At 54.3% G+C, this 57,671-nt stretch carries 36 protein-coding genes, 15 tRNA genes, 6 rRNA genes and 3 riboswitches (2 of these 60 running past the window's edge); of the genes, 15 read left to right on the top strand and 42 right to left on the bottom strand.

Annotated elements, in window-relative coordinates:
* Positions 1 to 1,319, top strand: the end of a protein-coding gene (locus PSTEL_RS27355) for a carbohydrate binding domain-containing protein (protein ID WP_052098174.1). The gene continues 1,390 nt to the left of window position 1, outside the view; only the last 1,319 of its 2,709 coding nucleotides appear in the window; the start codon falls outside the window, past its left edge; it ends in the stop codon at positions 1,317 to 1,319.
* Between the two features lie 250 nt (positions 1,320 to 1,569).
* Here PSTEL_RS27355 and PSTEL_RS03715 read toward each other — a convergent pair whose 3' ends face one another.
* The 6 genes from PSTEL_RS03715 to PSTEL_RS03690 all read right to left on the bottom strand — a co-directional run bounded on the left by PSTEL_RS03715 (position 1,570) and on the right by PSTEL_RS03690 (position 12,348).
* Positions 1,570 to 3,711, bottom strand: a complete 2,142-nt coding sequence (locus tag PSTEL_RS03715) for a DNA topoisomerase III (protein WP_038693551.1) — start codon at positions 3,709 to 3,711, stop codon at positions 1,570 to 1,572.
* Positions 3,712 to 3,738: 27 nt separating this feature from the next.
* Complete coding sequence (locus PSTEL_RS03710) at positions 3,739 to 4,488, bottom strand: acyl-[acyl-carrier-protein] thioesterase (protein ID WP_038693549.1); 750 nt, start codon at positions 4,486 to 4,488, stop codon at positions 3,739 to 3,741.
* Between the two features lie 160 nt (positions 4,489 to 4,648).
* A 5S ribosomal RNA gene (gene rrf, locus PSTEL_RS03705) occupies positions 4,649 to 4,765 on the bottom strand.
* 74 nt (positions 4,766 to 4,839) lie between these two features.
* Positions 4,840 to 7,890 (bottom strand): 23S ribosomal RNA (locus PSTEL_RS03700).
* A gap of 392 nt (positions 7,891 to 8,282) precedes the next feature.
* Positions 8,283 to 9,837 (bottom strand): 16S ribosomal RNA (locus PSTEL_RS03695).
* The 16S, 23S and 5S rRNA genes sit together here, the layout of an rRNA operon.
* Before the next feature lie 483 nt (positions 9,838 to 10,320).
* Positions 10,321 to 12,348, bottom strand: a complete 2,028-nt coding sequence (locus PSTEL_RS03690; protein ID WP_038693547.1) for a beta-galactosidase — start codon at positions 12,346 to 12,348, stop codon at positions 10,321 to 10,323.
* A 108-nt stretch (positions 12,349 to 12,456) separates the two neighbouring features.
* Between PSTEL_RS03690 and PSTEL_RS03685 the strand changes: the two genes are divergently transcribed.
* Positions 12,457 to 13,299: an AraC family transcriptional regulator gene (locus tag PSTEL_RS03685; protein ID WP_084064658.1), complete on the top strand. Its 843-nt coding sequence runs from the start codon at positions 12,457 to 12,459 to the stop codon at positions 13,297 to 13,299.
* A gap of 126 nt (positions 13,300 to 13,425) precedes the next feature.
* Here the strand turns inward: PSTEL_RS03685 and PSTEL_RS03680 are convergent, their stop codons facing one another.
* Positions 13,426 to 13,953 (bottom strand): beta-galactosidase trimerization domain-containing protein, encoded by a 528-nt coding sequence (locus PSTEL_RS03680; RefSeq protein ID WP_084064656.1) that lies wholly within the window; start codon positions 13,951 to 13,953, stop codon positions 13,426 to 13,428.
* Between PSTEL_RS03680 and PSTEL_RS28295 the strand changes: the two genes are divergently transcribed.
* Complete coding sequence (locus tag PSTEL_RS28295) at positions 13,910 to 14,005, top strand: AraC family transcriptional regulator (RefSeq protein ID WP_245625066.1); 96 nt, start codon at positions 13,910 to 13,912, stop codon at positions 14,003 to 14,005. The genes PSTEL_RS03680 and PSTEL_RS28295 overlap by 44 nt on opposite strands.
* Before the next feature lie 6 nt (positions 14,006 to 14,011).
* On the opposite strand, the gene PSTEL_RS03675 is transcribed toward PSTEL_RS28295, so the two are convergent.
* Together PSTEL_RS03675 and yicI are read right to left on the bottom strand one after the other, a co-directional pair.
* Positions 14,012 to 15,175, bottom strand: coding sequence for an SGNH/GDSL hydrolase family protein (locus PSTEL_RS03675; RefSeq protein WP_038693544.1), 1,164 nt, complete (start codon positions 15,173 to 15,175; stop codon positions 14,012 to 14,014).
* 145 nt (positions 15,176 to 15,320) lie between these two features.
* Complete coding sequence (gene yicI, locus PSTEL_RS03670) at positions 15,321 to 17,639, bottom strand: alpha-xylosidase (RefSeq protein WP_038693542.1); 2,319 nt, start codon at positions 17,637 to 17,639, stop codon at positions 15,321 to 15,323.
* A 204-nt stretch (positions 17,640 to 17,843) separates the two neighbouring features.
* Here yicI and PSTEL_RS03665 point away from each other — a divergent pair, with 204 nt between their 5' ends.
* Positions 17,844 to 18,770, top strand: coding sequence for a helix-turn-helix transcriptional regulator (locus PSTEL_RS03665; protein ID WP_052098173.1), 927 nt, complete (start codon positions 17,844 to 17,846; stop codon positions 18,768 to 18,770).
* A gap of 141 nt (positions 18,771 to 18,911) precedes the next feature.
* On the opposite strand, the gene PSTEL_RS03660 is transcribed toward PSTEL_RS03665, so the two are convergent.
* The 4 genes from PSTEL_RS03660 to PSTEL_RS03645 form a co-directional block, all read right to left on the bottom strand.
* A complete protein-coding gene (locus tag PSTEL_RS03660; protein WP_038693540.1) occupies positions 18,912 to 19,784 on the bottom strand; it encodes a radical SAM/SPASM domain-containing protein in 873 nt (290 codons plus the stop codon).
* 19 nt (positions 19,785 to 19,803) lie between these two features.
* Positions 19,804 to 20,793: a Gfo/Idh/MocA family protein gene (locus PSTEL_RS03655; RefSeq protein ID WP_038693539.1), complete on the bottom strand. Its 990-nt coding sequence runs from the start codon at positions 20,791 to 20,793 to the stop codon at positions 19,804 to 19,806.
* A gap of 35 nt (positions 20,794 to 20,828) precedes the next feature.
* Positions 20,829 to 22,220, bottom strand: coding sequence for a threonine synthase (gene thrC / locus PSTEL_RS03650; RefSeq protein ID WP_038693537.1), 1,392 nt, complete (start codon positions 22,218 to 22,220; stop codon positions 20,829 to 20,831).
* 118 nt (positions 22,221 to 22,338) lie between these two features.
* A complete protein-coding gene (locus PSTEL_RS03645) occupies positions 22,339 to 22,839 on the bottom strand; it encodes a CYTH domain-containing protein (RefSeq protein WP_038693535.1) in 501 nt (166 codons plus the stop codon).
* A 209-nt stretch (positions 22,840 to 23,048) separates the two neighbouring features.
* Between PSTEL_RS03645 and PSTEL_RS03640 the strand changes: the two genes are divergently transcribed.
* Complete coding sequence (locus PSTEL_RS03640; RefSeq protein ID WP_052098172.1) at positions 23,049 to 23,861, top strand: 3'-5' exonuclease; 813 nt, start codon at positions 23,049 to 23,051, stop codon at positions 23,859 to 23,861.
* A 96-nt stretch (positions 23,862 to 23,957) separates the two neighbouring features.
* Positions 23,958 to 24,758, top strand: a complete 801-nt coding sequence (locus PSTEL_RS03635) for a MerR family transcriptional regulator (RefSeq protein ID WP_245625065.1) — start codon at positions 23,958 to 23,960, stop codon at positions 24,756 to 24,758.
* Between the two features lie 214 nt (positions 24,759 to 24,972).
* Here the strand turns inward: PSTEL_RS03635 and PSTEL_RS03630 are convergent, their stop codons facing one another.
* The gene (locus tag PSTEL_RS03630; protein ID WP_038693531.1) at positions 24,973 to 25,362 is read right to left on the bottom strand and encodes a MerR family transcriptional regulator; all 390 of its coding nucleotides are present in this window, start codon (positions 25,360 to 25,362) and stop codon (positions 24,973 to 24,975) included.
* A 102-nt stretch (positions 25,363 to 25,464) separates the two neighbouring features.
* On the opposite strand from PSTEL_RS03630, the gene PSTEL_RS03625 reads away from it, so the two are divergent.
* Positions 25,465 to 25,869: a carboxymuconolactone decarboxylase family protein gene (locus PSTEL_RS03625; protein ID WP_038693530.1), complete on the top strand. Its 405-nt coding sequence runs from the start codon at positions 25,465 to 25,467 to the stop codon at positions 25,867 to 25,869.
* Positions 25,870 to 26,106: 237 nt separating this feature from the next.
* On the opposite strand, the gene aroD is transcribed toward PSTEL_RS03625, so the two are convergent.
* Entirely contained in the window at positions 26,107 to 26,871 is a 765-nt protein-coding gene (aroD, locus tag PSTEL_RS03620) for a type I 3-dehydroquinate dehydratase (RefSeq protein ID WP_038693529.1), read from the bottom strand.
* A gap of 279 nt (positions 26,872 to 27,150) precedes the next feature.
* Between aroD and PSTEL_RS03615 the strand changes: the two genes are divergently transcribed.
* A complete protein-coding gene (locus PSTEL_RS03615; RefSeq protein WP_038693528.1) occupies positions 27,151 to 28,065 on the top strand; it encodes a LysR family transcriptional regulator in 915 nt (304 codons plus the stop codon).
* Positions 28,066 to 28,071: 6 nt separating this feature from the next.
* Here PSTEL_RS03615 and rbsK read toward each other — a convergent pair whose 3' ends face one another.
* A complete protein-coding gene (rbsK, locus tag PSTEL_RS03610) occupies positions 28,072 to 28,995 on the bottom strand; it encodes a ribokinase (RefSeq protein WP_038693526.1) in 924 nt (307 codons plus the stop codon).
* A gap of 354 nt (positions 28,996 to 29,349) precedes the next feature.
* Here rbsK and glgP point away from each other — a divergent pair, with 354 nt between their 5' ends.
* The gene (gene glgP / locus PSTEL_RS03605; RefSeq protein WP_038693524.1) at positions 29,350 to 30,966 is read left to right on the top strand and encodes an alpha-glucan family phosphorylase; all 1,617 of its coding nucleotides are present in this window, start codon (positions 29,350 to 29,352) and stop codon (positions 30,964 to 30,966) included.
* 177 nt (positions 30,967 to 31,143) lie between these two features.
* Here the strand turns inward: glgP and PSTEL_RS03600 are convergent, their stop codons facing one another.
* A complete protein-coding gene (locus PSTEL_RS03600) occupies positions 31,144 to 32,595 on the bottom strand; it encodes an IS1182 family transposase (protein WP_038692958.1) in 1,452 nt (483 codons plus the stop codon).
* 277 nt (positions 32,596 to 32,872) lie between these two features.
* Between PSTEL_RS03600 and katA the strand changes: the two genes are divergently transcribed.
* Positions 32,873 to 34,330, top strand: coding sequence for a catalase KatA (gene katA, locus PSTEL_RS03595; protein WP_038693522.1), 1,458 nt, complete (start codon positions 32,873 to 32,875; stop codon positions 34,328 to 34,330).
* A gap of 118 nt (positions 34,331 to 34,448) precedes the next feature.
* On the opposite strand, the gene PSTEL_RS03590 is transcribed toward katA, so the two are convergent.
* The 25 genes from PSTEL_RS03590 to PSTEL_RS03465 form a co-directional block, all read right to left on the bottom strand.
* The gene (locus PSTEL_RS03590) at positions 34,449 to 35,348 is read right to left on the bottom strand and encodes a LysR family transcriptional regulator (protein WP_038693521.1); all 900 of its coding nucleotides are present in this window, start codon (positions 35,346 to 35,348) and stop codon (positions 34,449 to 34,451) included.
* Positions 35,349 to 35,786: 438 nt separating this feature from the next.
* A tRNA-Gly gene (locus tag PSTEL_RS03580) sits at positions 35,787 to 35,857 on the bottom strand.
* 14 nt (positions 35,858 to 35,871) lie between these two features.
* Positions 35,872 to 35,945: transfer RNA gene (locus PSTEL_RS03575), tRNA-Pro, on the bottom strand.
* Between the two features lie 171 nt (positions 35,946 to 36,116).
* Positions 36,117 to 36,193, bottom strand: a tRNA-Arg gene (locus PSTEL_RS03570).
* A 7-nt stretch (positions 36,194 to 36,200) separates the two neighbouring features.
* Positions 36,201 to 36,275: transfer RNA gene (locus tag PSTEL_RS03565), tRNA-Gly, on the bottom strand.
* A 9-nt stretch (positions 36,276 to 36,284) separates the two neighbouring features.
* Positions 36,285 to 36,372 (bottom strand) — tRNA-Leu (locus PSTEL_RS03560).
* 9 nt (positions 36,373 to 36,381) lie between these two features.
* Positions 36,382 to 36,457, bottom strand: a tRNA-Lys gene (locus PSTEL_RS03555).
* A gap of 8 nt (positions 36,458 to 36,465) precedes the next feature.
* Positions 36,466 to 36,540, bottom strand: a tRNA-Gln gene (locus tag PSTEL_RS03550).
* Positions 36,541 to 36,566: 26 nt separating this feature from the next.
* Positions 36,567 to 36,642, bottom strand: a tRNA-His gene (locus PSTEL_RS03545).
* Positions 36,643 to 36,691: 49 nt separating this feature from the next.
* Positions 36,692 to 36,768: transfer RNA gene (locus PSTEL_RS03540), tRNA-Asp, on the bottom strand.
* Between the two features lie 75 nt (positions 36,769 to 36,843).
* Positions 36,844 to 36,917: transfer RNA gene (locus PSTEL_RS03535), tRNA-Met, on the bottom strand.
* A gap of 76 nt (positions 36,918 to 36,993) precedes the next feature.
* Positions 36,994 to 37,069 (bottom strand) — tRNA-Val (locus PSTEL_RS03530).
* Between the two features lie 118 nt (positions 37,070 to 37,187).
* Positions 37,188 to 37,259: transfer RNA gene (locus PSTEL_RS03525), tRNA-Glu, on the bottom strand.
* A gap of 48 nt (positions 37,260 to 37,307) precedes the next feature.
* A tRNA-Ser gene (locus tag PSTEL_RS03520) sits at positions 37,308 to 37,396 on the bottom strand.
* Between the two features lie 65 nt (positions 37,397 to 37,461).
* Positions 37,462 to 37,534 (bottom strand) — tRNA-Asn (locus PSTEL_RS03515).
* Positions 37,535 to 37,537: 3 nt separating this feature from the next.
* Positions 37,538 to 37,614 (bottom strand) — tRNA-Ile (locus PSTEL_RS03510).
* Between the two features lie 35 nt (positions 37,615 to 37,649).
* Positions 37,650 to 37,766, bottom strand: a 5S ribosomal RNA gene (rrf, locus tag PSTEL_RS03505).
* A 91-nt stretch (positions 37,767 to 37,857) separates the two neighbouring features.
* Positions 37,858 to 40,908 (bottom strand): 23S ribosomal RNA (locus PSTEL_RS03500).
* 401 nt (positions 40,909 to 41,309) lie between these two features.
* Positions 41,310 to 42,864 (bottom strand): 16S ribosomal RNA (locus PSTEL_RS03495).
* Between the two features lie 419 nt (positions 42,865 to 43,283).
* Positions 43,284 to 44,090: a transglutaminase-like domain-containing protein gene (locus tag PSTEL_RS03490; RefSeq protein WP_038693517.1), complete on the bottom strand. Its 807-nt coding sequence runs from the start codon at positions 44,088 to 44,090 to the stop codon at positions 43,284 to 43,286.
* A 13-nt stretch (positions 44,091 to 44,103) separates the two neighbouring features.
* A riboswitch (cyclic di-GMP riboswitch) is annotated at positions 44,104 to 44,184 on the bottom strand.
* 71 nt (positions 44,185 to 44,255) lie between these two features.
* Positions 44,256 to 44,336: riboswitch (cyclic di-GMP riboswitch) on the bottom strand.
* A gap of 99 nt (positions 44,337 to 44,435) precedes the next feature.
* The gene (locus PSTEL_RS03485) at positions 44,436 to 45,110 is read right to left on the bottom strand and encodes a class D sortase (protein ID WP_038693515.1); all 675 of its coding nucleotides are present in this window, start codon (positions 45,108 to 45,110) and stop codon (positions 44,436 to 44,438) included.
* A 10-nt stretch (positions 45,111 to 45,120) separates the two neighbouring features.
* Positions 45,121 to 45,579 carry a GtrA family protein gene (locus PSTEL_RS03480; RefSeq protein WP_052099120.1) on the bottom strand — a complete coding sequence of 153 codons (459 nt, stop codon included), beginning with the start codon at positions 45,577 to 45,579 and terminating at the stop codon, positions 45,121 to 45,123.
* Positions 45,572 to 46,576: a glycosyltransferase family 2 protein gene (locus tag PSTEL_RS03475; protein WP_038693513.1), complete on the bottom strand. Its 1,005-nt coding sequence runs from the start codon at positions 46,574 to 46,576 to the stop codon at positions 45,572 to 45,574. The genes PSTEL_RS03480 and PSTEL_RS03475 overlap by 8 nt, the downstream gene beginning before the upstream one ends.
* Before the next feature lie 31 nt (positions 46,577 to 46,607).
* Entirely contained in the window at positions 46,608 to 50,423 is a 3,816-nt protein-coding gene (locus tag PSTEL_RS03470; protein WP_038693511.1) for a glycosyltransferase family 39 protein, read from the bottom strand.
* 212 nt (positions 50,424 to 50,635) lie between these two features.
* Entirely contained in the window at positions 50,636 to 52,036 is a 1,401-nt protein-coding gene (locus PSTEL_RS03465) for an NCS2 family permease (RefSeq protein ID WP_038693510.1), read from the bottom strand.
* 125 nt (positions 52,037 to 52,161) lie between these two features.
* A riboswitch (purine riboswitch) is annotated at positions 52,162 to 52,261 on the bottom strand.
* A 320-nt stretch (positions 52,262 to 52,581) separates the two neighbouring features.
* Here PSTEL_RS03465 and PSTEL_RS03460 point away from each other — a divergent pair.
* The 5 genes from PSTEL_RS03460 to ald all read left to right on the top strand — a co-directional run.
* A complete protein-coding gene (locus PSTEL_RS03460; RefSeq protein ID WP_052098171.1) occupies positions 52,582 to 53,928 on the top strand; it encodes an APC family permease in 1,347 nt (448 codons plus the stop codon).
* A gap of 14 nt (positions 53,929 to 53,942) precedes the next feature.
* Positions 53,943 to 54,698, top strand: a complete 756-nt coding sequence (locus PSTEL_RS03455) for a hypothetical protein (RefSeq protein WP_052098170.1) — start codon at positions 53,943 to 53,945, stop codon at positions 54,696 to 54,698.
* A gap of 13 nt (positions 54,699 to 54,711) precedes the next feature.
* Complete coding sequence (locus PSTEL_RS03450) at positions 54,712 to 56,013, top strand: aminotransferase class III-fold pyridoxal phosphate-dependent enzyme (protein ID WP_245625064.1); 1,302 nt, start codon at positions 54,712 to 54,714, stop codon at positions 56,011 to 56,013.
* Positions 56,014 to 56,040: 27 nt separating this feature from the next.
* A complete protein-coding gene (locus PSTEL_RS03445) occupies positions 56,041 to 56,850 on the top strand; it encodes an SDR family oxidoreductase (protein WP_038693507.1) in 810 nt (269 codons plus the stop codon).
* Between the two features lie 109 nt (positions 56,851 to 56,959).
* Positions 56,960 to 57,671, top strand: the 5' portion of a protein-coding gene (ald, locus tag PSTEL_RS03440) for an alanine dehydrogenase (RefSeq protein WP_038693506.1). The gene runs 401 nt beyond the window's last position; 712 of the gene's 1,113 nt are visible here — the first part of the coding sequence; its start codon is at positions 56,960 to 56,962; its stop codon lies off the right edge, out of view.

The following is a 57,671-nucleotide window of genomic DNA, read 5'->3' as shown; positions in this document are numbered from 1 at the left end:
GCGCAACAAATGGTCAGACTTACACCAACGGAACGATAATTACGTTAGGCTCGGGCCTTGCCGTAGGCGAGTCCGTGACGCTGAAGCTCTGGGCGGTTAAAGACGGCAAGAACGCAACGGCTTCTTATACGTTCACCAAAGCGGACCCTCCCGCTGGACTGACGATTCACTTTAAAAAGCCGTCCACCTGGAGTGATCCTCAGTTGTATTATTATGAAACAACACCGACCACGACCGGGCCAACCTGGGCGACATCCCCGGTGATGACGCTTGAAAGCGGAAGCTGGTATGTTTACACCATTCCGGCGGTAGACAGTGCAAGAGTCATCTTCAAGGACGCTTCAGGCCATCAGACTCCGGCGGCCAATCAGGCCGGTGTGCTGCGTACGCAAGAAAGCTGGTTCGACGGTACTAGCTGGTATACCCAGAATCCGGATGATTCAACGGCGCCGACAGCTCCGACCGAGCTTCAGGCGAGCGCCCATACGAGCTCTTCGGTAACTCTGGCCTGGAACGCGGCGACAGACAATGTCGGCGTGACGGGATATAACATTTACCGCGACGGCGTTTTGGTGGGAACGGCCACCGGACTGTCCTACACTGACAGCGGCCTTACGGGAAGCACGTTGTACAAATATACGGTCAAAGCCAAGGACGCTGCGGGCAACCTGTCTCCGGCAAGCAACGAGGTGTCGGTAACAACCGATGTCGAAACGGGCAACTCCGTAACCGTCTATTATAAACCGGGATACAGCACGCCATATATTCATTATCGTCCGGAGGGCGGAACCTGGACCACTGCACCTGGAGTCGCGATGACAGCGGCTGAAGTATCCGGATATTATAAAATAACGGTCAACATCGGTTCGGCCAGCCGTCTGGAAGCAGTATTTAACAATGGAAGCGGCACCTGGGACAACAACGGCGGCAGCAATTACTTCTTCAATCCCGGAACTTCGACGTATTTCGGGTCGGGTGTCATTATTCCCGGAGCGCCAACAACGGCAGACCAGGTCACTATTAAAGTAAAAGTTCCGTCTACAACGACCGACTCGGATTCCGTCTACTTGGCCGGCAGTCTCAACAGTTGGAACGCGGCGGACCCGGCTTATAAATTGACCAAGAACACTGTCGATGGTACCTATAGCATCACGCTTAGCCTGGCGCCGGGAACCTCGATTCAGTACAAAATCACGCGCGGCGCGTGGACAAGTGTCGAAACGACATCCAGTGGAGGGGATGTTACCAATCGAACGTACACCACAGTAAGCGGCAATCAGGCGATCGGCATCACAGTCGCAAAATGGAAGGATAAATAGGCAAACTCCAAATTATAATAATTTGGCACAGAGACCGCCGGGCTTTCGTAGCCGGACGGTCTCTTTTATTTAATAAGAATCATGGCAGCACAGCACTCCATGAGCCAAAAAAAGGCCAAGGACATTGGTCATTCCCATGCCCCCAGCCTTTATGCAGTTCGTATCGTTTGATTCCTATCAACCATCCAGACGGAATTAGGGGTGATCTCCAAGGAGGTTACACCCGCAATCCCGCACTCTATCAGGTCTTTTACTTGTCTCCCTGCTTCTCCATCGCCGCTTTGAGCAGATCGCCCAGACTCGTGCCGAGGCTCTCCGGCTTGCTGTACTGCTGTACGAGCTTCTGCTGCTCGCGCTTGTTCATATGCTTGCTGTCCTTGTCCATCGTCTCCGTTATGCCGCAGCCCAGGCACTGCACGTACATCCCCGCCTTGCCTTCCTTCAGCTCCATCTTCTTGTGGCATTGCGGACAGCGGCGGTTGGACAGCCGTTTCTCGCCTGCTCTCGTATAGCCGCAATCATCTGCCGGGCAGATCAGCAGCTTGCCGCGCTTCGACTTCTTCTCCAGCAGCCGCGTTCCGCACTGCGGACAGTGGCTGTTCGAAACATTATGCGGCTTGTACTCCGCACCACTGTTCTTGACTTCGGCGACCAGTTCCTTCGCCATTCCACGGATTCCCTGGAGAAAAGGCTCCGGCTTCCCCTGGCCGCGGGCAATCCGCTCCAGCTCCGATTCCCATCGGGCTGTCAGGTCCGGCGTGCGCAGCTGTGGGGAGACTAACTCGATCAGCTGTTTGCCCTTTCCGGTCGGGTGCAACTGGTTGCCCTGCCGCTCAATCGTATCCGACGAGACAAGCTTCTCGATAATATCCGCCCGTGTCGCCGGCGTTCCGAGACCGTGCTTCTCCATCTGCGTCAGCAGCGAGGCTTCGTTATAGCGGCCCGGCGGCTGGGTACGGCCGCCTTTGAGCAGACAGCGGCGGATCGTCACCTGCTCGCCCTGCCGAAGCTCGGGAAGTGTAATCCCACGTCCATCAGCGGCTTCTCCGCCTTCGCCTGCTTCATCCTCCTCAGACAGGCTCAGATCGCCGCCGTAGACCTCGCGCCAGCCGGCATCCTTGACAGTTGATCCCTTCGCTGTGAATGTCTCGCCGTCCACAGTAACCGTCACCGCCACCGCATCAAAGCGGGCGGGCGGATAGAACAGGCTAATGAATCGGCGCACGATGAGATCGTACAGCTTCCGCTCCTCTGCGTTCAGTTCATTCAACAGCACCGTCTGCTCCGTCGGAATGATCGCATGATGATCGCTTACCTTGCTGTCGTCCACAATCCGCTTCGTTATATTCAGCGGCCGGCGAAGCAATGGACGGGCCAAAGACGCGTAAGGTCCGATCGCGACACTGTCCAGCCGCTCCTTGAGCGTTCCGGTCATATCCGCCGTCAAATAGCGGCTGTCCGTCCGCGGATAAGTGACGAGCTTATGCTGCTCGTACAGCCGCTGCAGCACACTGGACGTCTGCTTCGCGGAGAATCCGAACCTCCGGTTCGCGTCGCGCTGCAGCTCCGTCAAATCGTAGGCGAGCGGATGCGGCTCGCTCTTCTCGCTCTTCTGCACCTTGGTCAGCGTGCCGTTTCGCCCTTCCAGCTTCTTCGCCAGCGCCGCGCTCTGCGTCTTGTCGAAGATACGCCCGTCGCCGCTCTTGCTGCGCCACTGGGCCTGGAAGTTCCCGAAGTCCGCCGTCACCGTGTCGAACTCCTGGGACCGGAAATTCAGAATCTCCTTTTCCCGGTCCATGACCATGCCCAGCGTCGGCGTCTGTACACGTCCCGCCGACAGGGGCGCGCCGAACTTCGTTGTCAGCGCGCGCGTCACATTGAGGCCGACCATCCAGTCAGCCTCGGCCCGGCAGCGGGCCGATTCGTACAGCCGGTCGAACTCCCGGCCCGGCTTCAGCGATGCGAAGCCTTCCTTGATCGCCTTGTCCGTCTGCGACGAGATCCACAGGCGCCGGAACGGCTTTTTCCACTGGGCCATCTGTATAATCCATCGCGCCAGCAGCTCGCCTTCCCGCGCCGCATCCGTAGCGATAATGAGCTCCCCGACATCCTGACGCTTCATCAGGTGCTGCACGGCTTTGAACTGCCCGCCCGTCTCCCGGAGCACCTTCAGCTTCATCCGGTCCGGCAAGATCGGCAGATCCTCCAGCGCCCAGGTTGCATATTTATGATCATAATCCTCGGGCTCCGCCAATCCTACCAGATGGCCCAGCGCCCAGGTCACGATATACTTTGGTCCTTCCAAATAACTCTTCTGCTTCTCGCGGCAGCCCAGCACCCGCGCAATTTCACGCGCGACCGACGGCTTCTCCGCCAACACCAAATCTTTCATGACTCGCTCCTTTCAAATACCGTTCCCTTACTGCTTCAATTCCATATGCGCTTCGAAAAAAATCTTGTCCCCCTGCATTCCCCGCAGATAGAACTCATGCTCATGTGCTCTGCCCACGCTAACGGCTATCTCATCCCTGTAAGCTGCTTCCTGCAAATACGTTATTTGGAACCGCTGAAGCTGCCCGGTGCGGAATATCTCCAATGGCAAAGCATCACAGCATACATCCCCATACTTCGCATTGTTCAAATGACCATAGTTATCCAGTCCGCTGTATCGCACCTGATACCGATAAGCTTCCTCTAACCGAAGCTCCACTGGGGTCGCCACTTTGTCCGGCATATCTCCCACCGAGTCGCCGGTATAGTGATGAACGTCAGCCCGGAGCGCGCTTGGACGCAAAATCTTCCGCTTGACGATATCAACCAGCGCCCAGGTAGAACGGGCTGAAATCATCTCTCGGCCGTCCTCTTCATCAAAAATCCGGTAATCCCGCTGCCACAGCGGCCCCTTCGTACCTTTGCTCCAGGTTCGGACATTCAGCCGGTTCCCCTGCCGGGGCAACCGTCCGATGTGGAGATCCAGCGTCATCAGCATCCAGCCCATTTCGGCCTGCAGCAGATCGCCCAGACTGACGCCCATGCCTTCCACGGCCGAGTCGGCTGCATGCTGAAGCATATCCAAGATAAAGGACAGCTTGCCCTGTCCATGAACATCCGTATCGTTGGCGTATACCTTATGCGATTCGTTCCAAACCGCTTTCGATGGTTGTTCCATGATCTTGCCCCATTCTCTTGTAATTTAGCGGATACGCCGCTTCCTCCCAAGCTTGAGAGCATACCTTCTAAATCTATTCCCTTTTCCCTAGAAAAAGCAAGTCCAACAACGTTGAATACATGCAAAAAACCACTGCTGAATACTCAGCAGTGGTTCATGTGCTTGGCAGCGTCCTACTCTCCCAGGACCCTTCGGTCCAAGTACCATCGGCGCTGGAGGGCTTAACGGTCGTGTTCGGGATGGGTACGCGTGGAACCCCTCCGCCATCGCCACCAAACGGGCATTTGCGGTACAAATGCATATTCAGGCTTGATCACCTGAAAACTGGATCGAAACGAATCTTGCGTTGTCTTGGATAAGCCCTCGACCGATTAGTACTGGTCAGCTCCATGCATTGCTGCACTTCCACCCCCAGCCTATCAACCTTGTCGTCTTCAAGGGGTCTTACGTATTGGGAAATCTCATCTTGAGGGGGGCTTCACGCTTAGATGCTTTCAGCGCTTATCCCGTCCGTACATAGCTACCCAGCCGTGCTCCTGGCGGAACAACTGGTGCACCAGCGGTACGTCCATCCCGGTCCTCTCGTACTAAGGACAGCTCCTCTCAAATTTCCTGCGCCCACGACAGATAGGGACCGAACTGTCTCACGACGTTCTGAACCCAGCTCGCGTACCGCTTTAATGGGCGAACAGCCCAACCCTTGGGACCTACTTCAGCCCCAGGATGCGATGAGCCGACATCGAGGTGCCAAACCTCCCCGTCGATGTGGACTCTTGGGGGAGATAAGCCTGTTATCCCCAGGGTAGCTTTTATCCGTTGAGCGATGGCCCTTCCATGCGGTACCACCGGATCACTAAGCCCGACTTTCGTCCCTGCTCGACTTGTAGGTCTCGCAGTCAAGCTCCCTTCTGCCTTTGCACTCTTCGAATGATTTCCAACCATTCTGAGGGAACCTTGGGACGCCTCCGTTACGCTTTAGGAGGCGACCGCCCCAGTCAAACTGCCCGCCTGACACGGTCCCCGTACCGGGTTACGGTACCAGGTTAGAACCTAGATACGATCAGGGTGGTATCCCAACGTCGCCTCCACCGAAGCTGGCGCTCCGGCTTCCTAGGCTCCCACCTATCCTGTACAGATCGTACCCAAGTTCAATATCAAGCTGCAGTAAAGCTCCATGGGGTCTTTCCGTCTTGTCGCGGGTAACCTGCATCTTCACAGGTATTAAAATTTCACCGGATCTCTCGTTGAGACAGCGCCCAAGTCGTTACGCCATTCGTGCGGGTCAGAATTTACCTGACAAGGAATTTCGCTACCTTAGGACCGTTATAGTTACGGCCGCCGTTTACTGGGGCTTCGGTTCACAGCTTCGGGTTACCCCTAACCGCTCCCCTTAACCTTCCAGCACCGGGCAGGCGTCAGCCCGTATACTTCGCCTTGCGGCTTCGCACAGACCTGTGTTTTTGCTAAACAGTCGCTTGGGCCTTTTCACTGCGGCCCCCTCGGGCTATTCACCCTACCGAGGCACCCCTTCTCCCGAAGTTACGGGGTCATTTTGCCGAGTTCCTTAACGAGAGTTCTTCCGCGCGCCTTAGAATTCTCTTCTCGCCTACCTGTGTCGGTTTGCGGTACGGGCACCTTCTCCTGGCTAGAGGCTTTTCTTGGCAGTGTGAGATCATGACCTTCGCTACTATAAGTTTCGCTCCCCATCACAGCCCAGCCTTACGGTGTACGGATTTGCCTATACACCAGCCTCGCTGCTTAGACGGACATCCATCAGTCCGCGTCACTACCCTCCTGCGTCCCCCCATTGCTCATAACGGATTATGGTGGTACAGGAATATCAACCTGTTGTCCTTCGACTACGCCTTTCGGCCTCGCCTTAGGTCCCGACTGACCCTGAGCGGACGAGCCTTCCTCAGGAAACCTTGGGCTTTCGGCGGATCAGATTCTCACTGATCTTTTCGTTACTCATACCGGCATTCTCACTTGTATGAAGTCCAGCTGTCCTCTCGGTCAACCTTCAATCCGCATACAACGCTCCCCTACCCCTGGATCGACTTCACTCCTGCCTCGAAGCCCTGTGTTTATCCCCTGGGAACCATTTGGCCTCAAGCCTGGATAACCGGCTCTTCGGCAAATATGTTCTTGTGATAAACACCGCCTCAAAGAAGCAGTGAAGTCGATCCAAGCCATAGCTTCGGTGGTGTGTTTAGCCCCGTTACATTTTCGGCGCAGAGTCACTCGACCAGTGAGCTATTACGCACTCTTTAAATGGTGGCTGCTTCTAAGCCAACATCCTGGTTGTCTGTGCAACTCCACATCCTTTCCCACTTAACACACACTTGGGGACCTTAGCTGATGGTCTGGGCTGTTTCCCTTTTGACAATGGATCTTAGCACTCACTGTCTGACTCCCGGTTAATCAGTCTATGGCATTCGGAGTTTGACTGAGCTTGGTAACCCTTGCGGGCCCCGCACCCAATCAGTGCTCTACCTCCACGACTGTCATTTCCGAGGCTAGCCCTAAAGCTATTTCGGGGAGAACCAGCTATCTCCGAGTTCGATTGGAATTTCTCCGCTACCCCCACCTCATCCCCGAACTTTTCAACGTTCGTGGGTTCGGGCCTCCAGTGCGTGTTACCGCACCTTCACCCTGGACAGGGGTAGATCACACGGTTTCGGGTCTACGTCCACGTACTCATTCGCCCTATTCAGACTCGCTTTCGCTGCGGCTCCGGCTCCTCGCCTTAACCTTGCACGTTAAACGTAACTCGCCGGTTCATTCTACAAAAGGCACGCCATCACCCCTATAATGGGCTCTGACTTCTTGTAAGCACACGGTTTCAGGTACTCTTTCACTCCCCTTCCGGGGTGCTTTTCACCTTTCCCTCACGGTACTGTTTCACTATCGGTCGCCAGGGAGTATTTAGCCTTGGCAGATGGTCCTGCCGGATTCATACGGGGTTTCACGTGCCCCGCACTACTCGGGATCCGTCTCGGAGGGAACAGACTTTCAACTACAGGGCTTTTACCTTATCCGGCGGGCCTTTCCAGACCTCTTCGTCTACCCTGTTCCTTTGTAACTCCATGTGAGACGTCCCACAACCCCAGGGAGCAAGCTCCCTGGTTTAGGCTGTTCCGCGTTCGCTCGCCGCTACTGACGGAATCACTCTTGTTTTCTCTTCCTCAGGGTACTTAGATGTTTCAGTTCCCCTGGTCTGCCTCTTCATTGCCTATGTATTCAGCAATGAGTGACTGTGCATTACCACAGCCGGGTTTCCCCATTCGGACACCCCCGGATCAACGCTTGCTTACAGCTCCCCGAGGCGTTTTCGTTGTTCGCCACGTCCTTCTTCGGCTCCTGGCGCCTAGGCATCCTCCGTGTGCTCTTACTAGCTTAACCAACGCTCTGGCGTTTGGCTGTTTCTGCTCCGCTTGGTGGAACCTCTTCTCCGCCGCTCACGCTGCTTCGAACACCGCTTCCATCCAAATTCGCTCCAACATCCAAACCCCTTCGCTTAAGCACTCTTACAAACTTCGCTTGCTAGACACAAGCTCAGCTCAAAGGAATGTTCTAAAACGCAATTTTCGTTTCGGTATCCAGTTTTCAAGGATCAATCTCTGAATTCTTCGGTCGATCACAGATTGTGCCGATGAAGAATTCGGAGAGTCGTCCAGACCAAAGCCTTTCCGACTTTGAGAGCTTGAACTCTCAAAACTGACCAACGAGTGAGCAACTAACCGACCGGTTAGATTTTTTTGAATGTTTCCGCTACGGGAAACGATTCTCCATAGAAAGGAGGTGATCCAGCCGCACCTTCCGATACGGCTACCTTGTTACGACTTCACCCCAATCATCTACCCCACCTTCGGCGGCTGGCTCCCTTGCGGGTTACCCCACCGACTTCGGGTGTTGTAAACTCTCGTGGTGTGACGGGCGGTGTGTACAAGACCCGGGAACGTATTCACCGCGGCATGCTGATCCGCGATTACTAGCAATTCCGACTTCATGCAGGCGAGTTGCAGCCTGCAATCCGAACTGAGACCGGCTTTATAAGATTGGCTCCACCTCGCGGTTTCGCTTCCCGTTGTACCGGCCATTGTAGTACGTGTGTAGCCCAGGTCATAAGGGGCATGATGATTTGACGTCATCCCCACCTTCCTCCGGTTTGTCACCGGCAGTCACTCTAGAGTGCCCAGCCTGACCTGCTGGCAACTAAAGTCAAGGGTTGCGCTCGTTGCGGGACTTAACCCAACATCTCACGACACGAGCTGACGACAACCATGCACCACCTGTCTCCCCTGTCCCGAAGGCCTACGCTATCTCTAACGTATTCAGGGGGATGTCAAGACCTGGTAAGGTTCTTCGCGTTGCTTCGAATTAAACCACATACTCCACTGCTTGTGCGGGTCCCCGTCAATTCCTTTGAGTTTCAGTCTTGCGACCGTACTCCCCAGGCGGAGTGCTTACTGTGTTAACTTCGGCACCAAGGGTATCGAAACCCCTAACACCTAGCACTCATCGTTTACGGCGTGGACTACCAGGGTATCTAATCCTGTTTGCTCCCCACGCTTTCGCGCCTCAGCGTCAGTTACAGCCCAGAAAGTCGCCTTCGCCACTGGTGTTCCTCCACATCTCTACGCATTTCACCGCTACACGTGGAATTCCACTTTCCTCTTCTGCACTCAAGCCATCCAGTTTCCGATGCGACCACAGGTTGAGCCCATGGTTTAAACACCAGACTTAAATCGCCGCCTGCGCGCGCTTTACGCCCAATAATTCCGGACAACGCTTGCCCCCTACGTATTACCGCGGCTGCTGGCACGTAGTTAGCCGGGGCTTTCTTCTCAGGTACCGTCACTTCTCTAGCAGTTACTCTAGAGAACGTTCTTCCCTGGCAACAGAGCTTTACGATCCGAAAACCTTCATCACTCACGCGGCGTTGCTCCGTCAGGCTTTCGCCCATTGCGGAAGATTCCCTACTGCTGCCTCCCGTAGGAGTCTGGGCCGTGTCTCAGTCCCAGTGTGGCCGTTCACCCTCTCAGGTCGGCTACGCATCGTCGCCTTGGTGAGCCGTTACCCCACCAACTAGCTAATGCGCCGCAGGCCCATCCCTCAGTAACAGATTGCTCCGTCTTTCATCCTTTCCTCAGGCGAAGAAAGGAATTATCCGGTATTAGCTACCGTTTCCGGTAGTTATCCCAGTCTGAAGGGCAGGTTGCCTACGTGTTACTCACCCGTCCGCCGCTAAGTTAATCCGGAGCAAGCTCCTTCATAACTCCGCTCGACTTGCATGTATTAGGCACGCCGCCAGCGTTCGTCCTGAGCCAGGATCAAACTCTCCATTAATGAAAAGCTGATTTGCTCATTTTGAATCTGACGAGAATTAAATTCTCTTAATACTCACTCGTTGTTCAGTTTTCAAAGATCAAACGACTCAATTTCTCAGTCTTTCCTGCCGCTTCACTTAATGTCTCAGCAGCAACTTTTATACTATACCATTATTACATCGAAAAAGGCAAGTCATAATTTTTACCAGACATCTAAGTCACTTATCCAAGACTTTCGAATCAGCCACCTTGTAAGCGGCCGGATAAAGAATATAACACGTTAGTCGATCCGTCATCAACCGGTAAGTTCACCCAGTTAATCAGGCTCAACAGCACACAGATTCTCTAAGGAGCGTCCCCGCCTCTCACGGGATCTATAAGATAATCGTCCGGTTAATCTAAGAATAGCGTTCTTTGGACATTCTTCTATAATATATAGAAAAAACGAGCCGATCCGTGAGGACCAGCTCGTATGCATGGATTTTATTCAAAAACCGAGGCCTTATTTCTCTGTCAGAATCCGCACGCCACGTCCCGGTACAGCCGCCGTACCCTGGAATGACTCGCCTGTCAGCAGATCCTTGAGCGAGCGCTCGCCGATTTCGGCAGTCAGCTCATTCTCGGTGTGGTTGAGCAGGAACAGGTACGATGCTCCGTCTTTCACCCGGCGCGCCGCCTCAAGTCCCTCAGGGGCATTCACCAGCGGGCTGATTTGTTTGTCGGCGCACAGGTTCGCCAGGAATCCTTTGAGGAAATCGGCGTTCGGACTCGACGCTACGTAGTACGCCTTGCCTTTTCCGAATTGGTTCACCGTAAGAGCCGGCATCCCGATATAGAAATCGGAGCCATATACCGCCAGTGTCTCCGCTCCCTCTGTATGAATCAAGTCGCACAGAATGCCGCATTCATAGCTTCCGCCCAGCTTGTTCCATTCCTGCTTCATAACGAGCTGATTGCTCATGCCGGGCAGCAGGGCATCGATTTCCTCCGCCCAAATGCCGAGCACCTTGCGCAGTTCGCCTGGGTAGCCGCCGACGGTGACCAGATCGTTCTCATTGACAATGCCGCTGAAGAAGGTCGTTACGAATGTTCCCCCCGCTTGTACAAAAGCCTCGACCTTGGCGGCAAAGCCCGGCTTGCTCATATACATAACCAGAGCGATGACAATCTCGTATTTGGACAGCTCCTCTTCCACCCCAATCATATCGGTCTCGAAATGCTGGGTGAACAGCGCGTCATAGTATTTATGAACTTCATTTACGTAATCCAGCGCGACGGAAGGTCCGCTCGACAGATCGAGAGCCCAACGGTTCTCCCAGTCGTACACGATGCCTACTTTGGCGGCGCTCCGCGCATCCAGAAGTTCGTCTCCGAGCAGCTGCAGCTCTCGTCCAAGCTCGGCCACCTCACGGAATACCCGTGTATGCTCATGTCCGGCATGCTCGATCACGGCGCCGTGGTATTTCTCGCAGGCCCCGATCGACCGGCGAAGCTGGAAGAAGAGCACCGTGTCCGCTCCGCGCGCCACTGCCTGGTAGCTCCACAGCCGCATAACGCCCGGGCGCTTCAACGAATTGTAAGGCTGCCAGTTCTGCTGGCTCGGCGTCTGTTCCATCAGCATGAACGGCTGGCCGTGCTTGAGTCCCCGCATCAAATCATGGGTCATAGCGGTATGGCTAACCGGCGTATCCAGCGAAGGATAGTTATCCCAGGAGACGACATCCATATATTTGGCCCATTCAAAATAATCCAGCTCCGGATAAAAGCCCATCAGATTCGTCGTAATCGGCACGCCCTGGCTGTGCTCCCGAATAGCGTCATATTCGATCTTGTAGCATTCCAGCAGACTGTGAGACATAAAACGCCGGAAATCCAGCGATATTCCCTGGAAGTTGGTCCGGTTGCCGTTCCACTCTTCGCTGAGTTCGCTCGGCAGCACAATTTCGTCCCAATCGTAAAACGTATGGCCCCAGAATCGCGTGTTCCATGCTTTGTTCAAGGCGTCGAGAGTACCGTACCGCTCCTTAAGCCATACCCGGAAAGCGGCTTCGGACTGTTCCGAGTAGTCGTATCCGCCATATTCATTGGAAATATGCCAGGCCACCAGCGTTGGATGGTCCTTATAGCGCTCCGCCAGCTTTCCCGCTAACCGTGCGGCGAACTTGCGGTAGACTTTACTATTCGGATTGGAGTTATGCCGGCCGCCGAACTTGCGCTTTCTCCCCATGACATCGACCCGGGTGACTTCCGGGTATTGGCGTGCCATCCAGGCCGGATGCGCGCCCGTTGCTGTCGCAAGGCAGACATAAGTCCCGTTCTTGTACAGCCGGTCCATGGTTGCGTCAAGGAACGAGAAATCATAGGTATCCTCGTCAGGCTGGATCATCGCCCAGGAAAAAACATTAACCGTAGCTACATCGATGCCCGCCAGCTTGAACATCCGGTCATCTTCCGCCCAATCGGGCGCTTCCCACTGCTCCGGATTGTAGTCCCCGCCATACCAGATCTTTGGCAGCTTATCGTTGATCAAGTTGAGCACTTCCTTTATAGTATAATTATATTTTAATTGTAAACGTCTTCAGATCACCGTTAAATATAATATTCGGGACATAACATATAATTATATGGAAGTGATAATATGCATCCCCCACTCATTGAAGGCCACCGCAGAATTCAATTCGCCGATGAAGGCGGACGCCTTCTTCCCCTGACGATGGAGAGCATCGGCTACAACCCCCAGCAGGAGCAAGTATCCCGTCCGGACGGCTACCACCTGCACCACTGGATCGAAACGTTATCCGGCGAAGGTATCCTCCACTTCGGCGACAAATCGGTGCCATTGCCGGCAGGTACGGGAATGCTGCTGCTTCCGGGCGTTCCTCACCGGTACGAAGCGCTGGAGGGCAAATGGCAGACCTATTATTTGACCTTTGGCGGAACGTCCGCCGAATCCATACTGGAATCGCTGGAAATTCATTTCTCCGCCTTTTTCAGCTGGGAGCAGGAAGCGCCGCTGAACGGAATGGTGGGCCGTATGCTGGAGCGCCAGGAAGCGGGCGGAGACATGCTCGGCCTGGAATCATCAACAGGAATTTACCGTTTCCTCCTTACCTTGAGCAAGTTCGGGCAGCATCGCAGCAACGCTCCGATCAGCCGCAATATCGACAAGCTGCAGCCTCTGCTGAACTGGATGGAGAGCCGCTATGGAGACCCGGATATCGGCCTCAGCGACTTGTCCGCCTGTCTGGGCGTGTCCGGACGCCATCTGGGTAATCTGTTTCTCCAGACCTTCGGACTGTCCCCTTACGCCTATATGGTCCGGCTTCGCATACGGAAGAGCAAGGAAATGCTCATTGGAGAGCCCTCCGTAACGGTAAAAACGATCTCACAACGCGTGGGCTTCCGGGATGTGAGCCATTTCGTGGCCACTTTTCACAAACAGGCGGGTGTTACCCCCGAGCAGTTCCGCAGATTACACTAAGTTTGGATTGACACAGGATGGACTCGGGATTAATTCGATATTGACTCGATATTGACTCGAAATTGCCTCTGATATAAACGCCTTATCCCGTTCGATAATCCCATGCGCTCAACTGGAAATCGAACATTATAACAAACGCAAAATCTCCACCCCGAACGGCTCAAGCTTCAGCTCGCCGTTATGAATGGCGCCGCCAAGCAGCCCGGCATAATCTCTCGGAAGCGCCAGGGTTTGCGGCTCCCGGCTTAGGTTAAGCACGAACAGGAAGCTGCCGTTCTCCCCGCTGCGCCGCGAAATCTGAACACCTTCCGGCAGGCCAGCGAATCCCGGAATTCCGAACTTGTCCGCAATTCCGCCCAGCAATCCCGTCCAGAAGCGTTCCTCCGGCTGTGTGCCGGCATAGTATATCTGGCCTTGTCCGCAAGCGTTCACGGTAACGGCAGGTTTTCCGGCGTAATAATCATCCCCGTACCAGGCCAGCGGCTCGGCCCCCTTCAGTTCGAGAAGATCACACCACTGGCTGCAGGCGTACTCTGCGCCGAAAGCATCGCGGAGAAAATCCAAGCTGCTGATGCAGAACCCCCATCTCACGCTGTCGCAAATCTCGGAGATGGTCGAGTTCCACGATGTCAAATATTTCAGCCAAGTATTCAAAAAACGGGAAGGCGTCACCCCCAAGGAATACCGATCAAGTCTGGAGGTGTGATTTTAATTAGTACCAATCGAGAAAGGCTTGAGCAACGGCTGAACCCGCCAGACCGTTCGGATGAGGATCATCCTTACCGCTCATATACTCGGGGCGAATCCGGTTCTCCTCCGGCGACGGCATTGCCAATACGGCGGCGATATCGAAGATACGGTCCGCTCCTTCGGGCGGATTCTCCCGGATGATCCGGTTGACCTCCCGATAGTAGACCTCGCGTTCCCCTGTGAAGTTGAACGGAGGAACCGTCCCGAGGATGATGCGGGCTTCCGGCTGACGCCGTTTGATCCCGCTGATAATGCTATTCAGGTCACCCAGCAGTTCGTCCGCCGTCCGGCAGCCGATATCGAGATCATTGACGCCGAGGACAATGACAATCTCGTCGCCTTGCGCCGCTTTGTCCAGCCAACCCTTCTCCGCCGAAGCGTCATAAGATCTCGCCCAGCCTGAGCCGAGATTCCAGACCCCATAATCCGGCCCCAGCCCTTTCGCGATCCGCGCCGCCCAGAACTCATAGCGGTCTCTCGCCGTCCGGACGCCCTGCGTGATCGAATCGCCGAAGAACACCAGATTTCGGGAGACCTTCTTCCGGTATCCGATAAAGCTCGGCAGCAGCTGAAGATTATCGGTCAGCTTGAACGCAGCCGCTCCGCTATCCGCCGCATGGCCGCCCGGAGTTTCATATACGGAGGCCAGATTCTGCTCCACGTTATAGGGAACGGATTTGCCAGGCTTCAGCGCCGTAATCGTCCAGGTGAACGCCAGAAAGTGACCCTCAGGCAGCTCCAGATCTACCTCGTCGCTCCAGAAGCTTTCGCCTGGAGCCACGTTTTTTACCGCAAGGCCGCTGAATGTAACCTGCACCTGCGAGTTCTCTACAACTCCCCCATCAGGATCGGTGCCGCCGTCCGCCACATAAGCCGCTTCAATTCTCCACTCTCCGCCGGTTTCTCCGCCTACGGATTCCTTGCCCTGATCCCAGGTGGAATCCACGCTGTTGCCATGCCAGAACTTCAAATGCAGCGGTCCCGTCTCTCTGACACGGACGTACGTGCGGAATGTTCGGGTAAAAGCTTCATCCCGATTCATGATATAGTTGGCCGCGCTGGAAAGAACGGTTGCCGGGGCATAGCCCTGGCGCAGTATGTTCGCAGGTTGCTCTATGTGTGTCATGATCTTTCATCCTTCCAAATTATAGAGTCGATAAATCAAAGCCAGTCACTTCGGATTGCATTCCAAAAAGGAACCGGAGTATGATCCGGTTCCTCTTGGCTGCCTGTTAGCGGGCGTATCCTTGCCTTGCGGCGCTCGCCAACAATTAATTCAATTCGATGGTGAACGTTACGGAAGAAGAGCCCGCGTTCACTTGTACGGCACCTTCAGCAAGCTCTGCGCCCTTCACGGATGCGATCGTTCCGAGATCATGCAGCTCCAGGCTGAACGCCTTGCCGCTGCCTTCCGCGCTGACCGTAATCGTCTTGCCTTCCCGCGCAGCCGTTACGCGCAGTTCAGGCGCGCCCTTCACGTTGCGAACCGTAGCGGAAGTCGAAGCTCCGTCCTCTAATGCGTACAGGCCGAACTTCACGCCGTCTGCGAAGTCGTAATCCGGGCGGTTGTCGACGCTTCCCCGGGCCAGCAGCGTGTTCGGACGAACGAACAGCGGCAGGCTCAAGAAGTCGTAGGTCTCCTTGCGCCACGCTCCTCCATCCACGGTTTCTCCCGTCAGCAGATGCGTCCAGCGGCCCTTAGGCAGGTAGTATTTCACCTCGCCGCTTTCCTGGAAGACCGGCGCGACCAGCAGCGATTCGCCGAGCATATACTGGCGGTCCAGCAATTCGGCCGCAGGATCATCCGGGAATTCCATGATCATGGCCCGCATCGATGCCCAGCCGTTCTCGTGAGCCTGACCGGCTACATCGTACAGGTAAGGCATGAGGCTGCATTTCAGCTTCGTGAAGAAGCGGGTTACATCGACAGCTTCTTCGTCATACGCCCACGGCACGCGGTAGGAGCTGCTGCCGTGCAGGCGGCTGTGGCTGGAGAGCAGACCGAAGGCCAGCCAGCGTTTGAATACGTGAACCGGAGCCGTGTTCTCGAAGCCGCCGATGTCATGGCTCCAGAAGCCGAAGCCCGACAGGCCGAGGGACAGGCCGCCGCGAAGCGATTCGGCCATCGATTCATAGTCGGCGTAGCAGTCGCCGCCCCAGTGAACCGGGAACTGCTGGCCGCCAGCGGTAGCGGAACGGGCGAATACGGCCGCTTCGTCCTTGCCGAGCTTCTCTTCCAGTACGCCGAATACCACCTTGTTATAGAGGTGCGTATAGTAGTTGTGCATTTTCTGCGGATCGGAGCCGTCGAAGTACACGACATCGGTCGGAATGCGCTCGCCGAAGTCGGTCTTGAAGCTGTCCACGCCCATATCGACCAACTGGCGCAGGTAGCCTGCGTACCATTCGCAAGCGTCCGGGTTGGTGAAGTCGACGAGGGCCATTCCCGGCTGCCACAGATTCCACTGCCAGACATCGCCGTTCGGCTTCTTCACAAGGTAGCCGTTCTTCTTGCCTTCCTCGAACAGGCGGGAGCGCTGGCCGATGTAGGAGTTGATCCAGACGCAAATCTTCAGGCCTTTCTCTTTCAGTCGCTTCAGCATGCCTACCGGGTCCGGGAATACCCGCTCATCCCACATGAAGTCGGTCCACTGGAACTCGCGCATCCAGAAGCAGTCGAAGTGGAATACATGCAGCGGCAGATCGCGTTCCGCCATGCCATCTACGAACGAGCTTACCGTCGCTTCATCATAGTTGGTAGTGAATGACGTCGTCAGCCACAGGCCGAACGTCCACGCCGGCGGCAGTGCGGGCTTGCCGGTCAGCGATGTATATTTGGAGATTACATCCTTCGGCGTCGGGCCGTCGATGACATAATACTGCAGGCTTTCGCCGGCGACGCTAAACTGCGCTTTCTTCACTTTTTCCGAAGCGATTTCGTACGAGACCAGCTCCGGATGATTCACGAATACGCCGTAACCATTGCTTGTCAGGTAGAACGGAATGTTCTTGTACGCCTGCTCCGAGCTGGTGCCGCCATCCTTGTTCCAGATATCAACCACCTGACCGTTCTTGACAAAAGCAGTGAAGCGTTCGCCCAGGCCGTAAACCCATTCGCCCACGCCAAGGTCCAACTCTTCGCGCATATAGGTGCTTCCGTCCGGACCGTTAACATGTGCCATCGATTTGTATCCGCTGCCTGTAATACGCTCTTCGCCACGGTAGAAATCAACAGACCACTGAGCGCCCTTGTTAATGACAACGCTAAGACTGCCGCTGGTCATCACGGTCTTCTCGTCGGTCTCTTCAATCGTCACATGGTCGCCGTTGCCTTCGTTAAGCTCGAACACGGGGCCGCGTTCCAGCACACCGTCAAAATGAACCAGCTTCACGCCGATCACGCCCGGAAGCGGGGAATGGAACTTCATCGTCAGCAGCGTGGTATTGATCATATCTCCACGGCCCCGGAGCGGGGTTGTCGATGCGTAAGCGGTCAGTCCGTTGCCGGTCTTGTCTACTGCATAGGCCTGTACCGCTGAATCCAGAGTAAATCCTTCGCGGATCAGCCAGTTGCCGTCTGAAAATTTCATGAGAGAATGTCCACCTTTCGGTTGGTAATATCGGGCCGATGCAGAAGGCTAATCAAGGGCAAGCGATTATCCGTAAGCGGCGGTCCCGTAGAAGGTTTGTATTTTCTTATAATTGCATTATACTGATTATGAAAGCGTAAAACTAATATAATACAGCTTATTTATAGCACTATTATGATGTTCATCTGTACAAGGAGGGGAATTATGGACAAAACGGCGCAGCGGCTTCTGAAGGAGGACCGCGTTCACGGAGACAATCTGTTTCCGCTGGCCGCCTACTGGATTGAACTGCCGGGCGGAGAGCAGGTGCTGGACACCCACTGGCATGTCGAAGCCGAGTTCTTTCTGCTTCTGGAAGGCGAAATCCAGTTTCAGGTCGATACGGACTCCTTCCCGCTTCGGGCCGGCGAAGCTATTTTTATCGATCCGGGCGACATCCATTCAGCCTACTCGCTGAATAATGAACCGTGCCGGTTCTGCGCGCTCGTCTTCCATCCCGATCTTCTGCAGAGCGCCCAGTATGATGCGATTCAGCAGAAGGTGATCGTCCCGTTCCTGGAGAGACGCCAGACCTTCCCGCGCGTGCTGTCTCCCGATTCCCCCTGGCAGCGGGAGCTGCTCGGGCTTCTGGACGGCATGATGAAAGCCTATGCGGAGCAGAAGCCGGGCTGCGAAGTGTTCATGAAGGCCTCGCTGCTGATGATGCTCTCCTATCTGGCTGCCGAGGAGCGGCCTTCTAATCGCAGCCGCTCGGACGACGCCGACACAACCAAAGTCAGCCGGCTCAAAAAAGTCATCCAGCATATCCAGGAGCATTACCGCGAGCCGATCCGCATTCAGGAGCTGGCAGAGCTCATCCCTATGAGCGAAGGCCAATTCTGCCGGTTCTTCAAGTCGATGACCCGCAAGACGCCGGTCGATTACATCAATTCCTACCGGGTGCGCCAAGCTGCGGATTTGCTCCGGCAGACGGAACGCAAAATATCCGACATCGCGTTCGATGTCGGATTCGATAATGTGAGCTATTTCATTAAAGTGTTCCGCAGAATCATGAAGAGCACGCCTTCGGAGTTCCGCAAAGGGCGGGAGCCGGAGCCCCGGCAGCCGGCGGGCTTATCTGCGGATTCGTGAAGCTCGGATTTCGGCCGGGAACGCGAACAAGCGGCGGACCTGTAAGGTGAGCCGCCGCTTGCCGGGTCATGGATGCGGCCGCATCCACGCAGGGGTAAGCTGCCGAGTGGGCAGATTGCCCTCTTCTATCTAGCCGAACGGTTAGCCGAACCGTTTGCGGTATCCGCACCGGCGGCACAGGTCCTCGACCGCCTCACGCCGGGAGAAGCCGCATACGAGATTGTTCGCCCGCTCGCCCTCCACGATTTCGGAGAACGGGGTCTCATGAACGTTGCCGAGCTTGATGACACCCTCTCCGTCCAGACAGCAGGGCACCACCGTTCCGTCGACCAGCACGGCGGCCTGGGTTCGCAGCGCATGGCAGAAGCCTTTGCCGTCATCTTCCGGCGCGCCCATGCTGGGCCACTGAAACTCGTGGTCCTGATGAAGAAAGATGCGCTCGGCGATCTTGATGCTGCTTCCGGGCATGATCTTCTCTTCGATCCGGTAGTCCAGGCCGAACGCGTCTTCCAGCACGGACATCGTCGCCCGGTTCCGGCTCCGCAGCAGGTTCGTCAGATTATCCGGTGTCAGATTCCACAGCCGGAAGGAAATGTAGACGCCCTGCGAGGAGGCCTCCTTGGCAAATTCGATGATCTGCCGCAGATAGCCCTCGCGGTCCTCTGAGCCTTCGTGACCGTCAAAGCTATGCAGCGAGAAGTTCATCTGGCGCAGCGCCGGCTTGCCCTGGATCTTGGGTCCCGCCTTGCGGATCAGCGTTCCGTTGGTCGTAATGTTGACCTTGAAACCTTTCGCATCGGCGGTGTCAAGCAGCTCGTGGATTCTCGGATGCAGCAGAGGCTCGCCCTTTACATGCAAATAAATATGGGAGGTGTGCGGCTTGATCTGATCCAGAATCGTGCCGAATGTCTCCCTGTCCATGAACTTGGCCGCTCGTTCCGTCGGCGGGCAGAAGCTGCATGCCAGATTGCAGACGCTTGTAATCTCGATGTATATCTTCTTAAATGTCCTCAAGCATGGCTCCCGCTTTCTTTTACCATTGATCCGCAGCGTATTTCAGTCCGATTTGTTTGCGCGCCTCTTCCATGACCTCCGCCGTCGCCAGCGAATTGGCATGGGAATTGACGGCGCTCTCCCGTTCGCCCGATTTCAGCAGATTGATGAACTCCTGGGCTTCATAATACATGGACTCAAAGACCTGGGGAACGGTAATCTCTTCGACAATGCCGTCCCGGTAACGGATCTTCACCTCATATGGATGATTGATCTTGTCGATCACCATCGTTCCGTTCTCCCCCTGAATTTCGGCGGGAAGATAGGATTCCGTAATCTTCGAATACAGCACAACAGCGTCCATATCGTCGTAGCGCATAATCACGCTGCCCTCGCCGTCTACGCCGGAGGACAGCAGCACTCCCGTTGCCTTGACCGTATCCGGCTTGCCAAACAGGGTGACCATGGGATACAGACAGTAAATACCGAGATCCATCAGAGCGCCATTCGAGAACTCAGGCTTGAAGGCGTTCATCACCTTTCCTTGCAGAAAGGCGTCATACCGCGAGGAATACTGACAGTATCCCGCAAAATAACGGCGAATCCGCCCAAGCTTGTACAGGTTGTCGCGGATCACCCGAAAGTTCGGCACAAGCGTCGATTTCATCGCTTCCATGAACAGCACATCATGGCGGCGCGCCGTTTCGATCATGCGCTTCATCTCGGCACTGTTGGAAGCTGCCGGCTTCTCGCAGAGCACATGCTTGCCGTGGGTCATCAGGCAAATCGCCTGCTCGGCATGCAGGGAATTCGGGCTTGCGATATAGACGGCATCAATCTCGTCGCTTTGCGCCATTTGCTGCAGATCCGTATAGACGGTGGCGCCGGCATACTTGGCGGCGAATGACCTGCCTTTCTCTTCGGTGCGGGAATACACGGCAGTCAGCAGAAAATCCTCATTCTCCAGTCCCGACTCCAGGAAACGGTCGGTAATCCAGTTGGTTCCGATTACGCCAAAACGAATCGTCATGCAGTGATCTCTCCCCTTATCCAGCCTGAACAGACTTATATGTAGAACTCTTCCAATTGGCGGGTGATCTCCGCCTTGTCGTGCTCTACTACGGTCATATGCTGCGGCAGCGCGGCAAGGCCGGCGATCTGCGGCGGGAATTCCTGCGCAATCTTGAGCAGGGAAATCGCTTCGTCAAATTTGGCCGGATGGGCGGTTGCGAACGTAATGCAGACTTCCCCCGGGCCGTTATGAGCTTCGTAAGCAGCAACGCCGCAGGCGGTATGCGGATCAAGCAGGTAGCCGGCCTCGGATTTATATTTGCCGATAATATTCAGGCATTCGTCGTTCTTCACGCCAAGCGCGGCGAAATCGGTCTGAACCTGCTCCAGCAGCTGCCCGTCCACTTTAATGGCTCCCTCGCCCGCCAGCTTGGACATATAGCCGTTCACGGCAGCGGAATCCTCGCCCGTCAAATAATACAGATAGCGCTCGAAGTTGCTGGCAACCTGGATGTCCATCGAAGGGCTGTGCGTGCTTTTGAAATCTCCGGGCTTGTACTCTCCCGTCTTGACGAAGCGCTCCAGAATGTTGTTCTCGTTCGTGGCGATAATCAGCTTGCCGATTGGCAGACCCATTTTCTTCGCCAGATAGCCCGAGAAGATGTTGCCGAAGTTGCCGGAAGGCACGCTGATGTTCACCGTCTTGCCCTGCGCCGCTTGCGGCAGCTTCAGCACAGCATAGAAATAATAGACCGTCTGGGCCAGAATCCGCACAAAATTGATCGAATTGATCGCCCGCAGGTGGTATTTGCTCTTGAACTCCAGATCGGCGAACAGTTCTTTGATCACCTTCTGGCAGTCGTCGAAATTGCCCTGAACCGACAGATTCAGCACATTGGCGTCATCAACGGTCGTCATCTGCAGCTCCTGCACCTTGCTGACCTTGTTATGGGGATGCAGAATGCAGATCTTGATGCCTTCCTTGCCGCGTACGCCGGCGATTGCCGCCGCACCCGTATCGCCGGAAGTTGCGCCGAGAATATGAATGATTTCACCGCGGACTCTCGAAATATAGGAATACAGTTCGCCCATGAACTGCAGCGCCACATCCTTGAACGCAAATGTCGGCCCGTGGAACAGCTCCAGAATATACAGCGAGTCGTTGATCTCCTTAAGCGGCGTCACTTCGGGGTGGCGGAAAGTCCCATAGCTCCGCTCCACCATTTCCTTGAGATCCCCGTCCGGAATTTCCCCGTTCGTATAATAGGAGAAAATCTTCAGGAACAGCTCCTGAAAGCTCAGGTTCCGCCATTCCTCCAGCGTCGCCGAAGATACGGACGGAATGACATCCGGAACCATGAGTCCCCCGTCATCCGCCAGTCCCATCAGGACCGTATCGATAAAACCTCTCGGTTCCACTTTGCCTCTTGTACTGATATATTGCATGCTCTACCCCCTGAATATCGCGCTTTCGCATTTACCATCTATATTAACACGTTTATGCGTTAAAGTCCGGTGAATTCCGCACGGTTTTTGCACCGGTTCGGGCTTTTTCATCGCTATTCTACAGATCCTGCTTCTGCAGCTCTTTCCAGACGATCTTGTTGCTGTATTTCTTCTCCACGCTGACATCCTCGCCGAACCAATCGGGAGCCTGAAAAGCCTGGCATTCCTCCAACGACTGGAATTCCACCTCGATGACAGTCAGCTTCAACTGCTCGTAGACGTCGATTTCCACAATCACACCGTTCATATCGGCGGTAATCCGCTCCTTGATCAGCGGAACCGCATGGACCGCATCGATCATCTGCTTGTAGAGTCCCTGCGAAATTTCATACTCCACTTCCTCACGGCTGACGCCAAGCCCATTCTTGAAGGTATGCGTATAGTGTACGTCTCCCGAATTCAGGTCCGCAAGCTTACGAACCCGCAGCTCCTGCGGCCCGTCAATCGCCAGATAAGTCTGTTCGATGCGCTGACGGCTCAGGACCCGAAGAAGTCCTTCATCAATGAGCCGCTGCGGGAACTCCGGAAGCAGAAATTTGCGTTCAATCTCCATTGCCATCTGCAGTCTCTCCCTTATAGGTGAATATGTCGAAAACAATACGTGAATGCCCGCCTATTCGGGTATTCTATCCTAATAGAAGCCGGGTTCACCAGGCTAATAAATTGTAAAATGACGGGGATAGGAAGTCAATCATGGCTAAAGTTTGGTAAAATAGAGAAATCGGCGCACCGCTTCGCGCCAGTCCAACATATACGGAGGCAACTTTTGTGGATTATATCATTCTGGATATTGAATTTAACGGCCGCAAGTTCGCAAGCGAGCATCCCATGGAGGTTATCGAAATCGGCGCTGTGCGCCTGGATGCCTCCCTTCGTCAGGTTGACGAGTTCACCTCGCTGATCAAGCCGGTCTATTTCTCCACCTTAAACTCCTTTATTAAGAAGAAGACGGGCATTCCCCAGGAAGAAATCGATATTGCTCCCCGCTTCCCCAAAGTGATATCCGCTTTCCGGCGCTGGCTGGACCAGAGCCAGGACGGCGTGCTGCTGCTGACCTGGGGCGGAGAGGACATGAAGCGTATCATTCAGGATACCCGCATGCACAAGCTCGACGATACCTACTGGATGACCACGCCTTATTACGATCTGCTGAAGGGCCTTCTCCGGGCAAAAGGTCTCAAAAACGACATCAGCGTCGAAGGAGCACTGCAGCTGCTGGAGCTTGAACCCGCAGGTTCCGCCCACCGTGCGCTTGGCGACGCCCGCATGACATCCGAGATCTTCCGTGCGCTGTTCGAAGAGCTTGATCTGGACCAGGTAAAATATTACGAGGATACGTTCTCGAACGCACGGGAGCGCAAGACAGTCAAAATCGCGATCAAAGCGATGCGGGGCCAAAAAATCACGCCGACCTGGGACCTCGTCAGGGAGCATTATTTTGACGGCAAAGTCCCGCTGGACGACCCGCGCAAAGCCGAGGAGCTGGAGCGCTATTTCGAAACGGAAATAGCCAAGTCCCCCGCTCCGGCCGTCCATACAGAGAGACCGCTCCGGACCAACCAGCCCGTTCGGAACGAATAGAACGGATAAAGAACCCACATGACGAACCGCTCAGCTATCTATTCCTATGTTTGAAAAAAAGTCCCCGCCAAGTGTTGACCTTAACGTTGCGTAAAGGTGTACATTGGTTGTGCGAGGGAGGTGCCCGTCACGGAATACACAGTGCAAAAGCTCGCCAGGCTGGCGGGAATCAGCGCGCGCACGCTGCGATATTACGATGAATTCGGCATATTGAAGCCGGCGAGGCTGAGCTCCTCCGGCTACCGGATTTACGGCCCGGCCGAGGTGGATCTGCTGCAGCAGATTTTGTTCTACCGGGAGCTCGGGCTCGGGCTGGAGGACATCAAAGCTATCGTCACTTCTCCCTCGTTCGACGCCGCAGCCGCACTGCAGGAGCATCACAGCCGGCTGCTGGAGAGAAGAACGCAGCTCGACCATCTGATCCGCAATGTGGAGATGACGCTGGCCGAGCGGGAAGGAAGGATATCGATGAGCGACAGCGAGAAATTCGAAGGGTTCAAGCAGGACATGATCAAGGAGAACGAGCAGAAATACGGCAAGGAGGCCCGCGCCAAGTACGGCGACGAAGCCGTCAACCGGTCGAACGCGGCCTTCGCCAAGCTGACCAAGGAAGAATTCGAAACCCTGCAGAAGGTAGAGGAGGATATGTTCGCCGCCCTTGCCGAAGGCATGGCGGAGGGCGATCCCGCCGGACCGGCCGCGCAGCGGGCCGCCGGGCTGCACCGCCAGTGGCTGACCGCCCACTGGGGACAGTACTCGCCGGAGGCCCATGCCGGAGTCGCCACAATGTATGTGGACGACGAGCGCTTCACGGCCTACTACGACAAGCGGGGACCGGGAATCGCCCGGTTCCTCCGCGACGCCGTGCTGGTCTACACGGCCGCCCAGGGCAAGTAGCACACGGAATACGGGAATAACAAAGATAGAGGCGCAGGGGACAGTCCCTGCGCCTCTTTTTGTCGGCGGCATATGATCTCTACCCCGGCAAGCGATCTGCGTTCCCTTCTTCGGCCAGCCCGCTCAGGGCCGCCGCAGGACGCTCAGCATGCTCATCGTCATTGCCGATCCTCATTCATGCGAATCCTCATGCTGATCCTCACTTCTGAGCGATTTACTCCGCGTGACCCGCCTCCACCCTCTCCTCCATTTGTTTGTACAACCGGATCTTATCCTCTACCTTCTCCATGTCCTCCTTCAGTCTCTCCAGCTGCCGCCTTACCCTCTCCTGGTGTTCCTCCAGCATTAACCGGCGTTCCGTCACGGTCGAATCTCCCGCGCTGCGCAGATCGGAATAACGCTTCATCTCCTGAATCGGCATATCCATATCCCGCAGCAGTCTCAGAAACCGTACCCATTCCACATCGCGCTCCGTATAGCTGCGGTAGCCCTGGCCATCCCTGGAGACCGGGGCAAGCAACCCGGCCTTCTCGTAATACCTCAGAGTATGGGCGGTGAGTCCCGTGAGCTCCGACATCTCCCGAATATTCAGTGTCTTGTTCATTCTTTTATTTTATCACAAAGACGGGGTTGCTTTAGAGTGCGCTCTAAGCAGTAAGCTGATTCCGAGACACAGCGCAAGCTGATAAAAGGGAGGAAATAGAGTATGGACAAACAACGTTATGAGCGGGGCTGGGAGAAACTGATGGAAATCGACGGGGAAGGCGGGCAGCGGGTTATCGAATCGCTCAAGGAAATCGCCCCCGATCTCGGAAGCTATGTCGTGGAGTTCGCCTTCGGCGACATTTACTCACGCGGCGGTCTGGATTTGAAATCCCGCCAGTTGATTACCATCGCGTCCCTGCTGACACAGGGAGGCTGCGAGCCGCAGCTCACCGTGCATCTGAATGCCGCGCTGAATGTCGGCTTAACCCCTGCCGAAATTGTTGAAGGCATTATGCACTGCGTGCCTTATACGGGCTTCCCCCGGGTACTGAACGCTGTGCTGACCGCCAAAGCCGTCTTTCAGGAGCGCGGAGTAACCGGGCCGGGAGCAGCAAGCCGGGAGTGACCGCCCAAGGAGTAAGCAGCCAAGTGAGTGGGCGACCAAGTGAGTAAGCGCCAAGAAGCAAGCGGGCAGAAGGGGCGGCTAGCCCCGCCCTCCGCCCTCTCACACCGCCATTCATCACACCGTACATGCATACCGGTTCGCGTATTGGCAGCTTAGCCTTCGGCAAATTCCTTACTGTCCGGCATTACCTTGCTGCCCGGTCTTTTTAAATTCCGCTACCGTGTTGCAAATTCCAGGCTACAAATTCTGGTGCATCAGCTCCAGCAGCCCCCGGAGCTCAGCCACCGGCAGTTGTCCCGGCGCGGACGCCTTCTTCGCCGAACCGAAGGTAAGCGCGGAGCCGAACAGCTCGCCGGCCAGCCGGCTGATCATCCCCTTTCCGGCCATCGACATCGTAATAATCGGCCGGTCCGCGAACTGTTCATTCATGATGCGCGTCGCATCAAGGAGAGTCAGCACATCGCCGGCATGAAGCGGCATCACTGCGATTTTCGGCAGATCGCCGCCAAGCTCCTGCATTTTCCGGAGACGCGCAACGATCTCCTCCTTGGACGGCGTCTTGTGAAAATCATGATTGGAGACCACGACTCGGACACCGTGCTCATGCGCCCATTCAATCAACGGCGCCACAATGTCGTCTCCGGCGAAGAGCTCCACATCTATCAGATCAACCATGCCGCTCTCGGCGGCGGCCCGGTTCAGCTTGGCGTAATACTCATTGGAAATCTCCCGTTCGCCGCCCTCCCGGGCGCTTCGAAACGTAAAAATCAGCGGAATACCGGGAATCGCTTCCCGTATGCCGCCAAGCGCAGACAGGACGGCCTCCAGATTCTCGGCTTCCTCAAAGAAATCGATCCTCCACTCCGCCACATCCGCTCCCAGCGTCAGCAGCTCTTCCGCTTCCCGCACCAATTCTTCGGCCGTCGCCCCGACCAGCGGGACGCATATTTTGGGCATTCCTTCTCCTATGACAACATCCTTCACTATTACCGTGCCGGCCATTCCCTTCACTCCTTGAACGTTCTTTCGATGCTTCTCCCTCTACGGTAACGCATATTGCCCGGAAGCGCCAGCGCAGACTTCCACCTGCTATTAACGAAATAGGGGGCATCCCGACTGTTGCCAGGACAAGGTTCATCCAGACTATTGCCCGGAAGCGCATAGAGTTCTACTGACGATTAGTAAGTGAAATTTTTCACATATTATGCTGGTTGAAAATGGTATGCTTAAATTCAATCCTCTTTCATTTCATGATTATCCTTCAGCAAGGAGGGCACCACGTTGAATTTGAAGCATCTTCAATACTTCCGCGTCATCGCCGAATTGGAACATATTACCCAGGCGGCAGCCCGGTTATCCATCACTCAACCCAGCCTCAGCCATGCCGTTTCCGAATTGGAACGGGAGCTGGGCACCACTCTCTTCGAGAAGCAGGGACGCAATATCCGTCTGACCAAATACGGAAAGCTGTTCCTGGAATATGTGAACCGTGCTCTGGAAGAGCTGGATAAGGGCGAGAAAATGATGCGCGAGCTTGCCGACCCCTGTGGCGGAAGAATTGATCTGGCCTTCACTTATGCGCTAGGAAGCCAATTTATTCCCCAGATTGTCCAAGCCTTCTCCGAAGAGGAGGCTAACCGGAAAATTGCGCTCTCCTTTCACGAAGGAAATGCCAAACATCTGCTTCAGGGTTTGAAGGAGGACCGGTTCGATCTCGTATTCTGCACCAATGAGGAGCGCGATTCCGAGATTGAGTTCATTCCGCTGCTGGAGCAAGAGCTGGTGCTGGTTACACCGCTTGGACACCCGCTGGCTGAATACGATAGCGTTAACCTCAAAGAAACCGAGGCTTATCCCTATATCTCGTTCAGTTCCCGGAACGGCATGCGCCAGGTGATCGACACCCTGTTCGATAAGGCCCGCATCAAACCGAGAATCGCCTGTGAAATCGAGGATGAGAATGCGGCCGCCGGACTCGTCTCGGCAGGCTGCGGCATCACGATCCTCCCCCGCAGTGCCATGCTGGATCACTATAAGGTCAAGGTCTTGCCCATCACCCATCCGATCTACCGCCGGTATATCTGCATGGCCCAGGTCAAGAACCGCTATCTGTCCCCGGCTGCCACCCAGCTTCGGGATTTCGCCGTCGCGAAATTCGGAAGCATTCCGGAGCCGGAGGCGTTCATGCAGCTTTAGGCCCTGTCAGGCTTTGGCCCGCTCGCGCAGAAACCGCTCGGTCTCCTCGCGGTCAGGCAGAGAGGGAATGGCGCCCTCCCTGCCTACGGTCAAAGCCCCTACAGCGTTCGCGAAACCGACCGCTTCACGCAGGGAGAGCCCCTTCGCCAGCTGTACCGCAAGCGCACCATTAAAAGAATCCCCGGCCGCCACCGTATCCACCACCTTGGCCGGGTAGCCCGCAATAACTTCAGCCCCCTCTTCCGTCACGATAAGGGCGCCTTTGGAACCTAGCGTTACGATGACGTGGCGGGCTCCTTTGCCGAGCAGAATCCGGGCGGCCTTCTCCGCGTCTGACGGGTTCTGTACTGGCATGCCCGCCATCAGGGCAACCTCGGTTTCATTGGGCGTCAGATACGTTATATAAGGCAGAATCTCGGGACCGATCTCCTTGGCCGGAGCGGGATTCAGGATGACCGGCACGCCATGCTTATGAGCCAGGCCGGCAGCCTTCACCGTCATGTTATAATCGCTCTCCAACTGAAGCACAAGCATATCCGCGCCCGCGATGAGTTCTTCCATTCCCTTCAGATCTTCGGCGGACAGCTCCAGATTAGCTCCCGGAACGATGAGAATACGGTTCTCCCCGCTCTCCTCCACAACAATTGAAGCTACGCCGGTTGGCGAACTTGCACTAGTCCTTAAAAATTCCGTATGTATGCCTTCCCGTTCCATAATGTCCCGAAGCTCGCGGCCAAACGCGTCGTCTCCCACCGTGCCGGCCATCGTGACGTCACCGCCCAGCCTTGCCGCTGCAACCGCCTGATTGGCTCCCTTTCCGCCTGGGCTGAGAGAGAAGCTTCTGCCCATCAGCGTCTCTCCCGCCTGTGGAGCCCTGTCTGTCCGTACCACCATATCCATATTCAAGCTGCCGATTACCAGAATGCCCATAGTCACCCTCGTTTCTGTTCTTGACTTCCGCTGTCCGTCTTAGGCTGATGGCCCACACTCCACACATATTCAGAATGATCTTTATATTATAGGGCATATTATAGGCCGAAAGCGGCCTGAAGCGCCACTATCCGAAATGGACTGCATCGGCCGGTTTTTAGACTGTATATCACACTTAAAAATCCCAGAAATTAGAAAAAAAGAGTCTAATATTGTGCAAACGTTTCTATACACTATATCAGCAAGCGTTAACAACGACTTTTTTTCTATGTTTTTCCTCTAAAAATGTGCTAAAATAGCTTCGAAACTTAGTTTTTTCTGTGCAAACCATTTCATAACTTAGGAGGCCTGTTTGTGAGCGACAAGAAACTGCCGACAGTAGCGTATTTCAGTATGGAGTATGGTCTGGATTCCGATTTTAAGATGTATGCCGGAGGACTTGGTATTCTGGCGGGAGATTACATTAAAGGGGCCAAGGACATTGACGCGCCGATCGTCCCGATTGGCCTGAAATGGAAGCAAGGTTACACGGATCAGAAGATTGGAGACGACGGCAGGCCTTACGACTCTTACTACAACTACGTTTACGATTTTCTGGAAGATACGGGTGTAAGCGTTACCGTCAAAGTGCGTGAGACCAACGTAATCTGTAAAGTCTGGAAATGCGACCAGTTCGGCAACAACCCGCTTTATCTGCTTGACACTGATATTCCAGAGAACGGAGATGCGTGGATCACGGGACAGCTCTATGGCTGGTTCGGCGAGGAGCGTATCGCGCAGGAAATCGTGCTCGGCATTGGCGGCGTCAGAGCGATGCGCGCCCTCGGCATTGAGATCGATGTGTATCATTTCAACGAAGGCCATGCGGCGCTTGCGGCAACGGAGCTGATCCGCGAGAAGATGTGCGGAGGCAGCAGCTTCGAGGAAGCCTGGAAGGCTACCCGGGAAGAGGTCGTCTTCACCACTCATACCCCGATCAAAGAAGGGAATGAGGAGCATCCGCTGGGCCGCCTGGAATACATGGGAGCCTACAACGGCCTTACCCGTGACCAGATGGAGCGGATAGGCGGAAGCCCGTTCAATATGACGGTTGCCGGCCTGCGGCTTGCCCGTATTTCCAACGGCGTGGCCAAGCTGCATGGAGAGACTTCCAACCTGATGTGGAAGGAAGTTGCTGGCAGATCGCCCATCATTGCCATTACTAACGCCATTCATACGCCTACGTGGGTAGACGAGCGCATCACAGCCGCTTATGAACAGAACGGCGATCTATGGGCCACTCATATGGAGATCAAGCGGGAGCTCCTGTCCTTTATTGAGAAGCGTACTAGCATAAGCTTGAATCCGGACAACCTGCTGATCGGTTTCTCCCGTCGTGCGGCGCCTTATAAGCGCAGTGATTTGATTTTTTCACGTCCGGACCTTATCGAGCCTTACCTGGAGGATGGCAAAGTCCAGATCGTCTTCTCCGGCAAAGCCCATCCTTTGGACGATACCGGCAAAAAAATCGTTACCAACCTGGTGTCCATGATGAAAAAGTATCCTAAGAGCGTCGTATTCCTGGAGAACTACGATATGACGATCGGGGCGAAGCTGACCCGGGGCTCGGACATCTGGCTGAACAACCCGCGCAGACCGCTGGAAGCCAGCGGCACCTCCGGCATGAAAGCAGCCATGAACGGCGTTCTCAACTGCTCCATTCTGGACGGCTGGTGGCCGGAAGCGTGCATTGACGGCGAGAACGGCTGGCAGATCGGGGACGGCTTCCAAACGAAGGACTTCGAGGAGCTGGACCGCCATGACAGTGAGGCCTTGTACGACACTCTGCTGAATCGCGTTCTTCCCGTCTACTACGATAATCGGAGCAAGTGGGTAGAGATGATGCGCAAGAGCATTGAGACGACACGCACGGAATTCGCCACCAAGCGGATGCTGGAAGAATACTACGACCTGATGTACATCAAGGGCTAAAAGCCTTTTGGACCTTAATTCCATACCTCATTAAAACCAAAAGCGTGCCGGATTTCGAGGCCGCTGAAGAACTTACAGTTTTTCAATCTTGGTGAGAAGTGAATACGTAAAAAAGACATCCATTCCCAGTATATGGGGGAGGGTGTCTTCTTTTTAGGGGCGTATTGCTCCTTATCCTTACTCTGCTATCTTTAATATTCGTTTTAGGTTTACAGCAAATATGGCCATCGCACCTTGTAACTGCATGCCAAGCAGACCCGAGGATATCGCTACATCATACCCGTGTCCATGTTTAAGCTCACTGTTCTTCGCTTCAATTTTGTAACGTTCCTTCGCTTTTGTCTTAAAATACTCCGTTTCCTGGAACGCCATCTGCTCCGTGTGCTCTTCAGATTTAATCGTTACGGAGTAGGTCTTGCTCTTGGCTCCTTCTTTGTAGCAGCCTTCCCTAAGCGGGCAACGCTTGCATTGATCCACATCAAAATAATAGGTAGTCTGCTGGTTTTGGCCCTCGCCCTTCTTGCCTTGCCGAGCCTTCCGAATGGCCATGTGTCCAGCTGGACATACGTACATGCCTGCATCTTTGTTGAACAAAAATTCGTCTTCTTTCTTTCGCGCGCCCTGCGTAATGAGCGGATTTAGTTTGGAAACCAGTTCAATTTCATTTGTTTTCGTGTAAGCAATATTTCCTTTTTCTGAATAGGCTGTATCCCCAATCACCGTTTTGACCTGCATGCCAGCCGCTACGCTCTTTTCGATGAGCGTCTGCAATTGCTTGCCGTCATTCTGTTCGCCTGTTGTAATTACAGCCGCTGTAATGATCCGTTCTTCGGTCATCGCAAGATGAGTTTTGTATCCAAAAAACGCGGAATCTGCACTCTTATGTCCCACGCGCGCATCCGGATCTGCCGCCAAACGAAGCTGCTCAACATCATCCGCAACCGTTTCTTTTAGCAGGTTGAGCGGCTCCAGAATTTTGGGCACCTGTGCAATGCCGCTCTCGTTTTCGATGAAGTGGACGAGTTTTTGGCAGTATGTAAGTTCATCCTCGAGTTCGCTCGTCGTATTCTTTGCCGGCATCTTGGCCTTGGCCGATTCATCCATGGTATACACGGCTTTTCGTAATTTACGTGCACGGTCTTGCAAAATTTCTTGGGGCGTTTTTTGGTTGTAGCGTGCTTTCGTATGCGTTGCGTCGACGATGATGGAGTTGCTCTTCAGGATATTCTGCTCGATGGCAAGTTCTACGGTCTTACCAATGAGCATGTCCAAGAGATTCATGTCTTTCAACCGCAGTTTACGGAATTTCGTCAGAGAACTGGGGTCGATTACCGAGTCTTCTGGTGCCATGCCAAGAAAAAATTTGAACGAGAGGTCGTACTTTGAACGCTCAACAATATCTACGTCAGACAATTCAAAGATTGCCTTCAGAAGCAAGTATTTAAACATGCGAATAGGGTCAATGGCGTTGCGTCCATTGTCCAAGCAGTATTTCTTTTCGAGTTCCTCGTATATGAAAGTGAAGTCCACCAAATCGTTAATTTGACGAAGCATATTGTCCTTTGGTACAACGATGTCATACAATGCCGCGTAAGGACTCAGGATTAAAGTTTGTTGTTGCCGTATCATCCGCACTCACCCGCTTTTCGTTATGACTCCATTATACAGAAAAAGGTACAGCCTCTTCAATTTAATTGAAAGACTGTACCTTTTTCTATGAGATGGACTTTTTCAGTGGCCTCCCGGATTTCCGGCCGCTTTTTTTCGTGTATATCCCTCATCCATTTTTATTAATTAAAATTATTATAAAAAAGCTTGATTTTTTAAATTATAATTATTATCATCTATCTATATTAGGATTTATACTTAATCTAATAACAAAACAACACGAAAGGTGACTGATCTCATGACTTACGATAACAGCCGCCTCACAACTAGCTGGGGAGCGCCTGTAGGAGATAACCAACATTCGATGACCGCCGGTTCCCGGGGACCTGCACTGATCCAGGATGTCCACCTGCTGGAGAAGCTGGCTCATTTCAACAGAGAACGCATCCCCGAGCGGGTCGTTCATGCCAAGGGCGCGGGAGCGCATGGTTATTTTGAAGTCACGGGAGACGTTTCTTCTTATACCAAAGCAGCCTTTCTGTCTCAGACCGGCAAGCGTACGCCTATGTTCATCCGTTTCTCCACCGTGGCAGGCGAGCTCGGCTCCGCCGATACAATCCGCGACCCGCGGGGCTTTGCGGTGAAATTCTACACGGAAGAAGGCAACTATGATCTGGTCGGCAACAATACGCCCGTCTTCTTCATTCGGGACGCCATCAAGTTTCCGGACTTCATTCATACGCAGAAGCGGCATCCGCAGACCCATCTGAAGAACCCGACGGCAGTCTGGGATTTCTGGTCCCATTCCCCCGAGTCGCTTCACCAGGTTTCGATTCTGATGTCTGACCGCGGCATTCCCGCAACTCTGCGCCACATGCACGGATTCGGCAGCCATACGTTCAAGTGGGTGAACGCTGAAGGGAACGCGGTGTGGGTCAAGTATCACTTTAAGACTGAACAGGGCGTAAAGAATATGGATGTCGATGTTGCGGCCAAAATAGCAGGAGAGCATCCGGATTACCATACCGAGGATCTGTTCAACGCCATTGCCAACGGCGACTACCCGTCCTGGAAACTGTATGTGCAGATTATGCCGCTTGAAGACGCAAATACGTACCGGTTCGATCCATTCGACGTAACCAAAGTGTGGTCGCAGAAGGATTATCCGCTGATCGAGGTTGGCCGCATGGTGCTGGACCGAAATCCGGAGAACTATTTTGCGGAAGTGGAGCAGGCTACATTCTCTCCGGGTTCGTTCGTTCCGGGCATTGAGGCTTCACCTGATAAAATGCTTCAGGGCCGCCTGTTCGCCTACTCCGATGCTCATCGCTACCGGGTCGGTCCGAACCATAACCAGCTGCCTATTAACCGTCCGCAATGTCCGGTGCATAACCATCAGCGCGATGGCGCCATGGCTTACGGCGATAACGGCGGAGCCTCCGTCTACTATGAACCGAACAGCTTCGGCGGTCCCAAGGAATCTCCGGAGCATCGCACCGCTCCGTTTGAGGTGTCCGGCCAGGCAGACAGTGTCGCCTACGACCATGACGACCATTATACACAGCCCGGGGATTTGTACCGGCTGCTGAGCGAGGACGAACGCGCCCGGCTTGTGCGTAACATTGTGGATTCCATGAGACCGGTCGAGCTTGTGGATATTAAATTGCGCCAAATCGGCCATTTCTACAAAGCGGACCATGAGTTCGGAACACGAATTGCCGAGGGACTGGGATTAACTGTTCCATCCGAGCTCTAATATCCCCAGTCTATCCCCATTGCGTGGATAAAGGGCGGGTTATCCCCGGTTCCCTTGTGAGTACAAACAGCGCAGGATCGTTGATCCTGCGCTGTTGTTGTTAATAACTATTTTCTTGTTAAGCATCCGAAGTCTCTACCCCGCACATCCGTGCTTCCGGCAGCTGCTCCTTCAGTTCTTCGATAAATTGCTGAAACGCACTCGTCATATAGAGATCACGCCGCCGTATGAAGACCGTCGGTACCTCCCCATATCTCTCCGGAAAAGGATAACAGCGGATGCCGTCCTTGACGTTCAGCTTGTTATAATACGATACAGGCAGCACCGCATAGCCGATCCCGGCTTTTACACAGCCCAGAAGCCCTTCCATCGTCCCGAACTGCATGACATTGGCCAGACGGTAGCCCTCGTCCCGAAGCCATTCTTCCAACTGCATCCGGTACATACAATCCAGGTTCAGAATCAGCAGCGTCTTGTCCTGTACAGTCCGAAGACCGCAAAAATCCATCGTTTCCGGAACAATCAGTCCTAACCGCTCGTTAATGATCAGTTCCTGAATAATATCCGGATGCTCGACCGGTCCATCCACAAAAGCGCCGTTAACCGAATACTGCAGGACGGAATTGATGAGTTGATCGGTTAATCCGATCTCCAGGTGGACTTCCACCTCGGGAAATTTGCCGCGATAGGCGGATAAAATAGGGGGCAAACGTATGGCCGCCGTCGTATCGGAGCCAACTGTAATGGAGCCTTTGGGAACCGGCGAGTCCACGACTGCTTTTTCCGCCTCTTCCAACAGGTTCAAGATCTTCTCGGTATACGTCATCAATGTCTGACCCGCTGAAGTCAGCGTAATGCCCCGGCTGTGCCGGTAAAAAAGCGGTGTCTTCAGCTCCTGCTCCAGCTGCTGAATTCTTGCCGTCACATTCGATTGCACATAATTAAGACTCTGAGCCGCTTTAGAAATGCTCCCTTCTTCCGCTACCGCCATAAATACCTTCAGAAGGCCAATATCCATCCCGGCACGCTCCCCTCTATTTTAGCTATCAGTCAAGGTGATGACCTCTATCATTTCCCTTCATTATACATGATCCTCCTCTTTCGATTATGATGAAATTACACAAGATATACATCTTAAAGGAGTGGAAGTCATGGAAAATAAATGCTGGCATTTTAAGGTACCCGGAACTGGAGAAAGTGAAGAAATCGTGATCGACACCAAGGATATCAATAGCGTATATGACGTCCTGAGAATGCTCAGAGGTGCAGAGGAAGCTGCCTCCGCCAACATCCCCTGGCTTCCCTCCCGGAAACGGAAAAAGACATCAACGAGAAGCCCGAAGTCGAGCAAAAATAATCGTGGATATGAATGTGTGTGAGGATAACGAAGTGGGCATTTTTTAAATATAGGAATAAAAAAAGGCCTCTGCAGCGCAGAGGTCTTGTTGATGAAGTAAGCGGGTGATGGGAATCGAACCCACGCTATCAGCTTGGAAGGCTGAAGTTCTACCATTGAACTACACCCGCAAATATAAGGAAAATCGGGATGACACGATTCGAACATGCGACCCCCTGGTCCCAAACCAGGTGCTCTACCAAGCTGAGCTACATCCCGTTATAAAGAGTGAAGGTGAAACTAGGATCATTCAATGATTTTATTGATGGCGCGCCCTGAGAGATGCGGACACTTCGTGTCCGACTGCGAAGCAGCCCTAACGAAGCTTAAGCTCCGACGAACTCTTTCGTTCGAATCAGGTGACGCTTGGATCATTCAATGATGTATAGATGGCGCGCCCTGAGAGATTCGAACTCCCGACCTTTTGATTCGTAGTCAAACGCTCTATCCAGCTGAGCTAAGGGCGCATCTATATGGAGCGGACGACGGGAATCGAACCCGCGACCCTCGCCTTGGCAAGGCGATGCTCTACCGCTGAGCCACGTCCGCGTATTAAGATGGTGCGGTCGAGAGGACTCGAACCTCCACGGGGGGTTAGCCCACACGGACCTGAACCGTGCGCGTCTGCCAATTCCGCCACGACCGCATGTAACAATGGTGAGCCATGAAGGACTCGAACCTTCGACACCCTGATTAAAAGTCAGGTGCTCTACCAACTGAGCTAATGGCTCGCATATAATGGCTGGGGATATAGGATTCGAACCTATGCGTGACGGAGTCAAAGTCCGTTGCCTTACCGCTTGGCTAATCCCCAATAAATCGGACTTGCCTGTAAGTTAATGGGGCGATCGATGGGACTTGAACCCACGAATGCCGGAGCCACAATCCGGTGCGTTAACCCCTTCGCCACGACCGCCATGCACTAAAAATGGTTTGAAAGGCTGTGTAAAATCAGGTAAATCAAATGGCGGAACCGACGGGATTCGAACCCGCGATCTCCTGCGTGACAGGCAGGCATGTTAGGCCTCTACACCACGGTTCCACGTTTAAGTACTGCTAGGCTCCCCGGAAAGTAATCGGAATACGCTACAAGCATATCATCACTTTTTGGGGAGAATTGCGGGGGCAGGATTTGAACCTGCGGCCTTCGGGTTATGAGCCCGACGAGCTACCGGGCTGCTCCACCCCGCGTCAGTAAAATTATATTATTGTTATTAGCCCCAGCCAAGCATTCGAAGCCGTAGCTTCACTTTTTTGGGAATAATCATGGTGGAGGCTGAGGGGATCGAACCCCCGACCCTCTGCTTGTAAGGCAGATGCTCTCCCAGCTGAGCTAAGCCTCCATATTGGTGACCCGTAGGGGATACGCCTCGCAAGCGAGCCGACTGCGATGCATTCCTTACGATGTCTACGCTCCGACGAACCTTTAGGGGTTCTCATCCCCATTCGAAGAAGCAAATATGACCCGTAGGGGATTCGAACCCCTGTTACCTCCGTGAAAGGGAGGTGTCTTAACCCCTTGACCAACGGGCCGTGCTAATTAAGAATATTGCTTTTTCCATTCGAATCTGGAAGATCCAACGGAGAGAGAGGGATTCGAACCCTCGAGACGCTTTTGACGCCTACACGATTTCCAATCGTGCTCCTTCGGCCAACTCGGACACCTCTCCATGATAGGTAAGGTACCCCGGAAAGCAATAAGCTAAACATTTCACTTTTGCTTTCCGGAGAGTAACTCCCCGAACAGGACTCGAACCTGTGACAACTCGATTAACAGTCGAGTGCTCTACCAACTGAGCTATCAGGGACCATGGTGGGCCTTAGTGGACTCGAACCACCGACCTCACCCTTATCAGGGGTGCGCTCTAACCAGCTGAGCTAAAGGCCCTTTTAGGACACTATGTAAAATAGCTTAAGATTACCGCTTGGCAGCGTCCTACTCTCCCAGGACCCTTCGGTCCAAGTACCATCGGCGCTGGAGGGCTTAACGGTCGTGTTCGGGATGGGTACGCGTGGAACCCCTCCGCCATCGCCACCAAACGGGCATTTGCGGTACAAATGCATATTCAGGCTTGATCACCTGAAAACTGGATCGAAACGAATCTTGCGTCTTGCCCTTTTCGGGGTCTTCTTGGATAAGCCCTCGACCGATTAGTACTGGTCAGCTCCATGCATTGCTGCACTTCCACCCCCAGCCTATCAACCTTGTCGTCTTCAAGGGGTCTTACGTATTGGGAAATCTCATCTTGAGGGGGGCTTCACGCTTAGATGCTTTCAGCGCTTATCCCGTCCGTACATAGCTACCCAGCCGTGCTCCTGGCGGAACAACTGGTGCACCAGCGGTACGTCCATCCCGGTCCTCTCGTACTAAGGACAGCTCCTCTCAAATTTCCTGCGCCCACGACAGATAGGGACCGAACTGTCTCACGACGTTCTGAACCCAGCTCGCGTACCGCTTTAATGGGCGAACAGCCCAACCCTTGGGACCTACTTCAGCCCCAGGATGCGATGAGCCGACATCGAGGTGCCAAACCTCCCCGTCGATGTGGACTCTTGGGGGAGATAAGCCTGTTATCCCCAGGGTAGCTTTTATCCGTTGAGCGATGGCCCTTCCATGCGGTACCACCGGATCACTAAGCCCGACTTTCGTCCCTGCTCGACTTGTGGGTCTCGCAGTCAAGCTCCCTTCTGCCTTTGCACTCTTCGAATGATTTCCAACCATTCTGAGGGAACCTTGGGACGCCTCCGTTACGCTTTAGGAGGCGACCGCCCCAGTCAAACTGCCCGCCTGACACGGTCCCCGTACCCGATAAGGGTACCAGGTTAGAACCTAGATACGATCAGGGTGGTATCCCAACGTCGCCTCCACCGAAGCTGGCGCTCCGGCTTCCTAGGCTCCCACCTATCCTGTACAGATCGTACCCAAGTTCAATATCAAGCTGCAGTAAAGCTCCATGGGGTCTTTCCGTCTTGTCGCGGGTAACCTGCATCTTCACAGGTATTAAAATTTCACCGGATCTCTCGTTGAGACAGCGCCCAAGTCGTTACGCCATTCGTGCGGGTCAGAATTTACCTGACAAGGAATTTCGCTACCTTAGGACCGTTATAGTTACGGCCGCCGTTTACTGGGGCTTCGGTTCACAGCTTCGGGTTACCCCTAACCGCTCCCCTTAACCTTCCAGCACCGGGCAGGCGTCAGCCCGTATACTTCGCCTTGCGGCTTCGCACAGACCTGTGTTTTTGCTAAACAGTCGCTTGGGCCTTTTCACTGCGGCCCCCTCGGGCTACTCACCCTACCGAGGCACCCCTTCTCCCGAAGTTACGGGGTCATTTTGCCGAGTTCCTTAACGAGAGTTCTTCCGCGCGCCTTAGAATTCTCTTCTCGCCTACCTGTGTCGGTTTGCGGTACGGGCACCTTCTCCTGGCTAGAGGCTTTTCTTGGCAGTGTGAGATCATGACCTTCGCTACTATAATTTTCGCTCCCCATCACAGCCCAGCCTTACGGTGTACGGATTTGCCTATACACCAGCCTCGCTGCTTAGACGGACATCCATCAGTCCGCGTCACTACCCTCCTGCGTCCCCCCATTGCTCATAACGGATTATGGTGGTACAGGAATATCAACCTGTTGTCCTTCGACTACGCCTTTCGGCCTCGCCTTAGGTCCCGACTGACCCTGAGCGGACGAGCCTTCCTCAGGAAACCTTGGGCTTTCGGCGGATCAGATTCTCACTGATCTTTTCGTTACTCATACCGGCATTCTCACTTGTGTACTGTCCACCAGTCCTCTCGGTCCAGCTTCAACCTATACACAACGCTCCCCTACCCCTGGATCGACTTCACTCCTGCCTCGAAGCCTTGTGTTTATCCCCTGGGAACCATTTGGCCTCAAGCCTGGATTCACGGCTCTTCGGCAAACCTGTTCTTGTGATAAACACCGCCTCAAAGAAGCAGTGAAGTCGATCCAAGCCATAGCTTCGGTGGTGTGTTTAGCCCCGTTACATTTTCGGCGCAGAGTCACTCGACCAGTGAGCTATTACGCACTCTTTAAATGGTGGCTGCTTCTAAGCCAACATCCTGGTTGTCTGTGCAACTCCACATCCTTTCCCACTTAACACACACTTGGGGACCTTAGCTGATGGTCTGGGCTGTTTCCCTTTTGACAATGGATCTTAGCACTCACTGTCTGACTCCCGGTTAATCAGTCTATGGCATTCGGAGTTTGACTGAGCTTGGTAACCCTTGCGGGCCCCGCACCCAATCAGTGCTCTACCTCCACGACTGTCATTTCCGAGGCTAGCCCTAAAGCTATTTCGGGGAGAACCAGCTATCTCCGAGTTCGATTGGAATTTCTCCGCTACCCCCACCTCATCCCCGAACTTTTCAACGTTCGTGGGTTCGGGCCTCCAGTGCGTGTTACCGCACCTTCACCCTGGACAGGGGTAGATCACACGGTTTCGGGTCTACGTCCACGTACTCATTCGCCCTATTCAGACTCGCTTTCGCTGCGGCTCCGGCTCCTCGCCTTAACCTTGCACGTTAAACGTAACTCGCCGGTTCATTCTACAAAAGGCACGCCATCACCCCTAAAATGGGCTCTGACTTCTTGTAAGCACACGGTTTCAGGACCTGTTTCACTCCCCTTCCGGGGTGCTTTTCACCTTTCCCTCACGGTACTGTTTCACTATCGGTCGCCAGGGAGTATTTAGCCTTGGCAGATGGTCCTGCCGGATTCATACGGGGTTTCACGTGCCCCGCACTACTCGGGATCCGTCTCGGAGGGAACAGACTTTCAACTACAGGGCTTTTACCTTATCCGGCGGGCCTTTCCAGACCTCTTCGTCTACCCTGTTCCTTTGTAACTCCATGTGAGACGTCCCACAACCCCAGGGAGCAAGCTCCCTGGTTTAGGCTGTTCCGCGTTCGCTCGCCGCTACTGACGGAATCACTCTTGTTTTCTCTTCCTCAGGGTACTTAGATGTTTCAGTTCCCCTGGTCTGCCTCTTCATTGCCTATGTATTCAGCAATGAGTGACTGTGCATTACCACAGCCGGGTTTCCCCATTCGGACACCCCCGGATCAACGCTTGCTTACAGCTCCCCGAGGCGTTTTCGTTGTTCGCCACGTCCTTCTTCGGCTCCTGGCGCCTAGGCATCCTCCGTGTGCTCTTACTAGCTTAACCAACGCTCTGGCGTTTGGCTGTTTCTGCTCCGCTTGGTGGAACCTCTTCTCCGCCGCTCACGCTGCTTCGAACACCGCTTCCATCCAAATTCGCTCCAACATCCAAACCCCTTCGCTTAAGCACTCTTACAAACTTCGCTTGCTAGACACAAGCTCAGCTCAAAGGAATGTTCTAAAACGCAATTTTCGTTTCGGTATCCAGTTTTCAAGGATCAATCCTTTGAAATCTTGGGTCGATCACGGAATGTGCCGATGAAGATTTCAAAGGTGTTCGGTTAGGCACAGCCTAAACGGACACTTCTTTTTGAGAGCTTGAACTCTCAAAACTGACCAACGAGTGAGCAAGTTGGAAGCTAAGCTTCCGATTTGAATGTTTCCGCTACGGGAAACGATTCTCCATAGAAAGGAGGTGATCCAGCCGCACCTTCCGATACGGCTACCTTGTTACGACTTCACCCCAATCATCTACCCCACCTTCGGCGGCTGGCTCCCTTACGGGTTACCCCACCGACTTCGGGTGTTGTAAACTCTCGTGGTGTGACGGGCGGTGTGTACAAGACCCGGGAACGTATTCACCGCGGCATGCTGATCCGCGATTACTAGCAATTCCGACTTCATGCAGGCGAGTTGCAGCCTGCAATCCGAACTGAGACCGGCTTTATAAGATTGGCTCCACCTCGCGGTTTCGCTTCCCGTTGTACCGGCCATTGTAGTACGTGTGTAGCCCAGGTCATAAGGGGCATGATGATTTGACGTCATCCCCACCTTCCTCCGGTTTGTCACCGGCAGTCACTCTAGAGTGCCCAGCCTGACCTGCTGGCAACTAAAGTCAAGGGTTGCGCTCGTTGCGGGACTTAACCCAACATCTCACGACACGAGCTGACGACAACCATGCACCACCTGTCTCCCCTGTCCCGAAGGCCTACGCTATCTCTAACGTATTCAGGGGGATGTCAAGACCTGGTAAGGTTCTTCGCGTTGCTTCGAATTAAACCACATACTCCACTGCTTGTGCGGGTCCCCGTCAATTCCTTTGAGTTTCAGTCTTGCGACCGTACTCCCCAGGCGGAGTGCTTACTGTGTTAACTTCGGCACCAAGGGTATCGAAACCCCTAACACCTAGCACTCATCGTTTACGGCGTGGACTACCAGGGTATCTAATCCTGTTTGCTCCCCACGCTTTCGCGCCTCAGCGTCAGTTACAGCCCAGAAAGTCGCCTTCGCCACTGGTGTTCCTCCACATCTCTACGCATTTCACCGCTACACGTGGAATTCCACTTTCCTCTTCTGCACTCAAGCCATCCAGTTTCCGATGCGACCACAGGTTGAGCCCATGGTTTAAACACCAGACTTAAATCGCCGCCTGCGCGCGCTTTACGCCCAATAATTCCGGACAACGCTTGCCCCCTACGTATTACCGCGGCTGCTGGCACGTAGTTAGCCGGGGCTTTCTTCTCAGGTACCGTCACTTCTCTAGCAGTTACTCTAGAGAACGTTCTTCCCTGGCAACAGAGCTTTACGATCCGAAAACCTTCATCACTCACGCGGCGTTGCTCCGTCAGGCTTTCGCCCATTGCGGAAGATTCCCTACTGCTGCCTCCCGTAGGAGTCTGGGCCGTGTCTCAGTCCCAGTGTGGCCGTTCACCCTCTCAGGTCGGCTACGCATCGTCGCCTTGGTGAGCCGTTACCCCACCAACTAGCTAATGCGCCGCAGGCCCATCCCTCAGTAACAGATTGCTCCGTCTTTCATCCTTTCCTCAGGCGAAGAAAGGAATTATCCGGTATTAGCTACCGTTTCCGGTAGTTATCCCAGTCTGAAGGGCAGGTTGCCTACGTGTTACTCACCCGTCCGCCGCTAAGTTAATCCGGAGCAAGCTCCTTCATAACTCCGCTCGACTTGCATGTATTAGGCACGCCGCCAGCGTTCGTCCTGAGCCAGGATCAAACTCTCCATTAAATACGCGACTTCGTCGCGTCGCCCGTTCCGGAATGGGTCGATCTCAGCTGAGCCGATCATTCCGGAACGAGTATAGAAAGAGCTGATTTGCTCATTTTGAATCTGACGAGAATTAAATTCTCTTTAAATACTCACTCGTTGTTCAGTTTTCAAAGATCAAGCTTCTATTAAGACTTTCATTGTCGCTTCGATTTCGCATCAGCAACTCTTATATCTTATCACAACCAAGTCATCAACGCAAGCTTTTTTTATTTCTTTTTTTGAATCAGCAGCTCGTGTTTCTTGGCCGGAATTTGAATATACCACATGTCACAATAAATACGCAAGAGCTTTTCAAAAAAAATAAAAAGAGTTGATTTCACAACTTGCGAAATCAACTCTTTGGGGTTCCCTTAGGTTAAGTTATACAGCCTCACTTATTAGTAATACTTAGCGCCCGTATATTTGCTGGCGAGCTTGGTGATGCTGCCGGTTGCCTGCTTGGTCTTGCCAAGCCCTGCATCCACTGTCGTGTCGATTGTGACCCATTGGCCGTCAATCAGTACTTCATTCCAGGCATGGTACGCAGTTACGTAGCTGCTCTGCCCCATAACGAGCTTCGTCGGCACATCCACACTGCGCAGCATGGCGGCGAAGAGAGAAGCGTAATCATAGCAGATGCCCTTCTTCGTAGCGAGCGTGTTATCAATGCTCGGGATGTAATCCGTAGTTACATTGGCGGCAAGATCATAATCGTATTTGACATTCGAAACTACATAGTTATAGATAGCTGTTACTTTATCTTTATCGGTAGCCGCGTTCTGTGTAAGCTGTTTAGCTTTCTGAATAGCGCGGTCGGATGGACTCCAATTAATGTTCTGAACAGAACTTAAATATACGGCATTCGGGTCGGTGAGGGACAGTTCGATGGAATCGGAATCAATCAGCTTGTACTTGTTGCCTGTAGTGTTCTCCATGATCGATACTTTATAGGTGCCGTTTCCGAGCTGAAGCGGGAAGCTTTCATCCGACTTGGACGCATACAGGTTATACGTGTAGCTGCTGCCGTTCTTGGTGATCATCAGTTTGGTCTTTTTATTCTGAGGGACGGAATAATGAATTCCAATAACACCTTGGCCTATATTCGAGGTATCGAGCCATTCCGCACTTGCGAAGGCTTTAGGGGCAAACTGGATAGACCCAGCAATTACAAACAAAGAAAGAATAAAGCCGTAAAGCTTCTTCATATGAAAAACTCCTTTCGGTAGCTGGCTGCCATCCTTACGGGAAGGCCCTCTAGCTTTGCGTCCCTGCCTTTCGACAGGTTTGCCGTTATCGTGGAATCTCCACCTTACATAAAAAAGAACAACTCCCATTTTCATACTGTACGACTAAACAAAAAAAGCCTCTCATTCGGTAGCTGGCTGCCATCCTTACGGGAAGGCCCTTTAGCTTTGCGTCCCTGCCTTTCGACAGGTTTGCCGTTATCGTGTTTAGCTTTCTATGAATAGAGTACCATATTTTAATAGTTAAGAAAATAGTTATCTAGGAAAAATCGCCTAGATTTTTATTTATTTTTTTCGAAAAAGGGCTTATGCATCAAGTTTGGCATGAATAATCAGACGATGAGTCGGATTAATTAGCGGATCGCAAGTAATTAAAGTAAGAATCCGGTCTTTATTGTTTCCTTCCAGCACCGAGATATCCGTCGGCTCTACTACCAGGATCTCATAGACCTTATACTCCAAGTCTTCGCTCTTGGTCTTGATTGTAATGGTATCGCCAATCTTCACTTCACCCAGTCTATTGAACAATCTGCCTTTGGTATGCGCCCGATGTGCGGCGATGGCCGAATTGCCGACTTCCCCTAGCGGTGCGGTTTCGGTCATATGAACGGCGGCATGTCTCATGTTCGCTTTGGTCGCCCCCTCCAGAACGGGAAGCTTCACATCTATGGAGGGAATTTCGATCAGCGCAATCGCCTTTTCATCGCCGGCCGGATCGCTTTCAGCCTCCGAGAGCTGATCCTGCTCATTGAGAGCCGATTCATCCGCAAGAAGCTGCGTCACCTTGGCATATTTCAATCTGAGATCAGGGTCTGCGGCAGTCCCACCGGCAACCTCGCTCTGCTTCGGACTCTGGTCAAAGCTCTGCTCCGCTTGCTCCAGCAGCCGCTGCTGCTTCCAGTCTTCGAACCATTCGCTCCCCTTGGGGTAGAGTATCAGAAGCAGACCGGCGATGATGATAATATAGGACAGCTTCCGCATGGGTCTCCTCCTATCGCTGTTCAATGTTCGATCCCGGAGCCGGCACAGTCTCCTTGGGAGCGGTGAATACCCACTTCCGGCTGCCGAAAAAGTTAATAATGACCGTCACGAACGTAACCAGCACCTTGGCAACCAGCTCCTGCAGGCCAAATCGGTCGATCAGCAGGCTCATCAGCAGCAGAGAGATGCCAAGCACAACCAGGTTCAGCACCACAAACCGGATAAGCTGCATATGGTCGAAGCCCTCTTCTTTGCTCCGCTGGCGGTCCTTAAATGTAATCTTGCTGTTCAGAATAAAGCTGTTGGCCGTTCCCGCACTGTAGGAAATAATTTGCGCCCCGATATAGAATAAGCCTAATACCCCATTCAGCAATGCGAACACAGCCATATCGACGAGCGTATTAAGCAGACCAACAATATTGAATTTCACGAACTGGATGAAGTCACGTTTGAAATTCTGGTTATTCATACCGCCCATCCTTTCGCAAATGCCGGGCCTCCTCGTTCAGAAGCTCGATTTCTTCGGCTTTCAATTTCCGGTAACCTACCGTCTGACGGACGATATACAGCGGACGGCCTTTGGATTCGTCGTAAATCCGTCCGATATACTCCCCTATTACCCCAAGGATCATCAGTACGATCCCGTTGAACAGCAGGTTCACGCCGACGATGGATGCCCAGCCGGGCACCGTGTGGTCGGTGAATAACCTCTGCATCAGAACGACGAATAAATAGATGAAACTGGAGATTGAGAGCGCAAAGCCCAGATAAGAAGCAATCTTAAGGGGCTTATGGGAAAAAGAAGTGATGCCGTCGAGCGCGAAGCGGATCATTTTCTTAAGCGGATATTTCGTCTCGCCCGCAAAACGCTCCTCACGCACATATTCCACGCTCGCCTGACGGAAGCCTACCCAGCTTACCAGCCCCCGGACGTACCGGTTCTTCTCCTTCAGATCCCGCATTACATCGGCCACCTTGCTGTCAATCAGCCGGAAATCGCCGGTATCCGTCGGAATGTCGACGCTGGTCATGCTGCTGAGCAGACGGTAGAACACTTTAGCGGTCGTCTTTTTGAACAGGGTCTCGCCATGGCGCTTCAGCCTTTTGGCATACACCACCTCATACCCCTGCTTCCACTTCGCGATCATCTCCAAAATAACCTCCGGCGGGTCCTGCAGATCGGCATCGATCACCACAACCGCGTCGCCCTCCGCATAGTCCATTCCCGCCGTAATAGCGATCTGATGCCCGAAATTCCGGGAGAAGTCGATCAGCTTGACATTCGGATCGTTGTCCGCGATATCCTGGATGATGGCCGCCGTCCTGTCACGGCTACCGTCGTTCACGAACACCAGCTCATACGGTTCGCCGGTGTTGTCCATTACCTGCTTCAGACGCTGATGTGTATGCGAGATGACTTGTTCTTCATTATACATCGGGATGACGACGCTGTACCTGGCTTTCATTTCTTTTCCTCCTACATTTTAGAAAGGGCCTTTAGAAGACCCACGTCGGGAACCAGCGCAGAATTCCGGTCACATAACTGCCGCTGACCTGCATGCCCGAGAGAACGGGATAGAACATCACGAAGAGCACGAATACCGCAGCTACATAGACATACCGGATTGTCTTCGCCCGGCGCTCCAGCAGCAGATCGTCAAACTGCCTGAACACGTACACCAGCGCCAGAATCATAAACGGAACCATTGCAAAATAATGGTACAGGAATGTCGTTCTTGGAACAAGCATCCAGGGCACATACTGGGAAAAATATGCGATCCAGATCATATATTCCGCCTTCTGCCTGCGTTTGATCGTCAGCCACAGCAACGCCAGAACCGCGAACACACCGGTCCACCAGATCAGCGGATTCCCCATGGTCACAATACTGCTCACCATTCCGGCCGGCTGTCCTTCGCCACCGCTGAAGAACCACACCGGACGCTTCATGAACGGCCACTGCCACCACTGGGAAGAGAACGGATGGGTAGCTTCAAGCTTGCTGTGATAATCGTACATACTGGTCTGTGCGTCAATCAAGCCCTTGAACGTATATCCCTGTTCGGTCACAGACAGTACGGGGATGAATGATGCGCTATAGATCGCAGCCGGAATCACGACGAAGAAGACCAGACAGCAGGACAAGGTGATAATAGTCTTTTTCCAAAAAGAGCCCGCCGCTTCCCTGCATGCTTCCGCCATCGCCGGATCTCCGGCTGCCCCCGCCGCCAGCAGGCGGCGCGCCGCCCGGTGCTGCCGGTAGCGGTCAAAGAGCGAAATGCCGAGCATGATGGCAAGGCCCGCTCCGCCGTAGAGCGCGATCCATTTGGATGCGACCCCGATGCCGAAGAACAGGCCTGACCAGAACAGCGGCCAGAGCGTTCGGCGCAGTGGAACGCGGTAGAAGTTCATCACCATATACCGCTGCATGAAGTAGAACATCAACATAATGAAGAACACGACGTATACATCGATGGTCGCGATCCGCGTCTGGGTGAAATGCATGAAGTCCAAGGCGAACAGCCCTGTCGCAAGCGCGGCGTAGCGGGTGCGTCCGAACAATCTATGCGCCATGACATACAGGGCAGGCAGCATGGCGATGCCGAACACCGTGCCGACGATCCGCCAGCCAAACGGATTGACTCCGAACAGCGCCATTCCCACCGAGATCAACAGCTTGCCAAGCGGCGGATGCGTGTTCTCGTACGGAACGATACCATGAGCGAATTCATAGGCTGTACGCGCATGGTAAATTTCATCGAAATAAGAGCTGTTCATGAAGCCCGAATTGGCAGGAATCAACTGCTGCTCGTCAAACAGATTGGCAGGCTTCCCTGTCTTCGGTGTGCCTCCCGTATCCTCCGATACGTTCGAAACCGGAAGCGGCGTGGCCGATCCCTGCTCGTAAAAGGCCATTTCGTGCAAATAGAAGCCCGGCGTGTTTACGTTCACTTTCACATAGCGCGCCGACACGTTAAGGTCATTGCTCTTCCATATAAAGACGTTGCCGACGTCTTCGTTGATTTTGAGCGGGGAGGAGAAGCTGTCCTGCGTCTGCCCGAATTCCAGCGTAAACTCCCCGGTTCCCACGCCGCCGAATATCTGCACCCGGTCGAGCTGCTTCGCGCTTCCCAGATCGACAACGAAGCTCTCACCGGCAGATGAAGGCGCCCAGACTGTCTCAGGCGAAGATGAAGAGCCCAGATGCACAAGCGCAAGCGCACCGTACAGCACCGTTATGGCTCCCATCCATAACCAATCCTTGCGGAGCAGACGCGGCGGGGCTGCGGCAGATTCACCTTCGGGAATGCGCAGCTCACCAGCAAGCGCCAGATCGGATGCCCGCAGCTCCCCTTGGGTACGCGGAGGTGCGAGCGGCAGAATCCGTCTTCGGTAATAGATATCCCAGCCCGTATACAGCATAAAGAGCAGCAAGGCAATATTGGCAATCGACGTCAAAATAACAACGCCGTCCGATCCCGGGTTCTGGCCCGCATTCAGGAACAGCAGCACATAGGCGACATTGATATACTGCGTAAGGCTGATGCCGAAGAACAGGGTCAGCAGCCTGCGGTCCTTCGTCTCCATGAAGGTGAACAAGCTGAGAATAAGTGCCGGGAACATGTAGCGCTCATGCATTTTGGTTCCAACAACGAACATGACGACAATAAGGACAAGCCCGATAAAGTAAGATTTGGACAAATCTTTCCGGTCCTTCCGGAACGAATACACCCCGGCCAGCACGACAGCGGCCAGAATCGCGATATTGCCCCAAATGCGGAACGGAATGCCCAGCCAGGTCTGGTCGATCGACGTCCATGACGGCGCGATAAGCGTGTACAGGTTAAAGGCGTTAACCGTCGAATACGGGTAAGAGGACAGCGTGCCCATATAGAGATCGATCAGCCCTTTGAGTCCGCCGTTCCCCCAGAAGAAGGGCAGCGTAATCACCGCAAAGGTCACTAGACCAAAGACTGCGCCCTTAAGCATCTCCAACCAAGCCCGTCTATGATAAAAGGCGAACAGCAGCACCGGCGTAAAAATCAGCGCCTGAGGCTTGACCGCCGTTGCAATGGCGAACCAGACCGCCGAGGCAGCCAGCTTGTTCTCCGAAACGGCGATGATGCTGACGAGAAGGAACAGGACGAAGAAAGCGTCCGCCTGTCCCCAGACGGCCGAATCCGTCAGAACGGCCGGGTTGAACAGATACAGAAGCGACAGGCCGAGGGCGATGCCGCTGCCAAGCTTTTTGCTGCCATAGCGATAAATGAGCCAGCCCGCAACAAGATCGGAGAGAATCGCCGGCAGTTTGAACAGCAGCATCTCGCCTCCGGAGCCGGGAACGATGCCAAGACCGACTTTTAGGCTGTGGAGCAAATACAGGATATAGAGATAGCCGGGCGGATAATCGGCAAATATGCCCTCTTGATAGAAGCGGCCCGGACCAACTTCAGCCAGCCGCTGGCCCCAGTACATGAAGGTCCTCATGTCGCTCATATACCCTTCTTGCGTCCACCCGAGCCGCAGCCGCAGCAGGAAGGCAATTCCCATGGCCAGCCATAGCCAGGCTCCATATGAACCTTTCTCCTTGCGGAGCAGGCGGTCGCTTCTGAAGGCGGTCCGGTACACCCAGGCGAACAGGCCCGAGAACAGCGCCGAGAAGATCAGAATGTTCTTCCAGGAGATTTTCAATGCCTTAACTTCCTGGCTGACACCCGAGGAGGAATCGAGCGAGATAACCGAAGCGCCCGCCGGAGCGGAAGTCAGTTCCTCCACGGTAACATCGTCAAAATAAGCCTTGCCGGTGGCAAGATTGCCGTAGCCCCCAAGAGCCGCGCCGATCGTCATTTCCTTCTGACCGCTTCCCGTCTTGCCGACAAAGGTCAGCTCCTGCCAGGTTCCGCCGGTATCCTTGGTGCTCGGATAGCCTCCGCCTACGCCCGCGACGAAGAAGTTGGCCCCAAGACCCTCGCTTCCGGCGCTTACCACCTTGACCCAGCCGGATACTTTGTAGTGCGTGTCCGGCTTGACGGCAACGGTCTGAATCCATTTCGCATGATTGGGCTGCCGGTTCTCGATGACGGCCGCGTAAGCGCCGGAATGCACATCTTCAGATTCAACGGACAGCACACTGGCTTCCCCGCCCTGGACCCATAAATCCTGAGTCCACGAAACGGGCACCTTGCCGTCCGCCTCCTCAAATCCCGGGTTCTTGAGCAGGTTTCCTTCCGCAAACATCGTTCCGGCTGGCAGCACCAGCATGAAGAGCATCAATAATAACGTCAATTTCGCGGCAAGAGGCCACTTTTTCATTCGTCTTTACCACCTTTGAACCGAATCTATGTACAAGGCCATTCCTTGATTTTCCCCTCATTTCAATATAATCGAATATCCAGGTGAAGGAAAGTCCGCCATCCCTTGTGCAGTGGAGCCAATCCTCCTACCTCCATTCCCTTCCAGCTTGTTAAAAAAGAAAACGGCCCCTTCCTTATTGGAAGAAGCCGTTGCCTCGGTAAGCTCTGCTCTTACCCCTGGCTGCCGATCAGCACATAGCGGAGAACGACCAGGATGGCCAGGAGCCACATCATCCAGTGGATGTCGTATTTCTTCTTGCCGGAGATATTCGCCACAAATGCCAGTACGACATAAGTGACGATCCCGAAGGAAATGCCGTTGGCGATATTGTACGTGAAAGGCATAATAGCCAGCGTCAGGAACGACGGAATTGCGATGACCATATCGCTGAAATCGATCTGGCGGATCGACTGCGCCATCAGCACGCCGACGATAATCAGCGCCGCGGCAGTGGCGGAGCCCGGGATCAGAGCAGCGACCGGCGCCAGAAACAGGGCGAGGAGGAAGCATACGCCGGTTGTAACGGCGGTAAGGCCTGTACGTCCGCCTTCAGCTACGCCCGCTGCGCTCTCGACATAAGCGGTCGTCGTGGAAGTTCCGAGCATTGCGCCCCCGGCAACGGCTGCCGCATCGACGAGCATCGCTTTGCCGACACGCTTCTTGCCGACTTCAGGATTGTCCATAATGCCGGCGCGCTGCGCTGTGCCAACCAGCGTTCCGAACGTATCGAACAGTTCGACGAACGTGAATGTAGCGATCGCCGAGATGATGCCGGTATGCATAATGCCCTCCCAGTCAAAGGACCAGAAGTTGAGCTGCGAGAAGTCTGGAACCCAAGGTGTCGACGGATTGGACAGCGTGGAGAAATCGACCGCGCCCATCAGCACACCGACAATGGTCGTGCCGAGAATACCGAACAGGATGGCTCCCTTGACGCGGAGCACCATCAGAATTCCGATCAGCAGCAATCCGATGATTGCCAGCTGAACATTCGTGTTATCAAGGCTGCCCATATGAATAACCGTCTCGAAGGACAGCACATCCGTGAAGGTGTTGGCCGGAATCGCATTGCCCGCTTCAACGCCGATCGTCATCAGGCCGCTGTTCTTGAGGCCGATGATCGTGATGAACAGGCCGATGCCGACGGTGATGGCATGCTTCAGGCTGTCCGGAATGGCGTCAAGCAGAATTTGCCGGACCTTGGTAACCGTAAGCAGGATAAAGATCAAGCCGGAGATAAATACCGCCGTCAAGCCCATCTGCCAGGTGAACGGATGATCCGTCGTGGCTGAGGACAGGACAACCGATGCGAAGTAAGCGTTCAGTCCCATGCCGGGCGCGAGCGCAACCGGGAAATTAATGAAGAGTCCCATGGCGATCGTAAAAATACCCGCTGCAAGCGCGGTCGCCAGAAAGACGGAATACCAGCCCATGTCGATCCGGCCGAACGCCGTCAGAGTGCCGGGATTGACCGACAGGATGTAAGCCATCGCCATAAAGGTCGTCAGGCCGGCCATAATCTCGGTACGTACGTTGGTGCCGTTCTCTTTGAGTTTGAAAAAGCGTTCCAAAATGTTCTCCCCCTAAGGTAGTAATAGATGGGCAGCAACAAATAAGCCGGTGTCGAAGACGACGCCGGCTGAGAAGAAATACCGCCACCTCGCCGCCGCGCGCCAAAACGCGGAAAGCAGCAAGAAACGGCATCCCTTTATATCGTAGCCAGGTCATTATGGTGACCTCGTAGAGACTCCCAGGCCAATCCCCGGGATTATACGAATAGTGATGTTGTTGTGCTTTCTCATTTTAGGCTGACCTCACATCGCTTGTCAATAGTAAAAACGAACATTCCCGGTCATGTTCCTGTGAATGTTCGGTTATGGGATGATATGGTTATCATTAGGATATCCTGAAAAATCAAGTTCATGCATCCCCGATTAACGTCAGATTATTTAACCCAACCCCCGCCAAATCTCCATCAAAATTGGACCACCCCCTCATTTATGTGAGGTTTACTCATATTCCGGTAAGATATCAGTAAGATCGCTTCTGTAAGATGAGATTGCGTCAAATTACATTCCGTATATATGACGTCAAATAAGGAGAGGAGTGATCCAAATTGGAGAGAGCGGAACAAGCTAAAGGACCGCCAAGAGTCCTGACGCAGGGCAAACAGATTATTTTCGGCGTGTCTTTGATGGCTCCTGTCGCAATCTTCGGAACCTACGGAGTCGCGACCGAAATATCGGACGGAATGCTGCCGACCGCCTATTTGATCGCTTTTCTGGTCATGCTCATTACGGCATATAGTTACGGAAGAATGGTCAAAGTGCTGCCGACTTCCGGCTCAGCCTACGGCTATGTGCAAAAAGCGGTGCATCCGTACGCCGGATTTCTGGTCGGCTGGACGCTTCTGCTCGATTATGCCTTTGTACCGATGCTGTCGGTGCTGTTTCTGGGGCTGGCCCTTCATGACATGCTTCCCGCAGTTCCCAGCGTGGGCTGGGTCGCCGTCCTCGTCGCCTTCAGCACACTCCTCAACATCCGGGGCATGCAGACGACCATCAAGGTTAACCGGGTGATCGTCGGGCTTCAATTCTTGTTGATCGCCGTATTTTTGGGGTTATGCGCTTATAAAATCCTTCATCCGGCGCTGTCGGCGCCTCCTTCATCCGCCCCGCTCTTCCCGAACCACTCCGGCGTCCTGCACAGCGTAATCGCGGGAACGGCTCTCGTGTGCCAGTCCTTCCTGGGCTTCGACGCGGTGACTACGATTACCGACGAATCGGTCGAGCCGCAGCGAACCATTCCCCGGACGCTGATCATCGTGACGGTGCTGATGGGCGCGCTCTATTTCTTCATCGCCTATTTGGGAGGCCTTGCCTTCCGGGGCGGCTCGTTCTCGTCGACGGACACGGCGGCTCTGGAGCTGATGAATTTTTTGGGCGGAGCAGCCTTTGAAAATCTGTTCATGGTCGTCAGCGCCGCCTCCATCTTCGTGCTGGTGGTATCGCAGCAAGCAGGCATCTCACGCCTACTATTTGTCATGGGCCAGGACCGCGTTGTTCCACAAAGGCTGTTCGGCCACCTGCACAAGCGGCATATGACTCCGGTCGGAGGGATTATTTTTATCGGCATCTTTACTGTTGTTGTCTCTTCCCTCGTGGATCTCGTTACACTGGCCTCATTCATTAACTTTGGCGCCTTTATCGCCTTCGCCTTTGTGAATATATCCGTCATTGCCCACTATTATGTGAGAACCGGACAGCGTTCGGTAAGAACGACCCTCATGTACTTTCTCATTCCGTTAGCCGGGGTTGTATGCAACCTGTGGCTGCTCGCGAATTTGAAGTCTCAGGCGCTGATCGTCGGGGGAGCGTGGGTCGCTGCGGGACTTGCCTATCTGGCGGTAAAAACCCGGATGTTCCGGCAGATGCCGAACTGGGGAATTTTTGATCATGTGTAAGAGGGAGGGTTCATATGTCAAGCAGCCATACAAAAGCGGCGATTAATCTGTACGCCATTCTTAGAAATCTGGAAGAACTGTGCGAGGTGGACGAAGCATCGCAGGGACTCATTCGCGGCAAGCAGCAATCCATCCGGTTCTCCATTCAAAACGGCCCCTCGGCAACACTCGTATTCCGGGACGGCAAATGCAAGATGACCGAAGATGAAGGTTCCTCATCAATCAAGCTGTATTTTCGTTCCACCGACCATTTCAACCGGATGATCGACGGCGCGGCCAATCCGATTCCTGTTAAAGGGTTCACGAAATTGGGGTTCCTGACCAACGAATTCACCCAACTCACCAAACGCCTGGAATACTATCTGAAGCCGCAGCCCGAGCTGCTAGGGGACCCCGACTTTTTTCGTCAGCACACCGGTTTCCTGCTCCATACCGCTGCATATGCCCTGGGCTGCATCGCCAATTACGACCGGGTCGGCCAGGAGATTGCGAAGCGGATTCCCGACGGCGTGGTCTCACTGTCCATTCAGGAAAGCGGACAACAGGTCTTCCTGGAGGCCAGGAGCGGACGGCTGACGGCGATGAAGAGCACTTCCGTGCCGCCGCGCTCCTTCATGATTTTCGATACGGTGCAGTCGGCAGGCGACCTGCTGAGCGAGCGGGCTGACGTGCATGAGCTGGTTGTCCGGGAGAATCTCCTGCTGAAAGGCATGATGCCGATGATTCAGCATCTTAGCGATATTTTATCGAGAGTGCCGCTGTATATTTGAGTTCTTGGTCCGAATGACGAAATTCGATGAACGAATCCGATTGAAAGAGGCGATTATGATGCAAACCTACTCCTATCCTACGAGCAAGCAGCTGCTGGAAAGAGCCTTGAAGGTCATTCCCTCCGGCGTGTACGGGCATCTGGGCCCGGTCGAGGGAAGCATGCTGCCGCCGAGCGCTTTTCCATTCTACGCCAGCCGGGCGAACGGAGCTTATTTCTGGGATGTAGACGGCAACCGGTTCATTGATTATATGTGCGCGTACGGCCCCAACATCCTGGGCTATAACGACGAGGAGGTCGAGCGCGCTGCGAACGAGCAGGCCGGGCTGGGCAACTGTGTGACGCTGCCATCCATCAAAATGATCGAATTCGCCGAGCTGCTGGTTGATACGGTCCATTCGGCCGACTGGGCCTTCTTCGCCAAGAACGGCGGGGATGCAACGAGCTTCGCGCTGACAATTGCAAGAGCCGAGACGGGCAGGAAAAAGGCAATTTTTGTGAAAAGAGACTATCACGGCGTATCCCCCTGGGCGAAGCTGATCGGCAACGCGGGCGTCGTCGAGGAGGACGTCTCCCACAACTTGTACGTGGACTGGAACGACTATCAGGCGCTCGAAAATCTGGTGGAGCAGCACCCGGGCGAGATCGCCTGTCTGATGGCCTGCCCGTATTCCCACGGGAACTATGTCGACAACGAGCTGCCGGCTGCGGATTACTGGAGCAAAGTACGGGCGCTCTGCACGAAGCACGGCATCGTGCTCGCCATTGACGATGTGCGCTGCGGCTTCCGGCTCGATCTGGCCGGCTCGGATCACTATTACGGCTTCAAGGCGGACCTGATCTGCTTCTGCAAAGCGCTTGCCAACGGGCATAATGTGTCGGCGATCTGCGGCATCCAGGAGCTGAAAGGTACAGCCGCCTCGGTCTTCTATACGGGAAGCTACTGGTTCTCGTCCGTCCCGTTCGCAGCCGGAATCGCCACAATCCAGAAGCTGAAGCGGATCGACGCGCCCAAGCTGCTCCGCGAGATCGGCCAGAAATTGACGGGCGGGCTGGTCGATGTAGCCAAGAGCCACGGATTCCATCTGAACATCAGCGGCGAGCTGCCGCTGTGGTATATGAGAATTACGGATGACGACACCCAGGTGCTTCATCAAGCCTGGATTGCCGCCTGTGTGCAGCGCGGCGTCTTCTTCACGAATCACCACAATCATTTTCTGAATACGGCGCTGACCGACGAGGATATCGCCTTTACGCTTGACGTGGCGGACGACGCTTTCAAGGCCGTGAAACAATTGCTCCCCCAATACGCTTAGCATGGGCGACATTTCAGGAGGCAGGACATGACCAGAACGATATTGATTACAGGAGCATCGTCGGGAATCGGGCGGGCGACCGCGGACTATTTTGCACAGAAGGGTTGGAACGTGGCTGCCACGATGCGTAGTCCCGAGGGCCAAAAGCCTTCATCGCCGCGCATCCGGTATTACCGGCTGGACGTGACGGACACGGAGAGCATCCGGCTAGCCATCGACGGAGCGATCTCCGATTTCGGCGGGATCGACGCGGTGATGAACAATGCCGGCTACGGCGCGGTCGGCGTGTTCGAGGCCGCCTCCATGGAACGGATCAAACGCCAGTTTGAAACGAATGTGTTCGGGCTGATGAATGTCACCTCCTGTATCCTCCCTTACTTCCGGGCCCGAAAAAGCGGCATGATCATCAACATCTCGTCTATGGGAGGCAAGACCACCTTCCCGCTGTACAGCTTGTATCACAGCACCAAATGGGCGGTCGAGGGCTTCTCCGAATCACTGCATTACGAGCTTCGCGCCATTGGAATCAAGCTTAAAATGATTGAACCGGGAGTGATCAAGACCGATTTCAATACCCGCTCGCTCGATTTCATCAATGACGAGAAGCTTGCGGAATATCAGCCTTACGTCCAGACGGCAATGTCCAATATTGAACAGAGCTACACGACAGGCGACACTTCAGAGACGGTCGCGAAGACGATCTACAGAGCCGCGACCGACGGCTCCAGCCGTCTGCGCTATCCGGCAGGCAAGCCTGCCCCGCTGCTGCTGGCGCTCCGCAAGCTGATTCCGGAAAGATGGTTCATCGGACTCGTCCGGGGCCAGATCGAGAAGTAATCGCCGGAGCAGAACAAATTCCCCAAAGGCGGGGCTTAGCCGGACTGCCAATTCTTGTGCCTGCCTGGGGAGCCTCGCCTAATTATTTCTTCGAAGGAGCGTGCTGCCCATGATTATCGGCGTGCCCAGAGAAATCAAAAGCTATGAGAGCCGCGCGGGAATGACGCCCTCCTCCGTTCAGGTCTATCGCCAGCATGGACATGAGGTATGGATCGAGGCCGGGGCCGGGGAAGGCAGCGGATTCGGGGACAGCGAATATATCGATGCGGGCGCCCGGATTGTCCGGGATGCAGCCACCGCCTGGTCGGCGGAAATGGTGGTCAAGGTCAAAGAGCCGCAGCCGGGAGAATATTCGTATTTTCGCGAGGGATTGATTCTCTTCGCCTACCTTCATCTGGCCCCCTCGCCCGAGTTGGCGCAGGCGCTGATCGACCGCCGCGTGTCCGCTGTCGCCTACGAAACGACTCAGCTTGGCGATGGAAGCCTGCCGCTGCTGATACCGATGAGTGAAGTGGCCGGGAGAATGTCGGTTCAGATCGGAGCCCGTCTGCTGGAGAAGCCCTCCGGCGGCAAAGGAATGCTGCTTGGCGGGGTTCCGGGCGCGAGGCCGGCAGAGGTCGTCATTGTCGGCGGCGGAACCGTCGGCACGAACGCCGCCAGGGTGGCGACCGGACTCGGCGCCGATGTCACCCTTCTCGACATCAGCCCGGAGCGATTGCGGCGGCTGGATGATCAATTCGGCGGCAGGCTGAAAACCTTGATCTGCAATCCCTATGTGCTCGCCCAGGCCGTACAGAAGGCCGATCTGCTGGTCGGAGCGG

This window comes from Paenibacillus stellifer, from assembly GCF_000758685.1.
Classification (GTDB): Bacteria; Bacillota; Bacilli; order Paenibacillales; family Paenibacillaceae; genus Paenibacillus_AQ; species Paenibacillus_AQ stellifer.
Note: the sequence above shows the minus strand (reverse complement) of the source record. Positions and strands in the feature narration are given on the sequence as shown.

What these genes read in the sequence shown, in the direction of transcription:
- PSTEL_RS03715 (WP_038693551.1), bottom strand. Translation starts at nt 3,711, where the DNA reads ATGAAAGATTTGGTGTTGGCGGAGAAGCCGTCGGTCGCGCGTGAAATT.
- PSTEL_RS03710 (WP_038693549.1), bottom strand. Translation starts at nt 4,488, where the DNA reads ATGGAACAACCATCGAAAGCGGTTTGGAACGAATCGCATAAGGTATAC.
- PSTEL_RS03685 (WP_084064658.1), top strand. Translation starts at nt 12,457, where the DNA reads ATGCATCCCCCACTCATTGAAGGCCACCGCAGAATTCAATTCGCCGAT.
- PSTEL_RS28295 (WP_245625066.1), top strand. Translation starts at nt 13,910, where the DNA reads ATGGTCGAGTTCCACGATGTCAAATATTTCAGCCAAGTATTCAAAAAA.
- PSTEL_RS03675 (WP_038693544.1), bottom strand. Translation starts at nt 15,175, where the DNA reads ATGACACACATAGAGCAACCTGCGAACATACTGCGCCAGGGCTATGCC.
- yicI (WP_038693542.1), bottom strand. Translation starts at nt 17,639, where the DNA reads ATGAAATTTTCAGACGGCAACTGGCTGATCCGCGAAGGATTTACTCTG.
- PSTEL_RS03665 (WP_052098173.1), top strand. Translation starts at nt 17,844, where the DNA reads ATGGACAAAACGGCGCAGCGGCTTCTGAAGGAGGACCGCGTTCACGGA.
- PSTEL_RS03655 (WP_038693539.1), bottom strand. Translation starts at nt 20,793, where the DNA reads ATGACGATTCGTTTTGGCGTAATCGGAACCAACTGGATTACCGACCGT.
- thrC (WP_038693537.1), bottom strand. Translation starts at nt 22,220, where the DNA reads ATGCAATATATCAGTACAAGAGGCAAAGTGGAACCGAGAGGTTTTATC.
- PSTEL_RS03645 (WP_038693535.1), bottom strand. Translation starts at nt 22,839, where the DNA reads ATGGCAATGGAGATTGAACGCAAATTTCTGCTTCCGGAGTTCCCGCAG.
- PSTEL_RS03630 (WP_038693531.1), bottom strand. Translation starts at nt 25,362, where the DNA reads ATGAACAAGACACTGAATATTCGGGAGATGTCGGAGCTCACGGGACTC.
- PSTEL_RS03625 (WP_038693530.1), top strand. Translation starts at nt 25,465, where the DNA reads ATGGACAAACAACGTTATGAGCGGGGCTGGGAGAAACTGATGGAAATC.
- aroD (WP_038693529.1), bottom strand. Translation starts at nt 26,871, where the DNA reads ATGGCCGGCACGGTAATAGTGAAGGATGTTGTCATAGGAGAAGGAATG.
- rbsK (WP_038693526.1), bottom strand. Translation starts at nt 28,995, where the DNA reads ATGGGCATTCTGGTAATCGGCAGCTTGAATATGGATATGGTGGTACGG.
- PSTEL_RS03600 (WP_038692958.1), bottom strand. Translation starts at nt 32,595, where the DNA reads ATGATACGGCAACAACAAACTTTAATCCTGAGTCCTTACGCGGCATTG.
- katA (WP_038693522.1), top strand. Translation starts at nt 32,873, where the DNA reads ATGACTTACGATAACAGCCGCCTCACAACTAGCTGGGGAGCGCCTGTA.
- PSTEL_RS03590 (WP_038693521.1), bottom strand. Translation starts at nt 35,348, where the DNA reads ATGGATATTGGCCTTCTGAAGGTATTTATGGCGGTAGCGGAAGAAGGG.
- PSTEL_RS03490 (WP_038693517.1), bottom strand. Translation starts at nt 44,090, where the DNA reads ATGAAGAAGCTTTACGGCTTTATTCTTTCTTTGTTTGTAATTGCTGGG.
- PSTEL_RS03485 (WP_038693515.1), bottom strand. Translation starts at nt 45,110, where the DNA reads ATGCGGAAGCTGTCCTATATTATCATCATCGCCGGTCTGCTTCTGATA.
- PSTEL_RS03480 (WP_052099120.1), bottom strand. Translation starts at nt 45,579, where the DNA reads ATGAATAACCAGAATTTCAAACGTGACTTCATCCAGTTCGTGAAATTC.
- PSTEL_RS03475 (WP_038693513.1), bottom strand. Translation starts at nt 46,576, where the DNA reads ATGAAAGCCAGGTACAGCGTCGTCATCCCGATGTATAATGAAGAACAA.
- PSTEL_RS03470 (WP_038693511.1), bottom strand. Translation starts at nt 50,423, where the DNA reads ATGAAAAAGTGGCCTCTTGCCGCGAAATTGACGTTATTATTGATGCTC.
- PSTEL_RS03455 (WP_052098170.1), top strand. Translation starts at nt 53,943, where the DNA reads ATGTCAAGCAGCCATACAAAAGCGGCGATTAATCTGTACGCCATTCTT.
- PSTEL_RS03450 (WP_245625064.1), top strand. Translation starts at nt 54,712, where the DNA reads ATGACGAAATTCGATGAACGAATCCGATTGAAAGAGGCGATTATGATG.
- PSTEL_RS03445 (WP_038693507.1), top strand. Translation starts at nt 56,041, where the DNA reads ATGACCAGAACGATATTGATTACAGGAGCATCGTCGGGAATCGGGCGG.